44 protein-coding genes, 7 tRNA genes and 1 pseudogene (2 of these 52 cut by a window edge) are annotated in these 57,671 nt (G+C 47.4%); 34 read left to right on the top strand and 18 right to left on the bottom strand.

All coding sequences use genetic code 11. The features are described 5' to 3' along the window. The 4 genes from cas3f to ACO6VG_RS19700 form a co-directional block, all read right to left on the bottom strand. A protein-coding gene (cas3f, locus tag ACO6VG_RS19715; RefSeq protein WP_422138057.1) for a type I-F CRISPR-associated helicase Cas3f crosses the window boundary here: on the bottom strand, positions 1-2,344 show its 5' portion. Its footprint begins 1,007 nt before the window's first position; 2,344 of the gene's 3,351 nt are visible here — the first part of the coding sequence; it begins with the start codon at positions 2,342-2,344; its stop codon lies beyond the left edge, outside the window. A 6-nt stretch (positions 2,345-2,350) separates the two neighbouring features. Further along, positions 2,351-3,292 carry a type I-F CRISPR-associated endonuclease Cas1f gene (gene cas1f / locus ACO6VG_RS19710; RefSeq protein WP_422138056.1) on the bottom strand — a complete coding sequence of 314 codons (942 nt, stop codon included), beginning with the start codon at positions 3,290-3,292 and terminating at the stop codon, positions 2,351-2,353. A gap of 148 nt (positions 3,293-3,440) precedes the next feature. Next, positions 3,441-4,643 (bottom strand): enoyl-ACP reductase FabV, encoded by a 1,203-nt coding sequence (fabV, locus tag ACO6VG_RS19705; RefSeq protein WP_422138055.1) that lies wholly within the window; start codon positions 4,641-4,643, stop codon positions 3,441-3,443. 135 nt (positions 4,644-4,778) lie between these two features. Then, the gene (locus ACO6VG_RS19700; RefSeq protein ID WP_422138054.1) at positions 4,779-5,735 is read right to left on the bottom strand and encodes a GlxA family transcriptional regulator; all 957 of its coding nucleotides are present in this window, start codon (positions 5,733-5,735) and stop codon (positions 4,779-4,781) included. Positions 5,736-5,914: 179 nt separating this feature from the next. Between ACO6VG_RS19700 and ACO6VG_RS19695 the strand changes: the two genes are divergently transcribed. The 3 genes from ACO6VG_RS19695 (at position 5,915) to cobB (ending at position 10,195) form a co-directional block, all read left to right on the top strand. Then, positions 5,915-7,756, top strand: coding sequence for a beta-ketoacyl synthase (locus tag ACO6VG_RS19695; protein WP_422138053.1), 1,842 nt, complete (start codon positions 5,915-5,917; stop codon positions 7,754-7,756). A gap of 252 nt (positions 7,757-8,008) precedes the next feature. Continuing rightward, positions 8,009-9,409, top strand: coding sequence for a DUF4139 domain-containing protein (locus ACO6VG_RS19690; protein WP_422138052.1), 1,401 nt, complete (start codon positions 8,009-8,011; stop codon positions 9,407-9,409). 57 nt (positions 9,410-9,466) lie between these two features. Beyond that, entirely contained in the window at positions 9,467-10,195 is a 729-nt protein-coding gene (gene cobB / locus ACO6VG_RS19685) for a Sir2 family NAD+-dependent deacetylase (RefSeq protein ID WP_422133880.1), read from the top strand. Positions 10,196-10,254: 59 nt separating this feature from the next. On the opposite strand, the gene ACO6VG_RS19680 is transcribed toward cobB, so the two are convergent. After that, the gene (locus ACO6VG_RS19680; RefSeq protein WP_422475247.1) at positions 10,255-11,061 is read right to left on the bottom strand and encodes a hypothetical protein; all 807 of its coding nucleotides are present in this window, start codon (positions 11,059-11,061) and stop codon (positions 10,255-10,257) included. Between the two features lie 234 nt (positions 11,062-11,295). Here ACO6VG_RS19680 and ACO6VG_RS19675 point away from each other — a divergent pair, with 234 nt between their 5' ends. The 4 genes from ACO6VG_RS19675 (at position 11,296) to hepT (ending at position 14,691) form a co-directional block, all read left to right on the top strand. After that, positions 11,296-11,418: a hypothetical protein gene (locus ACO6VG_RS19675; protein WP_422133878.1), complete on the top strand. Its 123-nt coding sequence runs from the start codon at positions 11,296-11,298 to the stop codon at positions 11,416-11,418. 23 nt (positions 11,419-11,441) lie between these two features. Then, positions 11,442-13,565 (top strand): phosphocholine-specific phospholipase C, encoded by a 2,124-nt coding sequence (locus tag ACO6VG_RS19670; RefSeq protein ID WP_422133877.1) that lies wholly within the window; start codon positions 11,442-11,444, stop codon positions 13,563-13,565. A 351-nt stretch (positions 13,566-13,916) separates the two neighbouring features. Further along, entirely contained in the window at positions 13,917-14,294 is a 378-nt protein-coding gene (mntA, locus tag ACO6VG_RS19665) for a type VII toxin-antitoxin system MntA family adenylyltransferase antitoxin (RefSeq protein ID WP_422133876.1), read from the top strand. Next, positions 14,284-14,691 (top strand): type VII toxin-antitoxin system HepT family RNase toxin, encoded by a 408-nt coding sequence (hepT, locus tag ACO6VG_RS19660; RefSeq protein WP_422138049.1) that lies wholly within the window; start codon positions 14,284-14,286, stop codon positions 14,689-14,691. Before mntA ends, hepT begins: the two co-directional genes overlap by 11 nt. Positions 14,692-15,007: 316 nt before the next feature. On the opposite strand, the gene ACO6VG_RS19655 is transcribed toward hepT, so the two are convergent. Continuing rightward, on the bottom strand, positions 15,008-15,160 hold the full coding sequence (locus ACO6VG_RS19655; RefSeq protein WP_422133874.1) for a hypothetical protein: 153 nt from the start codon (positions 15,158-15,160) through the stop codon (positions 15,008-15,010). Positions 15,161-15,460: 300 nt separating this feature from the next. Beyond that, entirely contained in the window at positions 15,461-16,360 is a 900-nt protein-coding gene (locus ACO6VG_RS19650) for a hypothetical protein (RefSeq protein WP_422138048.1), read from the bottom strand. 269 nt (positions 16,361-16,629) lie between these two features. Between ACO6VG_RS19650 and ACO6VG_RS19645 the strand changes: the two genes are divergently transcribed. After that, positions 16,630-17,205: a DUF1285 domain-containing protein gene (locus ACO6VG_RS19645; protein ID WP_422133872.1), complete on the top strand. Its 576-nt coding sequence runs from the start codon at positions 16,630-16,632 to the stop codon at positions 17,203-17,205. 83 nt (positions 17,206-17,288) lie between these two features. Here the strand turns inward: ACO6VG_RS19645 and ACO6VG_RS19640 are convergent, their stop codons facing one another. Next, a complete protein-coding gene (locus ACO6VG_RS19640) occupies positions 17,289-18,947 on the bottom strand; it encodes an electron transfer flavoprotein-ubiquinone oxidoreductase (protein WP_422475245.1) in 1,659 nt (552 codons plus the stop codon). A 518-nt stretch (positions 18,948-19,465) separates the two neighbouring features. Here ACO6VG_RS19640 and ACO6VG_RS19635 point away from each other — a divergent pair. The 12 genes from ACO6VG_RS19635 (at position 19,466) to ACO6VG_RS19580 (ending at position 25,639) form a co-directional block, all read left to right on the top strand. Continuing rightward, positions 19,466-20,215 carry an electron transfer flavoprotein subunit beta/FixA family protein gene (locus ACO6VG_RS19635; protein WP_422133870.1) on the top strand — a complete coding sequence of 250 codons (750 nt, stop codon included), beginning with the start codon at positions 19,466-19,468 and terminating at the stop codon, positions 20,213-20,215. Continuing rightward, on the top strand, positions 20,215-21,144 hold the full coding sequence (locus ACO6VG_RS19630) for an electron transfer flavoprotein subunit alpha/FixB family protein (protein WP_422133869.1): 930 nt from the start codon (positions 20,215-20,217) through the stop codon (positions 21,142-21,144). Before ACO6VG_RS19635 ends, ACO6VG_RS19630 begins: the two co-directional genes overlap by 1 nt. A 163-nt stretch (positions 21,145-21,307) precedes the next feature. After that, the gene (gene uvrY, locus ACO6VG_RS19625; protein WP_422133868.1) at positions 21,308-21,964 is read left to right on the top strand and encodes a UvrY/SirA/GacA family response regulator transcription factor; all 657 of its coding nucleotides are present in this window, start codon (positions 21,308-21,310) and stop codon (positions 21,962-21,964) included. Positions 21,965-22,055: 91 nt separating this feature from the next. Continuing rightward, positions 22,056-23,909, top strand: coding sequence for an excinuclease ABC subunit UvrC (gene uvrC, locus ACO6VG_RS19620; protein ID WP_422475242.1), 1,854 nt, complete (start codon positions 22,056-22,058; stop codon positions 23,907-23,909). 192 nt (positions 23,910-24,101) lie between these two features. After that, on the top strand, positions 24,102-24,668 hold the full coding sequence (gene pgsA / locus ACO6VG_RS19615; RefSeq protein ID WP_422475240.1) for a CDP-diacylglycerol--glycerol-3-phosphate 3-phosphatidyltransferase: 567 nt from the start codon (positions 24,102-24,104) through the stop codon (positions 24,666-24,668). A 103-nt stretch (positions 24,669-24,771) separates the two neighbouring features. Beyond that, a tRNA-Gly gene (locus ACO6VG_RS19610) sits at positions 24,772-24,854 on the top strand. 34 nt (positions 24,855-24,888) lie between these two features. Continuing rightward, a tRNA-Gly gene (locus tag ACO6VG_RS19605) sits at positions 24,889-24,971 on the top strand. Between the two features lie 34 nt (positions 24,972-25,005). Further along, positions 25,006-25,088, top strand: a tRNA-Gly gene (locus ACO6VG_RS19600). Between the two features lie 34 nt (positions 25,089-25,122). Next, a tRNA-Gly gene (locus tag ACO6VG_RS19595) sits at positions 25,123-25,205 on the top strand. Between the two features lie 34 nt (positions 25,206-25,239). Beyond that, positions 25,240-25,315: transfer RNA gene (locus tag ACO6VG_RS19590), tRNA-Gly, on the top strand. A 99-nt stretch (positions 25,316-25,414) separates the two neighbouring features. Continuing rightward, a tRNA-Cys gene (locus ACO6VG_RS19585) sits at positions 25,415-25,488 on the top strand. Positions 25,489-25,551: 63 nt separating this feature from the next. Further along, positions 25,552-25,639 (top strand) — tRNA-Leu (locus tag ACO6VG_RS19580). 883 nt (positions 25,640-26,522) lie between these two features. Here ACO6VG_RS19580 and ACO6VG_RS19575 read toward each other — a convergent pair. Beyond that, positions 26,523-26,972, bottom strand: coding sequence for a transposase (locus tag ACO6VG_RS19575; RefSeq protein WP_422133865.1), 450 nt, complete (start codon positions 26,970-26,972; stop codon positions 26,523-26,525). A 79-nt stretch (positions 26,973-27,051) separates the two neighbouring features. On the opposite strand from ACO6VG_RS19575, the gene ACO6VG_RS19570 reads away from it, so the two are divergent. The 3 genes and pseudogenes from ACO6VG_RS19570 to ACO6VG_RS19560 all read left to right on the top strand — a co-directional run bounded on the left by ACO6VG_RS19570 (position 27,052) and on the right by ACO6VG_RS19560 (position 28,917). Further along, positions 27,052-28,098 carry a hypothetical protein gene (locus ACO6VG_RS19570; protein ID WP_422133864.1) on the top strand — a complete coding sequence of 349 codons (1,047 nt, stop codon included), beginning with the start codon at positions 27,052-27,054 and terminating at the stop codon, positions 28,096-28,098. 246 nt (positions 28,099-28,344) lie between these two features. After that, positions 28,345-28,500, top strand: a pseudogene (locus tag ACO6VG_RS19565) (IS21 family transposase); the annotation flags it as partial. Between the two features lie 249 nt (positions 28,501-28,749). Further along, positions 28,750-28,917, top strand: a complete 168-nt coding sequence (locus ACO6VG_RS19560; protein ID WP_422138042.1) for a hypothetical protein — start codon at positions 28,750-28,752, stop codon at positions 28,915-28,917. A 203-nt stretch (positions 28,918-29,120) separates the two neighbouring features. Here ACO6VG_RS19560 and ACO6VG_RS19555 read toward each other — a convergent pair whose 3' ends face one another. Further along, positions 29,121-29,501 (bottom strand): transposase, encoded by a 381-nt coding sequence (locus ACO6VG_RS19555; protein WP_422138041.1) that lies wholly within the window; start codon positions 29,499-29,501, stop codon positions 29,121-29,123. A gap of 265 nt (positions 29,502-29,766) precedes the next feature. Here ACO6VG_RS19555 and ACO6VG_RS19550 point away from each other — a divergent pair, with 265 nt between their 5' ends. The 7 genes from ACO6VG_RS19550 to ACO6VG_RS19520 all read left to right on the top strand — a co-directional run bounded on the left by ACO6VG_RS19550 (position 29,767) and on the right by ACO6VG_RS19520 (position 41,228). Continuing rightward, positions 29,767-33,306 carry an ankyrin repeat domain-containing protein gene (locus ACO6VG_RS19550; RefSeq protein ID WP_422412776.1) on the top strand — a complete coding sequence of 1,180 codons (3,540 nt, stop codon included), beginning with the start codon at positions 29,767-29,769 and terminating at the stop codon, positions 33,304-33,306. Positions 33,307-33,487: 181 nt separating this feature from the next. Further along, positions 33,488-34,816, top strand: a complete 1,329-nt coding sequence (locus ACO6VG_RS19545) for an ATP-binding protein (RefSeq protein WP_422475238.1) — start codon at positions 33,488-33,490, stop codon at positions 34,814-34,816. A 699-nt stretch (positions 34,817-35,515) separates the two neighbouring features. Next, positions 35,516-35,839 carry an IS66 family insertion sequence element accessory protein TnpA gene (gene tnpA / locus ACO6VG_RS19540; protein WP_422475236.1) on the top strand — a complete coding sequence of 108 codons (324 nt, stop codon included), beginning with the start codon at positions 35,516-35,518 and terminating at the stop codon, positions 35,837-35,839. Between the two features lie 431 nt (positions 35,840-36,270). After that, positions 36,271-37,578 (top strand): group II intron reverse transcriptase/maturase, encoded by a 1,308-nt coding sequence (gene ltrA, locus ACO6VG_RS19535; protein WP_422132384.1) that lies wholly within the window; start codon positions 36,271-36,273, stop codon positions 37,576-37,578. 258 nt (positions 37,579-37,836) lie between these two features. Continuing rightward, the gene (locus ACO6VG_RS19530) at positions 37,837-38,850 is read left to right on the top strand and encodes an IS110 family transposase (protein WP_422132667.1); all 1,014 of its coding nucleotides are present in this window, start codon (positions 37,837-37,839) and stop codon (positions 38,848-38,850) included. A 746-nt stretch (positions 38,851-39,596) separates the two neighbouring features. Beyond that, the gene (locus ACO6VG_RS19525) at positions 39,597-40,706 is read left to right on the top strand and encodes a hypothetical protein (RefSeq protein WP_422138038.1); all 1,110 of its coding nucleotides are present in this window, start codon (positions 39,597-39,599) and stop codon (positions 40,704-40,706) included. Positions 40,707-40,838: 132 nt separating this feature from the next. Then, positions 40,839-41,228, top strand: coding sequence for a hypothetical protein (locus tag ACO6VG_RS19520; protein WP_422138037.1), 390 nt, complete (start codon positions 40,839-40,841; stop codon positions 41,226-41,228). Positions 41,229-41,518: 290 nt separating this feature from the next. Here the strand turns inward: ACO6VG_RS19520 and ACO6VG_RS19515 are convergent, their stop codons facing one another. Further along, positions 41,519-41,731: a hypothetical protein gene (locus ACO6VG_RS19515; protein WP_422475234.1), complete on the bottom strand. Its 213-nt coding sequence runs from the start codon at positions 41,729-41,731 to the stop codon at positions 41,519-41,521. Positions 41,732-41,765: 34 nt separating this feature from the next. Further along, the gene (locus ACO6VG_RS19510; RefSeq protein WP_422412769.1) at positions 41,766-42,677 is read right to left on the bottom strand and encodes a LysR family transcriptional regulator; all 912 of its coding nucleotides are present in this window, start codon (positions 42,675-42,677) and stop codon (positions 41,766-41,768) included. A gap of 109 nt (positions 42,678-42,786) precedes the next feature. On the opposite strand from ACO6VG_RS19510, the gene ACO6VG_RS19505 reads away from it, so the two are divergent. Beyond that, positions 42,787-44,805 carry an alkyl/aryl-sulfatase gene (locus ACO6VG_RS19505; protein WP_422475232.1) on the top strand — a complete coding sequence of 673 codons (2,019 nt, stop codon included), beginning with the start codon at positions 42,787-42,789 and terminating at the stop codon, positions 44,803-44,805. 596 nt (positions 44,806-45,401) lie between these two features. Here the strand turns inward: ACO6VG_RS19505 and ACO6VG_RS19500 are convergent. Then, positions 45,402-46,544 (bottom strand): Fic family protein, encoded by a 1,143-nt coding sequence (locus ACO6VG_RS19500; protein ID WP_422475230.1) that lies wholly within the window; start codon positions 46,542-46,544, stop codon positions 45,402-45,404. Between the two features lie 247 nt (positions 46,545-46,791). Between ACO6VG_RS19500 and ACO6VG_RS19495 the strand changes: the two genes are divergently transcribed. Continuing rightward, positions 46,792-47,364 (top strand): cyclin-dependent kinase inhibitor 3 family protein, encoded by a 573-nt coding sequence (locus ACO6VG_RS19495; RefSeq protein WP_422475228.1) that lies wholly within the window; start codon positions 46,792-46,794, stop codon positions 47,362-47,364. Between the two features lie 293 nt (positions 47,365-47,657). Here ACO6VG_RS19495 and ACO6VG_RS19490 read toward each other — a convergent pair whose 3' ends face one another. The 3 genes from ACO6VG_RS19490 to ACO6VG_RS19480 form a co-directional block, all read right to left on the bottom strand. After that, the gene (locus ACO6VG_RS19490; protein WP_422441823.1) at positions 47,658-47,876 is read right to left on the bottom strand and encodes a hypothetical protein; all 219 of its coding nucleotides are present in this window, start codon (positions 47,874-47,876) and stop codon (positions 47,658-47,660) included. 40 nt (positions 47,877-47,916) lie between these two features. Continuing rightward, the gene (locus ACO6VG_RS19485) at positions 47,917-49,110 is read right to left on the bottom strand and encodes an RtcB family protein (RefSeq protein ID WP_422133852.1); all 1,194 of its coding nucleotides are present in this window, start codon (positions 49,108-49,110) and stop codon (positions 47,917-47,919) included. 401 nt (positions 49,111-49,511) lie between these two features. After that, complete coding sequence (locus ACO6VG_RS19480) at positions 49,512-49,742, bottom strand: hypothetical protein (RefSeq protein ID WP_422475226.1); 231 nt, start codon at positions 49,740-49,742, stop codon at positions 49,512-49,514. Between the two features lie 751 nt (positions 49,743-50,493). On the opposite strand from ACO6VG_RS19480, the gene ACO6VG_RS19475 reads away from it, so the two are divergent. After that, a complete protein-coding gene (locus tag ACO6VG_RS19475) occupies positions 50,494-51,369 on the top strand; it encodes a hypothetical protein (protein WP_422138033.1) in 876 nt (291 codons plus the stop codon). A 253-nt stretch (positions 51,370-51,622) separates the two neighbouring features. Further along, the gene (locus ACO6VG_RS19470) at positions 51,623-52,483 is read left to right on the top strand and encodes a trypsin-like serine protease (protein WP_422412947.1); all 861 of its coding nucleotides are present in this window, start codon (positions 51,623-51,625) and stop codon (positions 52,481-52,483) included. A gap of 147 nt (positions 52,484-52,630) precedes the next feature. Here the strand turns inward: ACO6VG_RS19470 and ACO6VG_RS19465 are convergent, their stop codons facing one another. Next, positions 52,631-55,864, bottom strand: a complete 3,234-nt coding sequence (locus ACO6VG_RS19465; RefSeq protein ID WP_422475224.1) for a CHY zinc finger protein — start codon at positions 55,862-55,864, stop codon at positions 52,631-52,633. Between the two features lie 297 nt (positions 55,865-56,161). Next, positions 56,162-57,671, bottom strand: the 3' portion of a protein-coding gene (locus ACO6VG_RS19460) for an RING finger domain-containing protein (protein WP_422475222.1). Its footprint extends 326 nt past the window's final position; the window shows 1,510 of its 1,836 coding nt (coding positions 327-1,836); the start codon falls outside the window, past its right edge; it ends in the stop codon at positions 56,162-56,164.

Below are 57,671 nucleotides of genomic sequence, written 5' to 3'. Positions count from 1 at the left end.
TGGCAGGTGCATCCATCGCAAACAGCTTTTTGGCAACACGTACCAGCGGATCAATATTGGCCATTCTCACCAGGCCAATAGAAAGACTTTGGTTGTCTTTAGTGACGCAGTGATGCCGATGTAGATGAGTCATTTGCGTGTAAACAGAAGCGGCTAATGCGTCAGATGGGCTGGTTGCTGAGCCAGAATCAATCAGTGCAATATCACCCCATTGTTTGTGAGTTTTGCCGGGGGCAGAGTGAGCAGCTAAACGTTTAACGCGGGGTTTGATGAAGCGATTATGCTTTGCTTTATAATCCTCTAAGCTGCTGATCAGGCAATGCTCATTATCAGATGTCGCGAATTCATCAAACCAGCCACAACAAATTTCACCCTTCCAGGCAGGGATATTCGCCATGGCATACTGTTTCCATCCGTTTCGGTAGGATTCAAACAATGCGTAAGCCAGCGCCGGAGGCAGGGTTGCCGTTGAAAGCAGAACCCGGCTGCCGAGCATACCTGCCCAGTGAACAAGACGACAAAGTGCAGGTAAATCGCCCTGGCTAAAGTCGTCTGGTTCATCCAGTATCAGGTCAGACGTAAGAAGCCGTAGCATGGCCGCCGTTTGTCGGCCTCCTCGTGTGCCTTCGGTGGCTGAGATTAGATGGTCAATGGTACATACCAGTGCAGGTGCATAAAGTAGTTTATCAATCCGTTTATCTTTTTCTGTCCATTCACTCAGGCTGTGACTGGTATCTCCGGTGTAATGGACATAAGCCTCTTTATCAAGAGCCTCATCCGCTGACTCGCTGCCGGTTCCATTTTCCTTTTCGGCACTCTTTTGATTGGAATAATCAAAAAGCTGTGTGATAGCAGTACCACCAACAGCAATGGCTAAATTTTCATCATTCAGGCCAAGTTCTGTTTTGAAAGACTGGCCTGTTTGCAAAGTCAGCGTGCGCAAACCGAGCGCAACACTGAAGCGAGTGCGACCGGTTTCCTGCCCCAGTGCATACATAATTTTGGCATTGCTGATGGTTTTTCCATAACCGGTCGATGCCATATTGACGCCGAAAAAACCATTGATAACCGTTTCTTTGGCAAGTTTTTTGGCCAGTTTGACGGCACCATCCTGCCAGCCGAATTTTCCTTTGAACTCTTTTTTGACCTTATCTGTAAGAGCGGAAATATCTTGAAGATTCGGTAAACTGTGATTCAAGCTAATCAGGGCTTTGGTGATTTTACGACTGTGGTGAGCAACTCCAATCAAATGCTCATCGAGCTTTTGCTTGAAGCCTTTGCGATGATCTTCTTTGCCGTAGGTGTTGGCATAAACACGGTAATTCTGACTCTGCCATTCGGTTGTTATTTCTTGCTGTGAGTAATAGCGATCTGCCAACATCATACAGAGCCGGGCCAGATGGCTGGTAAATAGGTTGTTGTGAAGGTAATCTGCTTGTTCGTTATACCATTGGGGAAAGTGCTTCAGGGTGTTTGTCGCAATATCCGATGCTCGACAACGCCATTTGAAGCTGTGGTAGGGCAATGCCTTCTCGGCGAATGTCCAGTTCTCTTCAATGCGACTCTTTTGGTCATAATCTTCGCACTGATACGAATTCCAGCGAGCATAAAATGCACTATCTAACCAGTCCTTAATCTTATCCAATGCTGGTGCTGTGAAGTTATTCTGCCATGCCGGTGCTAAGGGTAAGCGATGGTGGGATACAATAATCCAGGCAACCAACTGGGCAAACGAAGGCAAGCTTAACAGTGGATGTTCACCAAAAGCTTTATCAATTCCATCCCTGAAGCATTGACCAATACTATCAAGGTCGATTTCGCTTAGCTCTACAAGCCATTGACGGTCAGTCTTATCCGCAACGAAGGTCTGAAAAAGCCGGAGCGAAATCCATTCATGGCGATAAGGTTCAGCGATGGGCGTTTTTTTATCTGGATTGATTTTATCCTGAAAGAGAGTATTGGCTTTGCCGAAATCATGGAACAATCCGGCAATCTGGGCTGCACAAGAGATAGTATTGATCGTTGACCAGTAGTGCTGGTCAGCGTACTGGCTTGTAGGAGATTCAGTAATATTGACTGGTACGATACCTTGAGAGTTAAACTTTTCCTTTTGCCCTACCACCCAAACCAACTCACTACGCGACCGAGACCGAATCCAGTGGCAACTGACGGCAGTACTCTTAGTCGCTGTTTTGCGCAGCAGTTTTTTAACGGCGTTTAATCCTTCCTGAGTAATAATGGTTTGCCAGGTGTTGTCGCCAATTCGGTCTGCAAAAGCATCCAGAACCCGTCGTGTTTTTTTCAGAGCATTTTTTTCACACTGGGAGACAAAGGTGACCATCATGGCTGCTTACTCCCAGTCATCTTTCAGGGCTATGGCTTTTACCTGATCAAACATAAAATCCAGGGCCTTATGATCAGTAAATGCCTGCAAGCACTGTTGCCGGAACTCTTGCTCTGTGGCGTCTTCCTTTGCACAGATAAACGACCAGGGAAGAACCAGTGTATCCTTGATGAGATCAGCTACGTCGAATACCAGGGCTCCCCGGCGGGTTTTGCCGTGCATCACTGCAAAACCGTGGGGGATGCCTAATACCCAAAGCGTGGTTGCTGCCAGTCCGTAAGCCAGATAATTACCATGATTCAAAAATGTATTGGCCTGATCTTCTGCGCTGCGTTCACGAGTAAATGAACCATAACCGGTTTGCCGTGCTGCAAACTTATAAAGCGTCTTGGTCAGCCGTGCCTCTGCCTGTAGTAAATCATTGACTGTTAATACCTTGTTGATTGTGCTCTCAGTAGTCTCAAGGTCAGGCTTTATGCTATCAATGAGAAAGCCTTCATTTTTGAGGTCTCGGTCTTTGCTCCAAATTGTTTTCATAAACTGAATTCTGGCGAGCTGCATTTGTTTGGCTGCTTGTAATCTTTTCTGGTCATCAAACCAGAACTGCATCCAGCCCTGCATGTATTCTGTGGGGCGATATTCACTTTGTGGCGTTAACCATTCCACCTCATTGGCCATCAACAGGGGCGTTCCACCGCCACCACAAAAACCAATTAACACACCGGCAGAAGCCAGCATACGAGCAGCGGCCTGAGTAATAGAGGTTCCGTTGCCCAATAGCAGGCAAGTGGTGTTGGCAATGGGAATATTCCAGTAGTGGTTGTTATTTTTTGCTTCGGTGAGATACAGCACCCGGCCATCTTTCTGCATGATCCGGCATTTTTCCAGATAATAGATATTGGCTCTTTTTGAGTGCAGAATAGCCTTGAGATCAGTCAATATATCCATTGCATAATACTCCTTTTCTGAACCATGGCTTTCGTTTAAACGCATTAAATTCAGATTTAAAAAAATAGGTAGGATTGGTTGGCTGTCGTATTTCAACGAGCTTGGGAATTGATAAAAGAGGGCTTTCAAGCCCTCCCGGATCGGTCGATCAGATATCAATCACGTCAAAAGGCACTAATGGATTAACATCCGCCTCATAATCAACGCCTTCAACACCAAAACCAAAGAGTTTCAGGAACTCTTCCTTGTATTCAACGTAATCAGTCAGCTCGGCCAGGTTTTCGTTGGTCAGTGCTGGCCAGAGTGCCTGACAGTGTGATTGAATATCATCTCTCAGCTCCCAGTCATCCAGGCGCAGGCGATTGGTGTCGTCCACTGCCGGAGCCTGGCCGTCTTCTCTGTGAAGGCGATCACGGAACATTCGGTTGATCTGCTCGATGCAGCCTTCATGAACACCTTCTTCGCGCATCTTTTTGAAGACCATGGCGATATAGAGAGGCATTACCGGAATGGCGGAGCTGGCCTGGGTAACGACGCTCTTCAGTACTGCGATGTTGGCTGAACCATTCAGGCTCTTGAGTTGTTTATCAATGGCGTGGGCGGCACGGTCGAGATCCTTTTTGGCTTGACCCAATGCACCTTCCCAGTAAATAGGCCAGGTAAGTTCGGTACCAATATAGCTATAGGCCACAGTTTTACAGCCTTCTGCCAGGACATCGGCTTCTGAAAGAGCTTTTATCCAGAGTTCCCAGTCTTCACCCCCCATTACCGTCACCGTTGCTGCTACTTCTTCTTCGGTCGCAGGCTCAACAGAGGCTTCAAACAGTTGATCTTTGTTGGTGTCGACGGCAGTCGCCTTATAAGGCTGTCCCATAGGCTTGAGTACGGAACGGATCACTTCACCACTGTCAGGCAGTTTACGGACGGGAGAAGCCAGGGAATAAACTACCAGATCGATCTGGCCCAGATCTTCCTTGATCAGTTCGATTGTTTTGGTTTTGGCTTCGTGACTGAATGCATCTCCGTTCAGGCTTTTTGCATAGAGACCTGCTTCATGGGCCAGCTTTTCGAAAGCGGCAGAATTGTACCAACCTGCCGTACCGGGTTTTTTTTCGGTCGCAGGCTTTTCAAAGAAAACACCGATAGTGGCCGCGCCTGAACCAAAAGCCGCAGTAATTCGAGAGGCAAGGCCGTAACCACTGGAAGCACCAATAACCAGGACCCGCTTGGGACCCCCGGCCACTTCACCCTGAGCCCTGGTATAAGCGATCTGCTCTTTAACGTTCTGCTCACACCCGACAGGGTGGGTCGTTGTGCAGATAAATCCGCGAATCCTTGGCTTGATAATCATCTTTGGCTCCGGTTAACGATAAGAGACGGCACTCGGTTCACTGTGCCATAACAGTCGAGTAAAGCTTATCCAAAACCGGCAGGGTGGAAAAGGCGCAGGCGGTATAGATCAGTCGGTATATTGATACGAAATGTATCAAGAGCTCTCAAGATAGAAAAGTTTGTCCCGAACACTGCGCTTAAAGTCGCTTGGCGTGAGCTGGAAGTGTTTCTGAAACAGTCGGCTGAAATAGTCAGGGTCTGTGTATCCGGCCTGGTAGGCTGCTTCCCTGATTGAAAGGTCGGTACTTTTCAGGAGATCCGAGGCCAGTGTCAATCTCATTCGCTGAATATAAGCGGTGGGGGAGAAGCCCGTTGCTTCCTTGAATCTTCTGTGCAGCGTTCTTCGTGTCAAGCCTGAAGCTGCTACCAGGTTTTCCATCTCAATAGCTTCACAATAATGCTGCCTTATCCATTCCTGAAGCCGGACGATGATTTCATCGTTATGAGCGGTTGTGTGATCTTCGGCGAACAGCATCTGATCCATAGGTCGACGAATTTCGTGGGAGAACTGCTGCTCGACCTTATGGGCAATTTGTTCTCCCATGCTCAGCTTAATAAGGTGAACCATAAGATCGGCAACCGAGTTGACACTTCCGGCACAGAATATTCTGCCCGAGCGGGTAATCAGGTGGTGGGGTTTAAAATCAACCTTGGGATAGTGTCGCTTTAATCGTTCAAGAAAATACCAGTGAGTCGCTGCGGGCTGGTGATTCAATAAACCTGTTTCGGCCATAAATGTGACCCCGGTTGCTGCTACGCAGAAGGTAGCGCCCTGCTGATGCTGATACCTTAGCCATTTCACCATTGCTCTGGATTGTTTGACCACGGGTAGGGGATTGCGCCAAAGGCCGGGCACAATGACAAGGTCTCCGGGACCTGTTTCAGGAAAGGTCACTTCCGGTGTCAGAGGAATTCTGCTCATGCTGATGATCGGGTTAAGTTGCTCAGCACAGAAACAGACTTCGACGTCTGGATACTGATGTCTCAGTCGACTATAGGTGACTCCTGCCTGGATCATTTCAAGGGGTAAACTGATGCTGGTAGACAGCATATGATCCACAAGGGGAATCAGAACTCTATTCAGTGAAAGCGTTTTCTGTACCAATGCACCGGCCTGTGAATTCGATGGTATGGCGTAATAATCAGGTATATTGGCGTAAATGTACAGATGAGTTGATGAATGTCCTATTAAACTACCGCTATATCTTTTCTCTAAATGGAGTTGTTACCGTGAGCAGATTGCCGGTCATTGTCGCGCAGGGAGGCATCAGCCCGGCGGGACGAAGTTCAGGGTTTCATGGCTATCATCGCCTGATATTTGATCAATTGGGTGCTCAGCAACAGCAGAAAACATTGTCTGCTATCGCACGACTCAGGGGGTTGGATAAAGACACTCCGGCAGACACCATTCTTTCAGGTACTTTGATCAGGCAGCTGGAAACCAATCTGTTTGATAATAACGCTCTCTATTATCACCAGCCCCTCAAAGCCGACAAGGGGTCCGAGCTGATTCTGCCCAAGTGCAGGTTGCCCAAGCCATTGCCGGAAAACTGGCAGGTGGAAGCACTGAATGATGGTCGAAATGTCAGAGTTTGTTTTTCTGGTCTGCAAACCCTGATGTTGCCTTCAACAAGGGCTGGTTCGGTCAATGCTGCTGGTCAGTTACCCAGCGGTTTTGATCCTGCTGCGCTCTATCAGTCGAGACATCATCCCCGCTCACTGGCTATGACGGTTTATGGTGCGTCAGATGCCTTGCAATCCTCAGGTTTGGAGTGGCAGCTCTTAAAAGAGAATTTGTCTCCCGAACAGATTGCTGTCTATTCTGGCAGTGCCATGAGCCAGCTCGACTATAACGGCTATGGCGGTATGCTGAAAGCCCGCCTGATGGGTAAGAGAGTTAGTTCCAAGCAATGTCCACTGGGCTTTGCTGAAATGTCTGCTGACTTTATCAATGCTTATATCCTGGGTTCACTGGGTAATACCGGCACTTCAATGGGAGCCTGTGCGACCTTGCTTTATAACCTGCAGCTGGCAGTAAACGACATTCGTTCCGGCAAGCGCCGTGTGGTGATTGTTGGCAACAGTGAGGCACCGGTCATTCCTGAAATCATGGATGGCTATAGCACCATGGGAGCTCTGGCTACGGATGATGCTTTGAGGAAGCTTGATGGTCTTGACGATCTTACCAACCCCGATTGGCGTAATGCCTGTCGTCCTTTTGCAGAGAGTGCCGGTTTTACCATTGCCGAGTCTTCTCAATACTTTGTCTTGATGGATGATGGACTGGCGCTGGAGACCGGTGCTGAAATTCTCGGGGCGGTGGCTGATGTTTTTGTGAACGCAGACGGCTATAAGAAATCCATTTCAGCGCCCGGTGCCGGCAACTATCTGACCCTTGCCAGGGCTGCCGCTCTCGGCAGGGCCATTCTGGGAGAGGACGCTCTGCGACAGAGAAGTTTTGTTCAGGCTCACGGTACCGGTACCCCACAGAACCGGGTGACTGAATCCCGCATCCTCAATGAAACGGCTCGTCATTTTGGTATGAATAACTGGCCTGTCACTGCAGTTAAGAGCTATCTGGGTCACTCTATTGGTGCGGCTGCCGGTGATCAGCTAATGTCGACACTGGGTGTCTGGCATCAGGGCATTATTCCCGGAATCAGAACCATTTCCGGCATTGCTGAAGACGTTCATCATTCACACCTTGATATCAGTATGAATCACAAACAGATGGACCCATCACAGATGGCCATGTCGCTGATCAATGCCAAAGGTTTTGGGGGCAACAACGCTACGGCACTGGTTCTGAGTCCTGATATAACCCGTGAGATGTTAAAAGCCAGACACGGCGAGCAGGCACTTTCATCCTGGCAGCAGTGCTACGAAACTACGTTCCGCCGTCAGGAAGAGTATGAGTCTGCACAGCTGTCTGGCCAGGCGGAGCCTATTTATCTATTTGGTGAAGGGGTTCTTGGAGAAGACGATCTGGAGTACACCGACCAATCCATTAAGGTACCCGGTTTCGGCCACCCGGTGAATCTGGAAGTAGATAATCCTTTCTGGTCTTTTTGATCTTGGAAGCCTGATGAAGTGGGGGCACCACCTTTCCAGCCCGGGACATAAGAAGAGTTAATGTATCCCGTTATTCGGCTGCACTGGATGATATTATTGAGTCATACCCGAGCAAACGTTCAGTTGATTTATGGTCTATTTTACGGGCATGTTCTTCAAAAGCTTTACATCATTATCCGGGCTGGTCATTGAGTTATGTATAAAGGTAGACTCAATCAGTCCTCAGTATCTCATTAAAGGGAGAAAGTCATAATGAGAACCAGACTCAAACTGACCGGAATACTGATTAGCTCTATTGTTCTTACTGGCATGGCTGCCAGTATGGTAACGGCAGATGAAGATGAACAGGCAGGAAGAGTGGAAGTCAGTCACGCCAACAGTACTCATTTAACGCTTTACCCGGACAAAACCCTGGTTCGTCAGCAGTTCAAAGTGCTTCCCGGATCGGATGGGAGCCTGGTCGTCGAAGGCATGGCCGATGACTGGGAAGATGACAGCCTTGAGCTGGAATACATCAAAGACAAACAAGGTCTGGTGCCCGATAGCCTCACTTGGCACAGAGGTGGGCTGGACCGGGATCATCTATACAACAGGTTGGTCGGCAAGTCGGTTGAACTCGTAGGGGGAGGGCTGAACGTTCCGGTACAGGGTGTGTTGCTCTCCTATGACAGTGGAATGGGTCTGGTCCAGGGCAGTAATGGTCGACAATACCTGGTGGACTGGAACGATCCGCAGGGTATCAGGCTGGCTTCGCGCGAACAGGTTTTTCTGGAAAAAGACTATCAGACTCGTCTGATAGCACGCTTCCCGGATCTGGAAGGTACCGACCAGTTACGTCTTTCTTACATCACGCCTTCCATTCGCTATTCAAGCCATTATCGAATGACTCTTGATGATGATGGAAAGGCTCGTATTGAGCTGACGGCGCTGTTAAACAACAACACAGAAACCGATTACAACAACGCAGATATCAAGCTGGTGGCCGGTGATATGGGGCGACCCAACGTGGGCTATGCCCATAAAATGGTGAGGGCGAATGCTGCCAGTCCCATGCCCGGTCAGGAAAATCAGCGGGTGGGTGAAGTCATGGTCATACCCTTGCCGAAGGATCAAACGAAACTGACCCCGTTCTCCTGGCAACAGATGACGCTCTACAAGGAAGATCAGATAGCACTCGATCATTACTATCAGCTGGATGTCAATGGACGTTCATATTCGGGCAGAGGTTCAGATCTGCAAAGACCCAGACTGAATTATCGCTTTAAGGCAGGGCGCGATCTTCCTGCGGGTGAGGTGAGAATTCTTGAGTCTACCGGCGACGGCACTGTGATTATCAGTGGTAATGCCATGATTCCCCAGACCACCAAAGGGGATTATGCCCATCTTGCTATGGGCGAAGCTCTGACTGTGAGGGTTGAGAGAAAGCGTGTTGACAGTCAGCAGCGCGAGAAGGAGCTGATCAGTCGCTGGCAGGCCGTCGTATTCAATGACAGTGATGAAGAGGTGACCTTGATGATGACAGATCGCGATCATTCTCTGATTAAGTTGGAAGATGTGAAAGGCGGTACTCTGGAGCAGACTGACACCATCAAAGTCAAAGTTCCCGCAAAAAGCAAGAAAACGTATACATATACCTCGGTATACACTCGGTAATACCGTTCAGGTCAGAAGTCTGAAGGCAATAGTTGTTCAGGCTTCTGGCAAAATAAAATGCAACTTACTACAGATCAAAGGCTCATGCTCAATTATCCATCCATTGTAGTTCTGACTGGTGCCGGTATTTCTGCCGAGTCGGGTATTCGAACCTTCAGGGGCAGTGATGGCCTTTGGGAAAACCATTCGATTGAAGATGTCGCCACGCCGGAAGGTTATTATCGCAATCCGGCCCTGGTGCAGGCTTTCTATAATGACAGGCGACAACGACTGAGTGAAGTGGTTTGTAATGCTGCTCATAAGGCTCTTTCAGACTTTGAAAAGTCTTTTGATGGTGAGTTTCTGCTGGTAACCCAAAACGTGGATGATCTGCATTCCCGGGCGGGCAGTCAGAACCTGATTCACATGCATGGTGAGCTTTATAAAGCGAGTTGTCAGGATACAGAGCAGGTTTTCGAGTGGTATGAGGATCTGACTACCGAAACACTCTGCCCCTGTTGTCAAATGGCGGGCAATTTGCGGCCTCATATCGTCTGGTTTGGTGAAATGCCCCTGGAGATGGATCGTATCTACAAAGCTTTGTCGCAGTGTGATCTTTTTGTATCCATCGGAACTTCAGGTAATGTTTATCCGGCTGCTGGCTTTTTTGAAGAAGCCAAAGCTGCGGGTGCCGAAACTGTAGAGTTGAATCTTGAGCCCGGCTCCAACGCCTCCCGGTTTGATCGAAGTCTAAGCGGTCCTGCTACTGAATTGGTTCCTGAATTCTTTAATACTTTGTTGGAATAGATGTACGGCAATATTTTCCTATCTCAAATTTTTCGATGCCCTGCATGTTATGCTTCTTCTCAATTGGAGAAAGCGGAGTGTGTTTTTTTTGGCAGTTCGTGCTTCTGTTCCGAAGAGGAATTTTTTACTTTTGGGGTATTATCCAAAGGCGACAGTTTGTCTGAGTGGTCAGGCTTGTAATCTGAATGCAATGGGTCAACGCCATCAGACGCGTGTTGAGATACAGCGGCTGCAGAACAGCCAGAGACTGCCTCTTCCCTAAAGTCACCGACGAATATAGCAGCTCTTTTACCAGCGCGCCTTTCACCAAGCGTTTGACCAGTAGCCGGAAAGGCAACAAAATTGAAGAGTTCAGGGTTGATACTGTTATACCTTGTAAACAGATGCTTCAAAACATCTTTAGTGAAGACGCTGCTGAGACAGCCTGAATATTCAAATTCAATCCTGATAATAGGTTTGTCCGATGTACGCTCCGATACTGTTCGTTTGACAAAAAGAGACTGTCCATCTGCAGACCAGCTGAACGAGGCTTTTTCCAGAGACTCAGGGGGAAACCATACCATTGGAACAGCATCAAATCGGTAAGTAACCGAGGTACCGGGCAGGCCAACAGAGACAACAGAGGTAGTACCTTTGATTTCGGGCGGATGAACAAGAATATTCAGCGATGATAAGAAGAAATTTTGCTTGGCTTTACCTTTAAATGACTTCACGTAGCTGAGGTAACCTGCATTCCTGTAATTAGCAGTAGCGTGGTAATCATGGTCAACGATCCACAGATACTCAGGGAACAAATCTGCCGGTGCCTGCGCCATAACCGCTCGAACCGTTGTCATAACAATCAGAAAAATAACAGTTTGTCGCACCAGAAATACCTGCTTGTTTATAACAAACGGTAACTATAGACGCTCAAAATGGTTCTGCAGACAACCTTGATCGGAAAATAAAAAATAAAGGGCAATCACAAGCTAAAGGCATTAAAGGAAGGACCAACAGCTGTCACCAATTCATCATGAAACTGACACCCTTGTAACATCACTGTGTCTTATTTCTTACATACCCTGTGCTCGCAAAATAACCCATAACAAACGGGAGTCCTTGTGAGAGTTCTGAGTTTTATACCACTGATTGTTTTTTCACTATTGCTGAGTGGCTGTGACGATGAAACAGAAACCGCCAATGGTGACAATAATACCAGTGAATACCACTGCCCAGTTGAATAAATAGTAAAGGCAATCAGCTAATTATGAAAAAAGCGTTGAGTCGTCGTAAATTTTTAAAAGCGTCAGGTATCGGTTTAACTGGAGTGACAGCATCAGGGTTGCTTCCACCTTCAATTGTGAAGGCTTTATCCATTCCGGCAAATAATGTCCATGGCAACATCAATGATGTCGAGCATGTGGTTATATTGATGCAGGAAAACCGGGCTTTTGACCACTATTTTGGAACCTTGGCAGGGGTTCGTGGTTTTGCTGATCGCCATCCTGTTCCTACGGTGTATGGCAATGTCTGGAAGCAAAAATATAAGCAACGAAATAATGAACGCTTTATTTATCCCTATCATCTGGATGCGGAACAGGGTAATGCCCAGCGGGTGAATGGTACGCCACACACTTTTCCGGATGCCCATGAAGCCTGGGATCACGGGCGCATGAGCGATTGGCCAACCTATAAAGAAGATCAGTCGATGGGTTACTACACAGAGGCTGAATTACCTTTTCAATTTGCCCTGGCCGATGCTTTTACTGTCTGTGATGAATACTACTGCTCATTCCATGGGGGAACTAACCCTAACCGGCTGTATCATTGGACGGGTATCAATCATCACGAACTGGACCCTAACCCACCTGCCATTTTTAATGATTATGATAGTCTGGGCTCGTCCAGTGAAGGGTATACATGGACAACCTATCCCGAGCGTCTGGAGCAGGCGGGTGTCAGTTGGAGGATTTATCAGAACTTACCTGATAATTTTACAGACAACCCTCTGGCCGGTTTTAGACAGTACCGGGAAGCCAATGAATCAAAAGGCAATCAATCCAATGGTAAGCCTTATCCCGAATGGTCAGAAGACGATGACAACATAAGCCCTTTGCTGAAAGGCGTCGCCAATACCATGGCTGACGGTGGCTTTTTGGAAAGTCTTAAAAATGATATTGAAAACAAAACTTTGCCACAAGTGTCATGGATTATTGCGCCAGCAACTTATTCCGAGCACCCGGGACCTTCGTCACCGGTACAGGGAGGCTGGTATACACAGGAAGTTCTGGATGCATTAACCAGTGACCCGGACACCTGGAGTAAAACAGTCCTGATTATCAATTTTGATGAAAATGATGGTTTCTTTGATCATATGCCTCCACCTTGCCCGCCTTCCCTGAGTGAGGGAGCTTTTCATGGTGAAAGTACTGTTGATACAACCGGAGAGTATCATACTGAAAATCAGGCTTATGGTCCGGGTCCAAGAGTTCCGGCATTGATTGTTTCTCCGTGGAGCCGGGGAGGCTGGGTGAACTCACAGGTGTTCGATCATACGTCGGTGTTACAGTTTCTGGAGAAGCGTTTTGGAGTGATCGAAGAGAATATTACGCCTTTTCGCCGTGCGGTTTGCGGTAATTTATTATCGGCGTTTAATTTTGAAAACCCTAATGACGAGCCATTGCCATCGCTACCGGAAATGACTAAGTCCGAGGCTGATACCATAAGATTCTTCCAACAACTATTGCCACAGATTAATCCTCCGGCTGAAGATGACCAGCTACCGCCCGCTGCGGATGCAGGTATCCGGCCTTCAAGAGCTCTTCCTTATGAGCTGCACGTCAACGCTTTGGTCGATATTGATCAGTATTCCGTTGTTCTGACTATGACCAACAGTGGACAGCAGGGCGCGGTGATTCATGTCTATGATCAACTGAATCTGGAAGAGATACCTAAGCGTTTTGTCATTGGAGCCGGAGATACCGTACGGGCTACATGGCCGACATCTCTCGACAATAAGTATGACTTGTGGGTGCTCTCTGCTAACGGTTTTCATCGTCAGTTTAAGGGAACCTGCGAGCAGGAACATAACCAGGAAGTCTCCGTATGTTATGGAGTTAACAAGGAAACGCCGTCGGTTCTTGTCAAGCTGGAAAATCTTGCAGATACAGAGAAGCGTGTAACTGTAGACTTCTCAGCCTACGAGCCAGGTAATCAAAAGACTGTCACTCTGGCAGCCGGTGAAAAATCGTCTGTTGAGCAGTTTATCAAGCCTGCATCCAACTGGTATGAGCTGGAAGTCAGTGTTGAAGGAAGTGACACGTTCAGACGTTATTGTGGCAGGGTTGAAAATGGCACTCATGGCGTTTCAGACCCTCTGATGGGGTCATAAAACTTCTGAAAATTCAGAGGGTGCCCAAAGTGATGGGGGATACCAATCGAACTTTCTAACTTCCTATTGCGCTGAAGATTTGAGCCTTAATCCTGCGTTGGCGATCGTCGCCATAGTTAAGGCTATGACTCCTCACGCCGCCTTGTCTCAAGGCTCAAATCTCCATGCTCATCATGGCAGTTAGCAAGCACGATTGGTATAACCTTTGTTTTTAGCCACATTGGCTGTCAGTCTGGGAGGTTTGGCTCATGATGGATATTTTGAGGCAGGATGACTATGGAAAAATAACTGGCCAGATGAAATGATAACCCTTAGTAATACTTTTTTAGACACTATCTGCAGGACATTCTATTGAGCCCTTCAACATGTCAGCTTCCGGATGGTCTGGTTGATGCAATGCGACATTTCAGTGCAATTGATGCCATCTATCTATACGGTTCACGGGCAAAAGGGAATGCCAGGGACGACAGCGACTGGGATCTTGCTGTTATTTATACAGATTATGAAACCGATCTTCTGGAACGTGCCGTCCGGCCACAAATGATGGAAGCCGAGCTAGAGCGGCTGTACCCCGAGCTTGAACTCAGTGTTGTTGATCTTCGAGAGGTACCTGTGCCTCTGCAATGGAATATTATTCAGGGTATGAAACTGTTTGACCGCTATGTTCCGGCCGTTCGCCGTCTTGAGCATGCCATTATTTCTGCCTGGGAAAAAGACTATGAACGATAAAGCGTACGAACAGGAAATTGAGAATGTTCAGCAGGAGATGATACTTATTCTTGATGAGCTTCATGATGATCTTGGCAGCTGGAGAGCCAGGGACATGCTGGCTGCCCAGAGAGCATTACAAATTCTGATTGAGTCGCTGATTGGCTTATCCCGATATGTTTATCAGGAAAAATTCGGAGTTAAAGTCACAAAATCCCGGGCGGCAATCGATGGTTTAGAGAAGCGGAACGCTTTAACTCGACAGGATTACGACACAGCGATGAAGATGATCGGTTTTCGAAATGTACTAGTGCATGACTATCTTGACGTCAATCGCAATATTCTTGAAGCCATTATAAAGAATAAGTTTTATCGTGATATTCAAAGGATTACTCTTCATATACAGTCTCTTTTGTAATATTTATCTGCTACCTGCAGTGCTACCTGCATGACATCCATAAACCTTCGTTTCCATAAACCTTCGTTTTCAACTGACTCACGGGTTTGGTGAGGGCTGCCCAGACTGAGGCCGGATGATCAGAACCATAGTACCTTAGTCAATTACCCTGAAATCTTCACGAGTACCGCTATTCCAAGGAATACTGGAAATTTGAAAGGTTCGTCAGGGTCAGTCAGAAGAAGCTGAAGAAGACTTTTTACTTGACGGTTTACTTGGTCGCTGAAATGGATGGGTTCACTGGCAAGTGCTTCGTTGAGAGTCTGCTCAATCGCTTTTAAGTATGAAGGCGATAATATGGTGTTGAGTCGCCGGCATCGTCGGCCTGACGCAATGCTTGATAATGGGTATTTTGTTGGTCACGAATGATGGTTTCTACGGGCAAAAAAGCCATCGGCTCAGCAATGGCATCACGGATGGAAGGTCGCAACGGCGTAAAAAGCCCTTGCTACACAAGAGTTTCAGGCAAAAAGAAACCCGCGACTCTGGGGGAAGAGTACGCGGGCTAAGACCATTTTAGGAGTGAAACATAGGTACACAATGCAAGTATCAAGGCCACTTAAGTCAGCAGCCCAGACTGATTGATCGTAGGGGGAAGTCGACCGGATCAGTAGAAGTAATTATGGTGCAGATTCTTCTCGCGTCCACTGAGCTATAAGATCAATTCTGAATAATCAGCTTTTTTATTACTCTTGAATGATTTGATGCCTCTCAGTTTATTCACCAGGCGTCAGTTCAAAGTGTTTCTGTTGTCCAGAGTCTCTGAGCCTGAGCCACTGTTTAATCCTATCTGCTGCAGTTCTTTCACCTCATCAGGGGTGATATAAAGATCTCCTTCCTTACCTTCCAGAGCGCCATGGCCATGCCAGGGAAGCAGTTTGTAGTCCGAATGGTGGGTATAATCGAGAAAGGGGTATTTAATGATCTGGAAATAGGGAGAGTAGTCAAAGTCACTGGGTGTGCAGAGTTTGGGATTGCGCTGAAACAGCTGAACACCATTTTCTCCATTCATTTTCACTAGAGGCAAAATCGGGAAGTGAATAAAACTGAATGCCTCGGCAATCATACTGGAGCAAACAGTTTTGGTTTCATCTCCGGGTGAATGTTGAAATAAAGTGGAACGCCAGCGCCTGGGCATTATGGAATAAGGGAAGAAAAAGCGGGCCAGGTCCAATATATGGCGCACGTTGTAATCAAGACCCAAACGGCTGACAGCATAGTGAATGACCTGCTGGCTGTCGGAATAGTTTAATCCATTGGGTCGACAAATTCTCAGGTGTTCACCTTCATAGCGGCTTAAAGGGTGTACGACTGTTCCAAATCCAAGCTCACTCTCAATGATAAGTTGATCATCCGGAGAGCCGTCATAAGACTCTTTAACGGTCTGTCGAATACGGTCGTCTTCTATATCATGCAGGCGGCCAACATAAAGCATGGCATGGGACCAGGGGCTCTGGGTGATCTGTTTGATGACATTGCTGACTCGAGATTTACCTTCAACGAGCACTACATCGCAGGGCTTAAGCTCATGGCGGATTCTTTCGAAATCACAGAGAGGTCGGTTGTTGTCTTCAGGCTGTTGCATGAGCCATTTGGTGAGTAAGCCAGCGAGTGATTTGAAGAGCTGCATTGTTTTTCCCTGTCGTTCTTCGACTATGCACTTCTCCATAACTTCAGTGCTTCAACTTAAATAGTAGCATTTGTCATATCCCTGATAGGGTCATGGGTGACTTCTAATCTCGATCTTGCGAACTATCCTTTCTGGATCGATCGATTGTCCGGCAGAGATAAATCAGACGGCGTCCTCATTAAGACGATATAATGTCTTTGTTGCATCCGTGTTTCATTCGAGTACTGACGTTTCGCCAGAACAATGACAACAGACTGAGGGGCCGAATTATGAGTGATCAATCCATATCACCCGGACAGCTGGCTGAGAGCATGAAGCCTCTCCTGAAACAGCAGGGGTTACCTCCTGTTCATTCATGGAATCCCGATTTTTGTGGGGATATAGACATGAAAATCTGTCGGGATGGCAGTTGGCTCTACATGGGATCACCCATAGCCAGAGAGTCCATGGTTAAACTGTTTTCTAACATTCTCAGGCATGATGAGGATGACTGTTTTTATCTGGTGACCCCGGTAGAGAAGGTGAGAATCCAGGTAGAAGATGCTCCGTTTGTGGCTGTCTCCGTTGAAAATAATGACAATGGCCTGACTTTCACTACTAACGTAGGTGATAAAGTGACTCTGGATCGAGAGCATCCTTTGTGGGTGAATATTGATTCGTCGACGGGAGAGCCTTCACCGTACATCAGAGTCAGGGCTCAGCTGGATGCTCTGGTTCATCGTAACGTCTTCTATCAACTCATTGAGATGGCAGAAGAAAAATCTACGGAGCATGATGATGTAGAGTTGTGCCTCAACAGTCACGGTCAAACTTTCACCATTGGCAGTATAAAACCTGAATACTGATCCGGGATGGGAGGCAATAAATCTGCCTGAGCATCCATAAAACAGAAAAGGAGCCTGATGGCTCCTTTTCTGTGTAACCCGAGCTACATGTTCGGGTAATTAGGGCCGCCGGTACCTTCCGGAGCTACCCAGGTAATGTTCTGAGCAGGGTCCTTGATGTCACAGGTTTTACAGTGAACACAGTTTTGACTGTTGATCTGGAAGCGTTGTTCGCCGGACGTTTCCTCTTCGACAATTTCATAGACACCAGCCGGACAGTAACGCTGAGCAGGCTCGTCGTATTTTGGCAGATTATCTTTCAGAGGAATCGATGCGTCCGCCAGTTTCAGGTGGCAGGGCTGGTCTTCTTCATGGTTGGTGTTGGACAGGAACACAGAACTCAGGCGATCAAAGCTGATGACTCCATCCGGTTTTGGGTAATCAATCTTCTTGCTATCAGCGGCTGGTTTCAGGGTTGCATAGTCGGGTGTTTTATCATGCAGGGTAAACGGCAGCTTGCCGCCAAAAATATTCTGGTCGACAAAAGCAAAGCCGGCACCCACAAAATTGCCCCACTTATGCATGGCCGGTCCAAAGTTTCTCTGTGCCTTAAGCTCTTCACCCAGCCAGGAGTTTTCAAAAGCCCGGGCGTAAGAGGTGAGATCTTCACCACCTTCGGAACCAGTGCTGATTGACTTGAAAACTTCTTCAGCCGCCAACATGCCGGACTTCATGGCCGTATGAGAGCCCTTGATTTTGGCACCGTTCATGGTGCCGGCATCACAACCGATCAGAATGCCACCGGCAAAGGTCATTTTTGGCAGCGACTGAGGTCCACCTTTAGCAAGGGCGCGGGCACCGTAAGAAACCCGTTTGCCTCCCTCTAGGAATTTCTTGATGGTTGGGCTCTGTTTATAACGCTGGAACTCTTCAAACGGACTGATGTGGGGGTTGGAGTAACTCAGGTCGGTAATGAGACCCAGAACGACCTGATTGTTTTCAATGTGGTAAAGAAAGCCACCACCGGTTGAGCCGCTTTCAGTCAGAGGCCAGCCAGCGGTGTGCACTACCAGGCCCTGAGAGTGGTTCTCTGGAGCTATATCCCACAACTCCTTGATGCCTATACCGTAATGCTGAGGGTCTTTACCTTCGTCCAGATTAAAACGGCTGATAATTTCTTTGCCCAGTTGACCACGACAGCCCTCTGAGAAAAGGGTGTATTTGGCGTGCAGTTCCATGCCAGGCATGTAACTGTCTTTTTTCTCGCCATTGGCAGAGATGCCCATGTCACCAGTAGCAACCCCTTTAACACTGCCATCTTCGTTGAACAGAATTTCGTTGGCAGCAAAGCCTGGGAAAACTTCTACACCCATGCTTTCTGCCTGCTCGGCCAGCCAGCGGCAGAGGTTACCCAGGCTGATGATGTAATTGCCTTCGTTGTGCATGGTCTTGGGTACAAAGACCCCCGGCACTTTCAGAGCCTTTTCCTGAGAACTCAACCAGTAGATATCGTCGGATGCGACAGCGGTATTCAGTGGCGCACCTTTTTCTTTCCAGTCAGGAAACAGTTCATTCAGAGCAGTGGGTTCGAATACGGCGCCGGACAGGATGTGTGCTCCTACCTCTGATCCTTTCTCAACGACGCAGACAGAGAGTTCCTGACCCGCTTCCTGTGACAGTTGCATAAGACGACATGCTGCAGACAAACCGGATGGACCAGCGCCCACAATTACCACGTCGAATGGCATAGACTCGCGTTCCAAAATGAATCCCCTCCCTCACCGAGTTATCATATGGTGATTTTCATACACTATTTTTTATCTGATGACGCTTTAACTTTTCCGGTTAAATTTTCCGGCTGCCGTTGTCAGAAGAATCTGCCAGCATGAAAATCAAACAGTTGTTTGAATTTTTTTCTGCATTATACTGTCTCATACGCAAATAACCAGCATTCGCTGAGTCGGAGTCCGTTCGACGCAGAAGAGTGTCAGGTGGCTTTCTGCCAATGAGATGCCTCTGAGGCAGTTTGCAGAATATGCGATAATGTTCGGGTGCTCTAATAAAAGGCACTGGTCAGACAAATTGTTCATAAAACTGCTTGATAATCATCAATCTTGAACATAGGTTTGAACCCTTATTGACGTGCTGTTAGACTGCCCACACAGCAGTGATGTGAAACAATGATAACAATTGATGCTCCGCGCGATGTTTTCGGAGATTTCATGCCCTGCCTCACAACCAAGTATCCAGTCATAGTATAAATAAGGAAGGCTGCGAACCCATGAAAATTCTTGTAGCCGTTAAGAGAGTCATCGACTATAACGTCAAGGTTCGTGTAAAAGCGGACCATAGTGATGTCGATCTGACGAACGTAAAAATGGCCATCAACCCTTTCTGTGAAATTGCTGTTGAAGAAGCGGTGAGACTGAAGGAAAAGGGTGTTGCAAGTGAAATCGTTGTCGTATCTCTCGGTACCAAAGAGAGTCAGGAGCAAATACGCACCGCTCTGGCTCTGGGTGCTGATCGCGGCATTCTGGTAGAAACCGAAGAAAAGCTCGGTTCTCTGTCTGTTGCCAAACTGCTGAAAGCCATTGTTGATGAAGAAAAGCCAGATCTGGTGATTCTGGGTAAACAGTCCATCGACAGTGATAACAACCAAACCGGTCAGATGCTGGCGGCACTGTCTGGTCTTCCTCAGGGTACTTTCGCCTCTGAAGTGACTGTAGAAGATGGTAAGGCCTGTGTCACTCGTGAAGTTGACGGTGGTCTGCAGACTGTTTCCCTGTCACTGCCCGCTATCGTGACGACTGACCTGCGCTTGAATGAGCCTCGTTATGCTTCCCTCCCTAACATCATGAAGGCCAAGCGTAAACCTCTGGACGTCAAAACACCTGCAGATCTGGGTGTTGAGGTAACTTCCTCCCTGAACACACTGAAAGTTGAGCCGCCCGCCGAGCGCAGTGCCGGTATCCGTGTGGGCAGTGTTGATGAACTGATCGAAAAACTGAAAACAGAAGCGAAGGTAATCTAATGGCTATTCTCGTAGTTGCAGAACATGATAATGCAGCCTTGGGCGCAGCCACTCTGAATACTGTAGCGGCTGCCCGCCAAATAGGCGATGATGTTCATGTATTAGTCGCCGGGTCCGGATGTGGTTCTGTTGCCGAAGCAGCATCAGCCGTTGAAGGTATCAACAAGGTTATGGTTGTGGACAACGCCGCCTATGAGCATCAGCTGGCAGAAAATGTCAGTTTGCTGGTTGCTGAGCTGGGCAAAGGCTATAGCCATATTCTGAGTGCTGCCAGCACCAGCGGTAAAAACTATATGCCTCGTGTTGCTGCTCTGCTGGATGTTGATCAGATTTCTGACATTATCCGCGTAGATAATGCTGACACTTTTGCCCGTCCTATCTATGCCGGTAACGCCATCGCAACAGTACAGAGTGGTGCTCCTGTGAAGGTTATCACCGTTCGTGGTACCGGCTTTGATCCTGTCGCCGCTACAGGTGGCAGTGCAGCTGTTGAACAGTTGGATATTGCCCACGATGCAGGTATTTCTTCTTTTGTCAGTGAAGAAATGGCCAAGTCTGATCGCCCTGAGCTGGGTGGTGCCAAAATCGTAGTATCCGGTGGTCGTGGTATGGGTAATGGAGAAAACTTCGAAATCCTGTACAAACTGGCTGACAAGCTGGGTGCTGCCGTAGGAGCTTCTCGTGCTGCGGTGGACGCAGGCTTTGTTCCTAATGACATGCAGGTCGGTCAGACCGGCAAGATTGTTGCTCCCAACCTCTATGTTGCTGTAGGTATTTCCGGTGCGATCCAGCACCTGGCAGGTATGAAAGACTCTAAAGTCATTGTTGCCATCAACAAGGACGAAGAAGCGCCTATCTTCCAGGTAGCCGACTATGGTCTGGTAGCAGATCTGTTTGAAGCTGTACCAGAGCTGGAAGGCAAGCTCTGATTTCAGAGTCTGATGTTGCTATCAGGCTGGTAGCATAATAAGCCTGCTGTACGGTATTATTCGTGCACAGGCTTTTTTGGTGGCATTGGAATGATTTACCATCAGGGAAGTAAGAGACGGATTAGGAAAATAACAACTATAAAGATGCAGGTTGGAGTGTTTCATGATTCGCGTACTGATTGCTGACGATCATGATCTGGTGAGAACGGGGCTATCCCGTATGCTTTCTGATGTACAGGAGCTGGTCATTGTCGGAGAGGCCAGCAGTGGGGAAGAAGCCATTGAGAAATGTCGAAGCCTGAAGCCTCAGGTTGTCTTGATGGATGTTCGTATGCCAGGCATTGGTGGTTTGGAAGCCACCCGCAGAATTAATCAGTCATTCCCGGGAATTCAGGTCATTGCTGTCACCGTCTGCAATGATGAGCTTTATCCTGCCAAGCTGATGGAAGCCGGTGCAGCCGGGTACGTGACCAAAGGCATCAGTATCGACGAGATGGTGACCACCATCAAGTCAGTGGTCGTTGGCAAGCGTTGCATTAGCCCTGATATTGCACAGCAAATGGCACTGAAATCGTTACGTCCTTCCTCCGGCTCCCCCTTTGAAAAACTTTCCAGCCGGGAAATGCAGATATGCCTGATGATCGTCAACTGTGAAAAGGTGCAAACTATTTCAGACAAGCTGTGTCTGAGTAGTAAAACGGTGAACAGTTATCGCTACCGTATTTTTGAGAAGCTACAAATAAACAGTGATGTGGAGTTAACTCATCTGGCCATTCGATGTGGCCTGATTGAAGTGGGGCAGGATATTGTTTCTGTCTAATCAGCCGTATGCTCTGAACTAAAGTTTCAGTAGGTCTCTGGGTTAGTTTGTCAGTATACTGTTCGAAATTAATCGACAGTATTAACACTCCATGACAGGCTCAATGGTTCAGGGTGAAGAAAAAGAGCGCTTCGATCACAAGGCTTTTCTAAAACAGGCGCCCAGACAACCGGGTGTCTATGACATGCGGGACAATCTCGGGAATACCCTCTATATCGGTAAGGCGAAAAATCTTAAAAACCGTCTTTCCAGTTACTTTCGTCCTACTGGTCTGACCACCAAAACCATGGCACTGGTCAGCAAGATACACACTATAGAGGTTACCATTACCAACTCCGAGTTGGAGGCTCTGCTGTTGGAGCAAAACCTCATCAAGGACCGGAAGCCGCCTTACAATATCCTTCTCAGAGACGATAAGTCCTATCCCTTTATTTATCTTTCTTTAGAAGATGAATACCCTCGCATTGGCTATCAGAGAGGTCGGAGTAAAAGCAAGAAAGGCTTGTTTTTTGGCCCTTATCCCAGTGGCGGTGCCGTGCGGGAAAGTCTGAATCTACTGCAAAAGGTGTTCAAAGTCAGGCAGTGCGAGAACAGTTATTTTCGCAATAGAAGCCGTCCCTGTCTCCAGCACCAGATTCAACGCTGTAAGGCTCCGTGTGTCAATCTGGTCAGGCCGGAAGAGTATCAGCAAGATGTGCAGGATACTCGTCAGTTTCTGGAAGGAAAGAGTCAACAACTCATCCGTAAACTGATCAAGAGAATGGAGAATGAGGCTGAAGCATTGAGGTTTGAAGAGGCAGCTGAAATTCGGGATCAGATCAGCCAGCTCAGACATGTCCAGGAGCAGCAGTCGGTGAACCGCAGCACCGGCGATGCTGACATAGTCGGTTACAGCAACCAGATGGGTAAGGTCTGTTTTGCGGTACTTTTTTTCCGCAATGGTCAGCTATTGGGTCACAAGAGCTATTTTCCGAACTTCAGACTGGATCTTCAGCCGGAAGATCACCTGTCAGAATTTCTGGCCCAATTTTATATCAAGCTCGCCAACAGTCGCAATTTTCCCTCTGAGATTATCCTGCCCATTGCCATGGAGGATTGTCAGGTGCTAGAGCAGGGAATAAGTCAGTTGTCGGGTAAAAGTGTCAAAATCAAGCATCGGGTGAGGGGAGAGCGGCAGGACTGGTTGAAGCTGGCAGAAAAAAATGCACAGATGAGCCTTCAGTCTGAGCTGGCCGGGAAAACTCACCAGCGCAAGCGCACGGAACAATTGGGTAAGCTGCTGAAGCTGAAAGAACCTTTAGCCCGGTTTGAATGTTTTGATATCAGTCATACCATGGGAGAAGCAACTGTTGCCTCCTGTGTTGTTTTTAATCAGGATGGGCCTGATAAAAGCCAGTATCGGCGTTTCGACATAACAGGCATTGAGCCCGGTGATGATTATGCAGCCATGAAGAAAGCCTTACATAAGCGTTATAAAGGCTTGGCTGAGCATCCAGAGAACACACCTGGTCTGATATTGATTGATGGCGGTAAGGGGCAGTTGAGGGTGGCAGAGGAAGTCATGTACGATTTGTCTCTGCAACATATTCCTTTATTGGGTGTCGCTAAAGGAGTTTCCAGAAAACCAGGTCTTGAAACACTCATCTATAAGGGCAGGGAGCTAGCTGCACTGGAACAAGATGGCGCTCTGCTACTGATTCAACATATACGAGACGAGGCACACAGGTTTGCCATTACCGGCCACCGGCAGAAGCGCAGTGTTGCCAGAAAGCGATCAACTCTGGAAGATATTCCGGGCATTGGTGCCAAACGCCGTTCTGCATTGCTCAAGTTCTTCGGAGGGCGTCATGGCGTAATGAATGCACCAGTAGATGAGTTGGCAAAAGTCGAGGGAATCAGTCAGAACCTGGCAGAGCAAATACATGCTCATTTACATGGTTCCTAGGAGGCCGAAATTGACAGGCTTCTGGATTCGGGTTTGTACTCTGTCTCCTGACTGTGTAACTTATGCGGCTGTAAATACTTTCAACGACAGTCTGTCGGGTCTCCATCTGCACCAGACCATTCGAGGTTGTATGGGGGCTCTTATACAAAGATCTCAGCACTGTTTTCACATCATGGTTAGTTATCTGTTGCTATGAATATTCCAAATACTTTGACGATGCTACGCGTTGTTCTGGTTCCTTTTCTGGTCTTGATTTTCTACCTGCCCATTGAGATGCGTTACACCCTTTGTGCAGGCATCTTTGCAGCAGCTGCTGTCACTGACTGGTTTGACGGATATCTTGCCAGGCGCTGGAATCAGACCACACCCTTCGGGGCTTTTTTTGATCCTGTAGCAGACAAAATCATGGTTGCAACAGCGTTGTGTCTGCTGGTCGACGAATTCAGGGCAGCCTGGATGACCATACCCGCTGTTATCATTATTGGTCGGGAAATCGTTATTTCTGCTCTGCGTGAATGGATGGCCGAAATAGGAAAGCGTACCAGTGTGGCGGTGAATATGATCGGAAAATTTAAAACGGTCGGGCAAATGATGGCGATTACCTTGTTACTGCTTGCACCTGCTCCCCTGGAATCCATGATTGGTTATATTGGTTTGGCACTGCTTTACATTTCTGCGATCCTCACACTCTGGTCCATGTACGTATACCTTCATGCGGCATGGCCTGATCTGACACCATTCTCTAGGGCTGAAAGCTAATTCGTTGCTCCAATCTATTGACAGCAGACGAAATATTCTTAAACTACGCAGCATCTTCGACGGAGACGAAGCCCAAACGCTTCAAGCACTGACGAATACAAATGCGGGAATAGCTCGGTAGGTAGAGCACAACCTTGCCAAGGTTGGGGTCGCCTCAGAGTTAAAGAGTGAGTCTCGTTTCCTGCTCCGGACTTTGAAGAAGTCCTAAATTATCTTCATTGCGGGAATAGCTCGGTAGGTAGAGCACAACCTTGCCAAGGTTGGGGTCGCCTCAGAGTTAAAGAGTGAGTCTCGTTTCCTGCTCCGGACTTTGAAGAAGTCCTAAATTATCTTCATTGCGGGAATAGCTCAGTTGGTAGAGCACAACCTTGCCAAGGTTGGGGTCGCCTCAGAGTTAAAGAGTGAGTCTCGTTTCCTGCTCCGGACTTTGAAGAAGTCCTAAATTATCTTCATTGCGGGAATAGCTCAGTTGGTAGAGCACAACCTTGCCAAGGTTGGGGTCGCCTCAGAGTTAAAGAGTGAGTCTCGTTTCCTGCTCCGGACTTTGAAGAAGTCCTAAATTATCTTCATTGCGGGAATAGCTCAGTTGGTAGAGCACAACCTTGCCAAGGTTGGGGTCGCGAGTTCGAGTCTCGTTTCCCGCTCCAGTTCAATTACAGATAAGTCTGCGAGCTGAGAAAGGTTGGGTTCGTCTATACATGGCAGTGGCGAAACCCGTTCCCGATCCAGTCTCTCAAGAGATAAAAGGCGAGTTAGCAAAGCGGTTATGCAGTGGACTGCAACTCCATTTAGACCGGTTCGACTCCGGTACTCGCCTCCAAATTCAAAAAAACAGGTAACTAGCCTGTTTTTTTTCGGCTTGAATAGATAAGCTATTTATTTAGCCCGGGTGGTGAAATTGGTAGACACAGCAGACTTAAAATCTGCCGATCGTTAAGATCGTGCCGGTTCGATTCCGGCTCCGGGCACCAACTCCAAAAAGTCTTCCAGAAATGGGAGGCTTTTTTTTGTGGTGCGCCGAGTATGGCGCGTAGCGCCAAACGGCGCTGTACCAGTACGCGTGGTGGCGGCTGGATGACTTGGAGGTGAAAGTCCTCTATCAGCCCGGCAAGGGGAATGATTAGCCGAACGGCAAGGGTGTCCATCGTGAGGTGGAATCTGAAGAAAGCTGAAGGCAAAACACTGACCCGACGAACAGGAATCGCATAGTAGGCGGTCGCAGTGGGTAAGAAGGCCATTATCTTCAAAGCCCAATACTTGCATGGAAACTGCGGACGTAGATGCGGCGGGTATAAGTGGGAAGGTCACGCGCATTACCTCGGGAGATCTGTTCTCCTGCCTCAGGCTACCGGCATCGTGAGGTGTTGGGATGGGAAAACAGAAGTCAGCAGACGCCATAGTAGGTTTGTTGCCGCAAACTGAAGGGCTGAACCTGTAAATGATGTGAAGTAAGCGATCTCTGCTTGTTTAGAACAGATGCTCGAAAGAGGCCTTTAAATCCGAAAAAAAACAAATAAGACATCCAGATTCATAAAGAGCTTGCCCAGCGAGCAATAATCTGGCGGATCTTCCTCTTCATCTGGACCGGAAAACCACATAGAAGATATTGTTAGTGACTTTTAGAGCAAAGCGAAAGAAATAGAGAAATTAGGATAGAGAAATTAGGACACCCAAATATGGAGGGCGGTGTTTGTCAACAAAGATGTTGCCTCAACTTATGCAGCTAAATCACAATGCTGCTGATTCTCTGATCGCTCAGGGTTAAGTCATACCTCTAGCGGTAATTTCCAGTTTCTGGTTATACGACTTCAGCAACGCTCAGGGTGTTGCTCTTTTGCTTTACGGTAAACTCTTTCACGATTCAGACCCTTTTTTTGAGCCTTCCTTGTGTGTCTGTCGTAACTTGATGCCACTGTGCTTATGCTCCATGTTGTACCAGTTTACGAACCCATACACCCACTCTCTGGCTGACTCCAGACTGGAGAAGTGATTCGGATAGCCGGGTGGGTATTTCATGATTTTGAAGTCTGATTCCGGGTTTGAGTTATCGTCACTCACACGTGGCCTGCTGAACGATGTCTGTGCACCCAGCTGCTGAAGAGTACTCAGTATGGTCGCCCCCTTCATCAGACTACCATTATCCGAGTGCAGGACCAGCGGTTGTTCCTGAAGGCTGATCTTATGATGCATGAAAGCTTTGCGGATCATCTGAGCAGACAGATCAGAGGACTCCCTCTGATGGACTTCCCAACTCTCAATCATGCGGCTATAGACGTCCAGAACCAAATAGTTTTTGTTAGGCATCCTTACATCTCTGTCAGTAACAATATTGAACTTAATAAAGAACTAAAGAACTAAAGGACGACTAAGAGGACTAAAATACATGAATCCAGTAACCACAAGCTCTAGCTTACTTGGCAAACACTCTAATATTGATCAAGAAAAAGCTCAAAGTATACAAGATACTACAGCAAGAAAAATACCTGAATTTGAAAGTGCTACACCAGAAGGAAAGCACATAGCACAAAGAGGGGTTGAGTGGCTTAATTATGGCGATCCGAAAATTTGGGATCTTGAATTTGAAAATGCAGTAACAAACGCAGTGGATAGTATTAAAAAAAATGACCTGAAATCATCAAACATTATTGAGCATTTTGAAAAAACAAGAAAACATATAGCGCTCAAAAGAAATAATGAGAAATTCAACCTATTTGGTTTGCGTAGAGATTTAAATACAGGGGGTGCTTTATTTAATAATAAATCGTGTTATACAAAAATAAACCGTAAAAGTAAGGCATATGGCTATGCACTGGAACGGGCTGTAAAGATTCCATATGACAAAAAACACTTTTTCAATTTGATCAGTGACGACGGATTATTATGGGCAAGAAAACATTTTTATGGCGGTGGTGCTACGGGTGAATTGAGATATGGCTTGGTTCATGGCCACATAGATGATACGCCAATTCCATTAACGCAGTATGTTTTTTGCCCTAGAGAATCTGGCAATAGAAGATATGAAAGCGAAAGATGGTTTGGAGTGGGCGATGATGATTATATTGGAGATAATCAAGAATCTGGTCTTTGGCTACACACTGGTAGGGAACAAATACCCATCGTGCTAGAGCATGTAAGAAATTTAATAGATAAAGCCATAAGCGGTGATCTAAGTGTTATTCCAAGAATACACTGGTGGTACGTTCACCTTGCTCCAACCTGCAGAGGCTCTGGGGGAATAGCAGAGATGTTAACAAATACATTGTGTCGGCTCCACGGTATTGACTTGCCAGCTTGGAAAAAGGGTATTGCACCATCTGTAGAAGTGCTTCTTGAGCCTAATGAAGAAAAGTTTTGCTCTAACTACCGTCTATTGTTTGAGCAAGGTGAAAAGAAACTCAAAGAAGTATTCCAGCCTGAATTAGATGCCTAATCGGGAAAGGGCAGAGTCTCACAACTCTGCTCCTCCCACAACACCGGCCATACGGATCACGTAGCTAAAAAAATGCCTCGTCAGCAAAATCTGTGGGGCATTTCTGGGTATTCCGGAGCCATTCCGGTAGTATCCGGCCACTGATTCCGGTAAATCCAGCCACCCCTTTTCTGACCAGTGGCGCAGTCCTATTTTTCACCGCTACCCTCAAACTTGAGACCTCTTCAAGGACGAGCGGATAGCATCATGAAGAGACTGCCCATGCGCAAGATTCGTGAAGTACTCAGACTCAAATTCGAGCACCTCCTCAGCGAGCGGAAAATCGCTAACAGCTGTAATATTTCCCGAGCAACCGTAAGTGACTATCTGGGACGCTTTGCCGTGTCGGGGTTGACTTGGCCACTACCAACGTTCCTACTACCAACGTTCCTAGCATAAAGGGCGTCATACCACCGAGCCAGGGCATATGCCTGAAAAACACCGAAAGTATGCCGAATGGACGCCTGAGCGACTGCAAAACAGGGGGCAAGGACAGGTCCGGAAACAGAAGCAGTCATCCGTCGCATCCTCTCAACCCGTCGACATCCAGAGCAAAGTGACCGCAGTTGCCTCGGCATCATGAAGTTAGGTTAAGGCTATGGTCATGACCGGTTGGAAAACGCCCGCCGTCGTGCACTGTATGCAGATACCTGCTCCTACCGAAGCATTGAGTCCATCCTGAAAAACAATCTGGATCAACAGTCGTTGTCAGAGCTGGAGCCTGATGAAGTGCTGCCGGATGACCATGAGAACCTGCGCGGCTCAGACTACTACCAATAACAGTTAACAAAGGGATAAGAATCATGTTACTCAATCCTACCCTGGAAAAGCTTCAGACTCTCAAGCTAACAGGCATGTTGGAAACTGGGCTCCCCTTCAGGCTCATTTCATATTGGAAGAGACTAAACTGGCAAGATCCAAATATAAGTCCTAAGCTCCATTCCGATGCGTCGCTGCGCTCCGATGAGGGAGGTGGCCGGATGCTACCGGATTGAGTGGCCGAATGCTCTGGAATAGCCAGGGTTGACAGGTTTGGCCGAAACGCCACTGATAAAGGCTGCTTTCCATTGCTGTATTTGTTCAGCAAAAAGGCCTTTCTTACGACAGTATTCGGCCATTTCTGCTTTATATAACGCCGCCGTTTCAATGATCACGGCTAATTGGTTTTCCGGTGTCCACTGATCTGGATTTTTTCCGTTGCCTGGCACAGGTATTCCTTGAGATAAAGCTTTCTTTCGCCAAGTGTACAGAGTCACATCGGGGATACCAGTATCACGTACCAGCTGAGAAACTGGCGCATTATTATTGGGGGGCATCATCATCTGAATGATGGACTCTTTGAGCTCTTCTGAATAGCGAGCCATTGATCACTCAGTGCCCGCCCCCTGTTTAGGTTTCTAAATTCAGGAGAGGCGACAACTATGCTGGCACAGGGGGGATTTGGATATTCAGGTATGCTCAAATTTATATGTTAAGTGAGGTTTTTCAGTGGAAAAAAGTTTGTTGCAGACATTGTTAATTTCTATTTTGATTACCACTGGAACGGTTAAAGGAGCTACTCTCCCAAATGCTCCGCCTGGGCCATTATCTATAGTTCTCGGTGACGGTTTCATTATTGTTGAGGCCGATATGATTTTATCGATCCATGGTTTTACTCCATTTTTTGATTCCCAAAAAGGCTCGGTACTCCTTATTTCTGACATTAACAAGAAAAATATCATCAGACTTCGGGCAGATGCTCACCAGTCCCTGGTTGTGACTGATATTTCAGATAATCAGATACCTATTGATTTGCAGGCTCTGGCAAAAAAGAAGAAGGTTTTTTTTGCGCCTGTTGATGCTTCAACTGATATTAAAAAAACAGGGCAGCATTTTTCAGGTATTACTATAACGGCAAAAGAATGGCCGACTGGTTTAAATCAAAAGGGCAGTCAGCAAGAATACTATTCAGGCAGCCTGACTCCGGGTCAGGCTATTTTTTCTCTTTCAGGTCTTGGCGATCAGGGAAAGACACTCTTACCGACAAATTATGGACTACCGGGAATAAACGACAACAAAGCGTTACGCTCTGACTTTCTGGATTATCCGTTAACGCCAGCTTTTCTGGAAGTGACGGCCTATATCAATTATAACAACTACCCAGATACTGGAGATATCAATGACACTATGATTCTGCTGAGGTTTTTGGCGGAGAAATCGCCCACAGCAACCACTTTTTATTCTTTGTTGCACGCAATGTTTCCTGACAACCTTGCTGGGAAAGATGAGTTTATGAAAAGATTCTGCAAGAAAGATCAATCGCTAAAGCTGAAAAAACTTTATAACTATTTGGTAGCCAAAAAGCAAAGAGAAATAAGCAATGCGCCCCAATCCACTGAAGGTGCAACCGGGGGAGCTTCGGCGGTGTTGACAGAGTCTGAAAACGCAGTAACAGCACTGGGTTATATGATTGCCAATCAAATTAGAAGTGGGCATCAAAGAAACAGAAATGACGAGATCAATGCTGTCCTGGAACGTTTCCTTGCACCGGTAGCCGTTCTGCCTGTTCAAAAACCATCTGCCTCCCAACGGGGTGTACCTGTCTGGAGGGGCGGTGCAAATACCGTTTCTGTTGATGATGGTTCTGCAGGAGGTACTTTAATGCTTACTCGCCAGGGTGCAGAAACGATACCAAGGGGTGAGCTACGGGGACTCCAGTGTGCTGTGCAGCGTGCCACCGGGGTAGATATGGAACTGTCAGATGAAGGTGAAGATGAGGCTGCAGCTGAGCCACTGTATGACCAGGCCACTTCTGGCGATGAACCTCTGCCCCTGCAATGCTGTCGTTCCGGAAATATTGAGGCGCTGTCTGACTGGCTTGACCGGGAATCCGAGCTGGCCGGTCAAAGCTTCTACTCAGCGTTTTATGGTGGCTATGTCACGCTGCTGCATATCGCTGTCCAGGCCGGCAATGAGGCGTGTGTACAGATGCTTATTGACCATCACTCTGATGTCAATGCCGTCTCGTCTTCAGGCGCGACGCCCCTGCATTTTGCTGCCGAATTTGGCCAGGAGCAGTGTGTCAGGACATTGGTCTGCAATGGTGCCAATATCAATATCCGGGACAGTATGGGCAGGTCGCCCCTGCACAGCGCTGCCCTGCATGGTCAGGTGAAGTGCGTGGAACGTTTTCTTGAATTCAAGGCGATTGGCAATGAAATTGACCATTTTGAAACCACTCCCCTGCATCTCGCAGCTATGATGGGGCACGATGCGTGTGTGGCAGCCCTGCTCTTCATCGGGCCCAGACAGAAACGGGAGAGGAGTTGGGTGAGGCATGAAGAGAACATAGATGCCACCCGTGATCACCACCATACGGCACTGCACCTTGCCGTTCTCAATGGTCATGGCAAGTGTGCTCAAATCCTGCTGGATCACGGAGCCGATATCAATGCCCTGCTGGACAAGGGCAAGACGCTCTTGCATGTTCTCACCCGAAGTGGCCCCATTAATTCCCTGCAAGTACTGCTTGACAGAGGGTTAGCTGTCGATGCCAAAGACGACAATGGCTGGACAGCCCTGCACGTTGCCGCCTTTACTGGCCGTATGGACTTTCTGGAACTGTTGCTCAAGCACAATGCCAGCCTGCTGGATGCCACGGACAACGGCGGCTCTACGCCCCTACATATGGCAGCCCTGGCTGGCAACGCCCGGTGCGTGGAGTGGCTGCTGCACCGACAGGCAAACGTCAATTGCAGAAACAACAGAAACTTGTCGCCACTGAGCAGCGCTGCCCATCAAGGGTATCCGGAGTGTGTAAAGCTTTTACTCGCTCATGGTGCCGGGTTTATTGAAGCCACCACAGAGCCTGGCTGGTCACCCCTGCACAGTGCCACAGATCAGGGACATGTTGAATGTGTGGAACTTTTGCTTGGCGCCGGGCATGAGGTCAATGCGGCCACCTCTGACGGTATGACTGCTCTTCACAGAGCCACCTTAACTCCCCAGCGAAACTCCGTGGATATCCTGCTCAAATACGGTGCCAACATCCAGGCCCTTACAGAGGGCAATAATACCCCCCTCCATAATACCCTCATGTTCGACAGCGTGGAGTATCTGCTGGCCTTGATCAGGCAAGGGGCTGATATCAATGCCAGGACCCTTTATGGCTTGACGCCCCTGCATATTGCTGCCCGGGAAGGGAGTGTAAAGTGTCTGAAAGTCTTGCTTGAACACCAGGCGCTGATCGTTAGCTCCCAACGAGGAGGGGGATGGACGCCCATGCATTTTGCCAGCAAAAATGATCACAGTGAATGTCTTCGGTTACTGATGATGGACAAAAGGGTGAGCATCAATCCCGTGGATGAGGCAGGCTTTACCCCCCTGCACATCGCTGCTCAGTTTGGCAGGGTTCGTTGTATGGCTGTGTTGTTGAATGCTAAAGACCATGTGCATATTAATTTAAGGAGTAACAGGCATTGGAGCCCTCTGCATTTGGCCGCACAATTTGGCCAGTTGGAGTGTGTTCAACTCCTTTTGGCTTATAAAGCAGATATTAATATCAGGAATGTACAGGGCCTGACTCCCCTGCACCTGGCCGTCATGAACGGTCACGTGCAGTGTGTGCAAGTCCTGATCGATAACAATGCCAATATCAGTGCCACGGATAGCGGTGGATTTTCGCCCGGGTTCTACGCTGCCCGACATGGTCATTCTGCCTGCCTGGAACTGTTGATTGATAAGCAGACAAAGTCCGGTATTTCCGTCAATGAGTTAAAGGGAGGGGAATCGCTCTTGCATCACGCGGCCCAGTGTAGCCGAATCGACTGTGCTCAAGTCCTTATTAACAGCGGGGCAGATGTTAATATCGCTTCACCTGAAGGCTTGACCCCGCTGCACAAGGCCATGAAGCGGGACATGGCAAAGACTGCACAATTCCTGATCCATAACGGGGCAAATATCGATGCTACCAGCAGCATGGGCCGGACGGTGCTGCATCATGCTGTCATGTTAAATGCCATTCGGTCTCTGTCTGTCCTGATCGACAGCGGCGCTGATATCCATGCCAGGGATTGCCATGGCCAGACACCCCTGGACCTGGCCAGGAGGAAAAAACGTGAGCAGCTGATATTGATGCTTGAGAAGGCAGAAGCAAACCTGGGCAACACTCCCGACACAGCAGGGCCATGATCCTTCGTTCTTTTTGCTATGGATTTTCGCTTTGCTATCCAGGCTGGCGGTCACCACATAGCGGCCATCGACACTGAAGGTAGCTGAGTACTTATAGCTCGATGTTTGCGCAGAGCATATTTGTATGGAGAGGACCGTTTTTGTGATATAGTTACTGTAATAATTATTACGGTAACTTTTGATGATATTCTATAATCGAGAAGATGAGCTTGAACAGCTCCGTGAGTGGAGTGAACTAGCCTCTAAAGGAACGGCCCACCTGACAACTGTAGTAGGAAGGCGCCGGGTCGGTAAAACAGCGCTGTTAAATAAAACCTTTCCTCAGCGCAATACTTCTGCAGCCTCTATCTATCTGTTCGTATCCAGAAAGCAGGAGTCATTGCTGTGCGAGGAGTTTGTCGAGCAAATCAGAACGGTCTTAAATATTCCCATATTTGGTCAGCCTGCACGTCTTCGGGAAGTCATGGAAATCCTGTTGCAGTTCAGCATCACAACGCCGGTTACCGTCATACTGGATGAATTTCAGGATATCCAGCGGGTTAATCGGGCGTTTTTTTCCGAACTTCAGGATTTATGGGATCGATACAGACAACAGAGTCGTATGCACCTGGTCTGCTGTGGCTCTTTATACAGCCTTATGACCCGGTTGTTTCAGGATGGACGAGAGCCCTTGTTTGGTCGTGCCGATCATCGCATCAACCTTCAGCCGTTGCGTTGTCGCTATATCGCCCAGATGCTGAATGACCGACAGGAGTTTGCACCTGAAAAACTTCTGCAGTGGTACATGCTCAGTGGCGGTGTTCCTAAATATCTGGAGTGGCTGTTTAACATAGATCCTGCAACCGACCTTTGGTCGCAGCTGATTAACGCACACAGTCTGGTCATTGAGGAAGGGCATTATCGTCTGGCTGAAGAGTTCGGACCTGAACATGGTACCTATTTTTCCATACTGGCTGCTATTGCTTCCGGGAGTACGAGCCGACCTGAAATAGAATCTTTGCTGGGTATTTCCGTGGGGCCACAGCTTGATCGCCTGGAAAATGAATTTGATATCATCAGCCGAAACCGACCAGTGTTGTCTAAACCGGGAACCCGGTTGGTTAAATATCGTATTGCCGATGCTTTCCTGGCCTTTTGGTTTCGCTTTATTTATAAGCACCGTAGCGCAGTGGAGATTGGCAACTTTCCGTTTATCCATAAAGTCATTGAGCGTGATTACCCGACCTGGAGTGGTCACTGGCTGAAACAAATCGTCAGGGAAGTGATTGCGGAAACTGGCGAGTACAATATCGTCGGCAGTTACTGGGAGAGAGGGAACCAGAATGAAATTGATCTTGTCGCGGTCAATGAACTGGATAAAAAAGTCCTGATTGCTGAAATCAAGCGTAACCCGAAAAATATCCGAAAAACGCATTTACAGGAAAAAGCCATCAAGTTGGTGCAGCAACTGAAGGGGTATGAAATTGAGTACAGGGGCTTTTCTCTGGACGATCTGGCAGATTGGTTTTGACAGGATTGCTCTGCCATGACGGTTCTGTCCGACGGGTCAACAGGCGACGCTACGCGCATGAAAAGGATTTTTCCTTATCAAGTCCCGTGAAATTCGCGCAGGGCGTGATTGAAAAATCATGGCTAATATTACTGCCCAGACGGACTCCGAACACAGGCACCCTGAAAGTACCCGGAAAACAGGTGAAGCTGGCAACGTTCAAATTTTTTGATCACAACAGGATTACCACTAATTCTGTAAGTAACTGGAATATCCAGGATTAATTTTCCGGCTCCGGGCACCAACTCCAAAAAGTCTTCCAGAAATGGGAGGCTTTTTTTGTACCTGTTACTCACGTTTTCTCACTATTAGATTTTGCTCCTTGTAGATTTCTTTGTCATATTTTTGCTGATCTACCCGATTTCACTTCGGGGGAATCACTGCTTCAGCAACTGACTTCTTGACCTCGAGGAGGAATGCATTTGAGTCATATCCCTTGTCAGCAAGAACGGAGTCCGCTGAAAATCACTCTATCAGAGCATTTGCCTGTCCGTATTCTGATGCTTGTCCAGCCGTGAGAATGAAGCGAAGAGGATTACCAAGCGCATCCGTCGCAACGTGGATCCTGGTTGTTAAACCGTAAACGCCAAACAAACCCACGTACTTCAGAATCAAACTCCAGCCTGAAATGATAAGCCTCCCAAGAAAACGGAGGCCGGTATGGCAAAAAACTCACCCGAGCACAATGAATGGCAAGAACGCATCCAGGCCTGGCAGGCGTCGGGACTGTCCCAGAATGCCTGGTGCAAGCAGCACGACATCCGGGTATCCAAATTTGGATACTGGAAACGAAAGCTGGAAAAAACCTCTAGGAGCCTGACCGAGAATAGCGCCCGTAGCGAGGACGGCAGAAAATTGAGGATGAAAATTCGGTTTTGTGAGGATTGCGCCTTGCAAGCGCGTAAAATCTTGTGGCCTGAAATGGTCATCGCGGTAAAGCTGTGGTCGGCAGCCGTGTACCGAGTCTTGCGTGGTAGAAGGTAACGACTACTGCGAAGCGTAGACAGGGTGATAACAGGCCGTAACGTCTGCTAAGGGATAATTAGCCCCGAAATTGAACGTGGTTGAAGTAGCTGACCTTCTTTCTCAATGGGGAAAGCGGAAGTCGGGAGCTCCGCTAATGACAAGGCATCCCGACTGCTTCCGGGGTTCGTACCCACGGCATGTTATCGAATGATTTTACGTGAACAAGGGAGATCCTGAACGTTCAGGCGGAGCCTGTAGGGTCCGACGAGCCTGTAAAGCAAGAACGACTTGATGACGTTCAGGAAGTCAGACCAGCTGATAGTACTCCGAGGCGGGGAGAGCCCGTCACATGGGGAAGCGGCTGGCGGTATTTGAGCCTTTCCAGGGAAACATGGGCTCCACATCTGAGGGAGTTACGGTCTTTTACGCAGTGAGAAGGTAAACCAGCCATGGCAACGGGACTGGAGAGGGTAGCAGCGAAAGCCCGGAGTTATCCGAAACTTCGCTTTACAAGTCTGGCACATCATATTACCCCGGCGAGCCTGTGTATGAATCTGAACAAGATTCCACACAACACATCGCCCGGAGTCGATGGGCTGACTGTCGAAGAGACAAAGAAAGACTTTAAGCGGTGGTTGGAACAGACACTGACGTCTATCCATCGGCAAGGCTACAAGGCACCGCCGGTCAAAAGGGCATGGATACCCAAGCCGGGAAAAAAGGAAAAGCGCCCTCTGGGTGTTCCCTGCATCAATGACCGGGCTTTGCAGCGAAGTGTTGCTGATGTGCTGAATGCTATTTATGAGCAGGACTTTTTGCCCTGTTCCATGGGTGGCAGGCCACGACTGGGAGCGCACCATGCCCTGTCCACTTTTAACGAGGTGGTTTCAGGCCGAAAGGTCAGCTGGGTGCTGGAAGCGGACTTGAAGAACTTCTTTGGGAGTCTTGACCATGGATGGCTGCTTCGTTTTGTGGAACACCGGGTCGGTGATCCCAGAATCCTGAACCTTATACGGCGCTGGTTGAAAGCCGGGGTGATGGAGGCCGGGGAGTTGCAAGAGTGTGAAGAAGGTACGCCTCAGGGTGGGCCGATCAGCGTAGTTCTGAGCAACCTGTACCTGCATTATGTACTTGACCTCTGGTTCGAGTGCATGGTCAAGCCTCGGCTAAAAGGCGAGGCATGGCTGATCAGGTACATTGATGACTTTGTGGTGTGTTTTCAGTATCGCAGTGATGCGGAGCGGTTCATGAATGTGCTGCCACAGCGACTGGAGAAGTTTGCGTTGAAACTGGAGCGGGATAAAACCCGGTTAGTCAGGTTCGGACGTTTTGCCAGTCGTGGGGGAAGACGACCGGAAACGGTTTACTTCCTTGGCTTTACGCACTACTGCACAAGGAATCTGAAAGGAAACTTCATGGTGGGAAGGAGAACGGAAAAATCCCGCCTAAGACGCAGCATAGCCAAACTGAAGGAACTGCTGAGACGAATACGCCATGAACCGCTGCACGAACAAGTGACAGCGATCAATCGACGGTTGAGAGGGCATTATGCGTATTACGGTCTGGGAGGAAACTTCCGAAGTATGGAGAAGCTTTACCGGTTTGTTGACCGCTACTGGTACAAGATGCTGTGTAGCCGATGCCGGAAAGGCAAGATTCCATGGGAAAAGTACCATAACCTCAAGCAGCTTCTGCCGCTACAGAAACCGAGGATAATGCTGCCTTTTATGGCAATGAAATCCATGGCTGTGCTGTGAGTCAAATATCGAAGAGCCCGGTGCGGGAAATCCGCACGCCGGGATCTGAGGGGGTTGGAGCTACAATTGGTAGCTCCTTCTACCCGGTGAATAGCGAGCTATTTGACGAACAAAAGCGGATTTTCAGACCAATTTGCTGCCGCCGCAGTAGGGCAGTCTATTCTCGGTCTAATGGGATGGTCCGCCCCTCCTAAACGGCTTCAAATGAGCCAAAATGGAGTTAACCATTTAAACAGGATTAACCGGAGCGAACCACCCATGACTATTTCAGTACTTGGTATCGATATTGGCAAGAACAACTTTCACCTGTTTGGTGTTGATGACCAGGGTAGCAAAGTCATCAGAAAGAAGTTGTCCAGGAAGAACCTTTTGGAGTACGTGGCAAATCTGGAGCCATGCATTATCGCTATGGAAGCTTGTGGTGGTGCTCACTATTTGGCTCGGTTATTCAAGAACTATGGGCATACTGTCAAGCTGATTTCACCTCAATTTGTCAAGCCTTATGTCAAGACCAACAAAAATGACTACAACGATGCTGAAGCGATTGCAGAAGCAGCTTCACGGCCCAGCATGCGTTTTGTACCTGTTAAAACGTCAGAGCAGCAGGCCTGGCAACTTCTGCACCGCTATCGTCAACAAGCGGTTGATCAGAGAACTGCCCTGGTTAACCAGATCCGGGGGTCACTATTGGAAGAAGGTATTGTGGTTGCCCAGGGTATTGGTAAAGTTCGTGCACAGCTTCCACGAATTCTGGAAGATGCTGAAAATGGACTCCATTCGCTGACTCGTGAGCTGCTACATGGTTTATCAGAAGAGTTGGCCAGTCTTGACAAGCGTATTCAACAGTATGACCAGAAAATTCAGGAGCTGGCTGAAAACGACGACGAATGTCGTCGAATGATGACTATGCCGGGTATCGGAGCCATCACTGCCACAGCATTGAAGGCAGCCGTTGGTGATGCGACGTATTTTAAATCTGGTCGACACCTTGCCGCATGGTTGGGATTAGTTCCAAGACAGCATTCCACAGGCGGTAAGTCAGTCCTGCTGGGCATCAGTAAACGGGGTGATAAATACCTGCGCACATTATTGATACACGGCGCACGTTCGGTACTCCACTGCCTCAAAAATAAGGATGACCGCTGTAAAAAATGGGTTAGCCAACTTAATGAGCGCAGCAATCACAACGTTGCCGCCGTTGGTCTGGCTAATAAAATGGCTCGGATTGTCTGGGTCATCATGACCCGAAATGAAGTTTACAAGGCTGCATAATGAGGTAAAGGCGGCAGCGGCAAAGTAAAGCATAAGCTTAATCAAAGGGGAACCCCCCCCGCAGATTGCGATGAGCATGTACAGTTGATGGCAAACAGGTAAAAACCGGCAACCTGAAACCTGATAGGAGTCTTGGCCCTTGAGGCCGTCGGACTGATAAGGCCAGGTTGCGCGGATACCCATCAGGGCCAGAGGGTTAGACCTCATGAATAGGCCGTATATATGATTGCAGTTATCTTTGTTTGCTAATTAACAAAACAGGCTCTTGCAAAACGGGGCGGACCATATAAGGCTCCTAGCAGCCTGCCGTCCTCGCTACGGGCGCTATTCTCGGTCTAAGGCTCCTAGATCACTTTCAGGTGTCTTTCCGGTCAGGTGTCTGATGTTTTTATCTGTTCGGTCGGCCTCCTGGAGGGAGTCTGTTCGCTTACTTCTGTTCAACTCTACGTTTCGAACTGATATTTTTTTCCAGGTCTAAACGTAGGATTTTATGCCTTGAAGCTTGCTCAGGTTTTCAGTCCAGACCGAGCGCTACAAGCTATACTGCATCGTCGCTTCTATCGTATCTCTCAGGTCTTCTAAAGCCTGCTGTGTGTATGAATATCATGAAAACAATTGCCTTGGTACATACCTGCTTCAGTATTTTTTACTGCCTGAAGGTTTTTCCGAGTCTAACTGCTACGGCAGCGCTACCCGCTGTAAATAAGCAGGCGGCGTAAGTGTTAATTCATCAGAGGTTATTTATTATGAGACTGCACAACTACAAAACATTTTTCTATTGTTTGTTATTGCTAATTTTATCTGCTCAAAGCTTTGCCGAAGAAAATACGCAGGGCAACGCTTTCGAAAATCTTGTTTACTTTCAACCCCGGATTTACATTGCAGAAAAGGCTCAACCTTGTATTGGGGTGCGGGTTTCAAAAAAGCATATTTTTACCTCGCCATCCTGCGCCAAGCAAATACTCGCGCTATTCATGCAAGCCGTTGACATAAATGTACTGAGTCCCGGTAGCGTGAAGCTTGGCCATATTCAAACTTCACATAATCGGTCGGCTACAGCAGGTCTCCTGTCTATAGATCTTTATGCTGATAACTTGCCCTATCAACCGCCTGTATTGAGTACCGTTAATGTTACAAATGGAATTGAGCTAACGGCTTATTACATGCAACAAGGCGATGAAGAGATGAATGTTACAAAGCATTATTTTATCTTTGATAGCCAGCAAAATTCCGGAGTGCAAACAATGATCAAGCTGCCATCGGATATCAGTATCCCTGATGGGGCTCCGGTTAGACTAAGAAACCAGCTGTTCTGCGTAGTGGTAAGCGATACTTGCATCAGGTCATCCTACTTATTAAACGCTTCTGCAAAAGACTATGACCCCGGATGTCCAAGGGCTAACGATACTTATTATTTTCATTGCCGAGAAAGGGGGATGTACAATTGTAGTGAAGTTATATCACCAGAAGGTGTTGCAGGTCTTGATGTAAATGGGTCATGCGTTAACCCCAAGTCAAAAGAGCAGTGTACATTCAACTCTTCGTACGCTTTTAATTCTGATGAAATGGATTATGAGAGGAAGGGTGATTTTATTACATGCAAATCTTGTTCAGCCCAGTATACGTGGTCTAATTCGTCGTTGACCGGCAGCAAATCTGTGATTTGCAGACCCAAAGGCTGTATGCCAGGTTGTAAAGGTAAACCTGATCCAAAGCATTCTGGCAAAAAAACTGCTGACTCCATCGGAGAAGGAATAGCTGGAGAAGTTGCAGCGTTTGTTTTAATTGGTGTGATTGCTTCTGTGGGCTACCTGATTTACAAACTCTACCACAGGGCAAATTATCAGAGTTTGTAGTTCGGCGGCAGGTGCCCAGCTGATGACCCTGCCATGTTATTAAAGGCGGTTCTGTTCGCCTATTCCACAGCATAACTTCCAGTCCCCGGATTGCCAGGGCTTGTCAGGAAAACGTGATATTCATGGCGCTGTTTGCTGACGAGCGTTGCTGTAACCGGCTCTCATCTTCATTCGCGTAAGACCTTCAACGAGCTTGGGGGGCTTACGCGAATTAAGGATGAAGATGCCAAGAATCTGTTGCTCGAAGTTCACAGAACCAACCAGGGGCTACCAATGAGAATAATAGGGCAGGGTGATTGTTTTCTTCTTTTTAGCCGAGGTGAGCCTGACGCCGCTGCGGTGGTTGGTATCAACAAGTGTGAACATGGCCAGGAGTATTGGGTAAATACGGAGGAGCACAAATTCTTCTGGCATCAAACTTACTTTGATGTCATCGAACCTGCTGACACATTCATAGTAAACAGCCAATGGCGTAGGCTATACATACCGGGGCGCAGGGCTAAAATGTGGATGCTGCGGTGATGATCTGACACGATAAGAACTTTTGGCTGGCGCATTGCTGAAGTGCGTTGTTAAAGGTACAACCAGACGAAAAAAAACGCCAATCTTGCGATTGACGTTTCCAGAGAAGCTTCGAAATGGCGTCAGCCTGTTGTTGGCCTTCCTTGCATGCATCTTGCAAGCAAGTCCTTTGCTCCCCCTTTGTCCATTGGTTGTAGTTTCTCAAACCTGTCCGGTTTTCATCATCTGTGGTTATACCTGAATTTCTACGGCCAACCTGGTTCGATCCGGCTAATTTATGCTGAAAGTGGTCAGGTGCCTTCACCAGTTGCATTAAAAAGAGTATGAAAGTACCTGGGACAGGTCTGTTGAATGCTTGCTTCTGTCATATCTCTGCGTGATTTACCTGCGGTGTGGGGAATTGCCTGCTCATCAGCAGCTTTGCTTGCTACTTTTTTGACACCCTCCTGAGCACTTGAGTTCTGGAAGATAGCAAAGAAGTCCATCCAGAATCGTGTCGTCACGGAGCTTTTTCAGGAATGATCTGCCCGCCCTTTTCTATTCACCCCTTAACTCTGTGACATAAGACAGAATTTTACTGCGCAACCAGCAGTTGGTTTTGCTATTCCGGACCCGGCTATGGGCTAGCAATTTGTAGTTAATGGGCAAAGAACGAAACGGTATTTTCATGATCTGTAAACCAAATTGTTGAGAAAACATCTTTGCCAGACTGCTGCTCATAGTGCCAATACTTTCACTACTGGCTACCAGAGCCATTAACGCAAGCAGGGAGTCACACTCAGCCATAACCTTCCTTGGTTGCAGGGGCTCTTGCGTAAAAGAGTCTGCCAAAAATGTATTTTCACGCCTTAGTTTCAACGTTATATGTTTTTCCTGATAAAACTGCTCAGCTGTAACGCTTCCCTGGATTCTGGGGTGGGATTGGCTGGCAATCAGGCAGATCTGGTCAGTAAACAAAGGCTGGGAAAAATAAGATAAGGTGGAGACATGAGCAAAATCTATTGCTAAATCCGCTTGCCGTAAATTGAGCTTATCAAGTAACTCTTCCTCAGTGGTCGGTGTTGGGAAAAGCACTATTTCCCGGTTTTCCAATGTTGAGTCAGCTTCAATCTTGGGGAGCAGTACCAGCATTACGGGCTCTGGGGTATACACGATGAACCGGCGCTTTCCATGATGGCTGAGTCCCTGCATATCAATGAGAGTATTGTTTATAGTTTCCAGGGCGGGCTCAATCTGGCGGGCTATTTCGTGGGCAAAATCCGTTGGCGCAATGCCTCGGCCATCACGAACAAACAGGGTATCTCCCAATTGGTTTTGCATTCTCTTTAATGCGCCACTGACGCCGGGCTGGGTTAGCTCCATAACCTCAGCCGCCACTGTGATTGATTGATAGCGATAGACCGCCAGAAAAACTCGCAGGAGATTAAGGTCGAACTTTGATGCTTTCATCAATATATAACCAGCAGTGATGATTAAACTAAAAAATCGTAAATTTATCATTATGAATTTAGCCATTAAAGTGATCGAGTCTTCAGTTCAACTGTGAATAAGGACCACTATGAAACCGACACAGACTCTATCAGCTATTACCCTTGCTATTCTTGCGTCGTTTAATGCAAGTGCTGAATATACCAGCCTCGAGGACTATCAGGGCAAACCTGCCACTGCCCATACTGAACAGGCAAACCAGAATCTGGCAAAAAACCTGCCATGGAAAGATGTATCCGCTTTTGAACGTACCCGCAAAGGGCTGATCGCAGAATTTGGCAATCATGCTGCGGGAGAGCTGAAAAATCGTTTTCAGTACATGACGGATATGTCGATTGACGAAATACCTGCCACGGTGAATCCGTCTATCTGGCGTCAGGGTATGCTGAATTATACGGCGGGTGGCTTGTATCAGGTGACGGATGGTGTCTATCAGATTCGCGGGGCTGATCTATCCAATATGACCATTTATCGATCCAAAAACGGCTATGTCATTCATGATCCGTTGTTGTCCCGGGAAGCGGCTGCAGCTGCCTGGGATTTTGCCAAAACACACCTGCCTGATATCAATGGTGAGCATAAAATTACCGGGATGATTTACTCCCATATGCATGCTGATCACTTTGGTGGTTCCAGGGGTGTCTATGAGTCCGGCAACTTCGCCGAAGGCGCACAAATCTACGCGCCAAAAGATTTCATCAAAGAGCTGGCTGACGAAAACGTCATCGCCGGTACTGCTATGGGCCGCCGGGCAAACTATCAGTATGGAACAACGTTAACCAATAGTACCAAAGGCATCGTTGACAATGCTCTGGGGTTGGGTACGTCAAGGGGCGAGGTCACTCTTGTGGCGCCTACGACAGAAATTACGTCACGTGAAAAAGTGATTAATATTGATGGCCTGGAGTTTCATGCCATAAATATGCCGGGCGCTGAAGCACCTGCGGAAATGGTGCTCTATGTTCCGCAATACCGCTCACTCAATACCGCTGAGCTCACTTATGACGGCATGCATAACATCTACACTTTCCGGGGAGCAAAAGTTCGTGATGCTCTGGTCTGGACCAAGTATCTGACTGAACTGAAAATGCGTTTTGTGGATTCCGGAATGGTTGACAGTATTCACGCTGCACACTCGGCACCAGTCTGGAATGATCCCGCCACTGAAAACAACGAAATTGCCGAGTATATGACCCTGCAGCGGGATAACTATGGCTTTATTCACAATCAGGCCATGCGCCTGGCCAACCATGGCACCACTATTAACGACGTAGGTCGTGAAATTGAGAAGCTGGTGCCAGAGGTTCAAAAGCAGACCTGGCACACCAATGGCTACCACGGTTCATACAGTCACAACGCTCGCGCGGTGGTCAATTTATATCTTGGTTATCACGATATGAACCCGGTAAACACCAACCCGCTTGAAACCAGAGACAAGTCCTGTGTTTATGTGGATGCAGCGGGTGCAGAGGCACTTTATAGCGCAGGAGTTTCACACTTCAATAACGGGCAATATCAAGAAGCATCCCAGCTGTTCAACGATCTGGTGCAATGTCACCCGGATAATCTGGATTATCGCTATGCACTGGCTGACAGCTTTGAGCAACAGGGTTATCAGTCAGAAACCATGGCGTGGCGCAACTCCTACCTGCAAGGTGCAGTGGAGTTGAGAACCGGAGAGATCAAACCATCCATTAAGCTGGCCTCTGCCGATGTTATTGCTAATACGCCAACAGGCATGTTTCTTGACTTTCTGGCGGTTCGCCTCAATGCCGAAAAAGCGGAGCAGGCGGGTTTAGACTTTAGTTTTGGCCTTTATCACCCGGACTTGGAGCAGCGCTTTTTTGGTGAAGTTTCAAACGCCAATATGAGTAATATAGAAGTGGAAACACTGCCGGAGACTGATGTTGAACTGGTCATTCAAAAAACTGACCTGACAAAAATGGCGCTGGGTCAAACTTCCCTGACAACCCTCCTGAAGTCAGGTGATGCTGAGATCAAAGGCAACGCAGAGCTGATAGAAAAGCTGTCAGCAACTCTGGATGACTTTGACGGAATGTTTGAGATCATTCCAATGCCTGCCAGCTAATGACTTTCTTTGAATGATTTTTTGGTTGGGATGAACGACAGTAGTCATCTCAACCTTTTTTTCTATTTACAAACTTTATCCGGATCTTTTAGTGAAAAAAATTCCTCCACACGCATTTGCAGACGCCATTGACTATGACATGTGACTGTCGTGGCAGAAGAGCTGCAGGATATGTCTGATCCTCTGGCGGTCCAGACACAGGTTGGTGCTAGCATCGCAGAGTCCGATATCAGGATCTAATGGATTACAAAGCGGCTGTAGGTGCTATAAGACTTTCAGCTTTGGATGAGTTATCAGCCTTGTCACATGCGCATAAGCCGGAGTTATGTGGGGCGGCCCGCCGTTGACAATCATCATCAGGGGCTGCGAATTGGCTCAGGATTACTAAAGAACGTCATGCTGCGTAAATGCCAAACACATTGCTGACTTATTTCCTCAATGATCGCTGGCGCAGTCTGGTTTGGCCTTGCTGAAGTGTTTACATGGAACGGAATAAGCGACTTTTGGAACACATATCGCTTTGGTGATTGACCCGGTTATGGCTATTGCTCCGTCACGACAAGAGAACATTCCGGTAGTTGATATGTAGCGTCTGATCATTTACGAGCGACCTGATACCGGGTACTGCGACCACCACCCGGCAATTTCTCAATACATCCTTTATTCAATAAATAAGACAAATGTCGGGTAGCTGTTGCCTTGCTGACTTTTGCCACCTTCTGGTATTGCGATGCACTGATCCCGGATTCAAACCCTTTCTCCCCGCCGTCGAGTAGCCGGTTAAGTACTTTGATCTGCTCATCGGAAAGCCCCGTATCGTGAAATGCCTGCCAGAACCGCGTTTTGTGTAGTGTACGATCAATCTTTCTCAACGAGGCTTTGATCGTTTCATCGAGCATTTGTAAAAACCAGAGCAGCCAGTGGGTGATGTCCACCTTCCCACGCTGGGATTGTTCCAGGATCTGATAATACGCTTTGCGATTATCCAGAATCGCGCTGGACACAGCGTAGAGCCGGATGCTTTGGGCATCGGCTTGTGCCAGGGCCAGGTCGGTAATAGCCCGGGTTAATCGCCCATTACCATCATCAAAAGGATGCAGTGTCACAAACCAGAAATGACTGATGGCAGCACGAAGCAGGGGATCACACTTTGGATCGTTTCTGCTCTGGTTAAACCAGTCAAAGAATCGCTCCAGCTCTGAGGTCAATACACTTCTTGGCGGTGCTTCAAAATGAACGGTGGGCCGATCAATACGTCCGGACACCACCTGCATGGGTTCATCGCTCCTTAACTGACCTGCCTGAACCTTGTGAAAGGTAAACTCTGTATTGGGAAACAGCCAGCGGTGCCATTGGAAAAGACGATCCAGACTCAGAGGGTCATCCAGGTTAGTGATTGCATCCAGCATCATTTCTGCCAACCCTTCGGTTCGCTCGGAAGTCGGGTAGGCAGTGTCATCAGTACCTTTGAGATTCAGGCGTTTCGCCAGTGATGACCGGACAGACTGGGCATTAAGGCGTTCACCTTCGATGGCAGAAGAGGTGATGATGTTTTCCAGCAGGGTGTCCAGTGCAGAGGCTTCTGCTTTATCACTCTGGGTAGCGCTGGCTTTTCCTAACAGGACTCCCAGGCTGAAGCGAACTTCTCTGAGTAGAGGTAACACAGCCTCTTCCTGCCAGTGAAACTGTGGCCAGTCTTTGTTTTGCCAGATCCACAGCGTTGGTGAATAATCGGTCATTTACGGGTTTACCCAAGATAGTGAGCCGGTTGTGAATCTTAATCGACTCAAATTATGAGCTAAATAGTAGTATTAATTGGCTCAAACAACAAGATTACAGGGTCAATCAAAACTACTGAACACAACATCAGTCACAACTAATTCCGTAAATCTGCAAAAACGGATTGTTCGGATATACTAAAAGATCCCGTCAGAAACTATGGGAATATCGATTATTAACTCAGAATAAAGTCCGGGAATCATTTAAATGCGAGCATCACAATCAAATCCTTTAGTCATTGATAGCGTTTCTATTCCCGGAGGTGGAATTCTGGGCATGGCCGTTGCACCCGGTAAGAAGGGGCAGTCAATGTTTGGAGAGGACTGGAACCGGGATCTGGCTACAGACATTACCACTATAAAAAAATGGGGCGCAGTGCTGGTGATCTCTCTGATTGAAGAACATGAGTTCCACATGCTGGGTATCGATGAGCTTGAAGATGAGGTTAACAAAGCAGGTATGTATTGGCTGCATTTGCCGATAAAAGATTTCTCCATTCCTGATGCCCGATTTGAACAGCATTGGCAGCAGTCTGTTAATACGATTTATCGTTGCCTGGACCAGGGGAAGAAAGTATTGGTTCATTGTCGTGGAGGGCTTGGGCGCACCGGACTGTTGGTTGCCAGACTGCTAATGGCCTATGGTGCATCATCTGATGAGGCTATTTCAAATGTACGAAAAGCCAGGATCGGAGCCATAGAAACCAGGGAACAGGAAGATTACGTGCGGTCTATGCCCTCGGGCAATCACCCTGTCAACACTAAAGCAAAAAAAGTTTAACAAGCCGCACAAGAAAACACTGTCTCATTCAATGCTTTCTGGTGCAGCCTGATATCGCTGCGACCACGATGTTTATCTTTACGGTTATAAGTACTCAACCATACGAAATCATATTTTCTGACTTATTGTTCAGGCACTCGCGGCAACTGCTCCTGCGTTGCTCTAGCTCCTGCATCCATGCAGTCGTGATGCGTTGCAACTCTGGTCACATAGCTTGCTATGTTCCCGTCGTTGCGCCTTGCAGAGCACCTGCCCAATAAGCCAGAAATATTCGATTCCGTATGGCTGAGTACTTAGCGGTTTTTCAGCTCTTCCCGACGTTGGCGAAACATAGGGCCTTGCATCAGTTTCAGCACCGCCGAAGGCGAGTGCTTACGAGCGTTTTTTTGCTTTTTCATTGTTCGGTCTCCTGAATGTTGTTGGTATCTTTCCATTCCGGCCTTGAATGTTGCATTCATTCTGGTAATACACGTTGCGCACTGCAAACCTGGATTCATGGTTTCAGGTTTCAATCACTCGGTAACTCCAGACCATTGCTACTTCTCTTTTTTCCTAGCCTTTCACATTAACGATCTGTCGCAGTGTGCACACGACCTCAACCAGATCGTTCTGCAGGCTCATGACCTTATCGATATTTTTGTAAGCGGCGGGAATTTCATCCAGTACGCCTTTGTCCTTTCTGCACTCTATGCCCTGTGTCTGATCTTCAAGATCACGAACAGAGAAGGTTTTTTTGGCAGCGGTACGGGACATGCTCCGTCCAGCTCCGTGAGCGCAGCTGCAAAATGCTTCGGGATTGCCTCTGCCACGGATAATGTAAGACCTGGCTCCCATAGAGCCGGGTATAATGCCCAGTTCGTTGTTTCTGGCCCGGATGGCTCCTTTACGAGTTACCCAGACTTGCTGGCCATCATGCAGCTCCTGCTCAACAAAGTTGTGGTGGCAGTTAATAGCTTCATTGATGACGGTGAACGGTTTCAGATGCTGGTGCAATACGTTGAGAATACTGTTCATCATGTGTTCCCGGTTCAGCAGGGCGTAGTTTTGTGCCCATGCCACGGCTTCAACGTAATCATCAAAGTGGTCCGAGCCTTCCTTCAGGTAGCCGAGGTCTCTGTCGGGCAGATGAATCTGCTGCCTTTCCATGTCTTTTCGAGCCAGATGAATAAAGTACTGACCTATCTGGTTACCGATACCCCGGCTTCCGGAATGCAACATTACCCATACGTTGTCGTGTTCATCCAGGCACAGTTCAATAAAGTGATTGCCAGAACCCAGACTGCCCATCTGACGAACAAACTTGTCCCGATTGCCTCTACGAACAATATCCGGATGCTTTTCCAGAATACGTTGCAAGCCATGAGCAACAGATGAATCTCCGGCTATTTGCGCTTCTTTATGCTGTCCGCCGGCTCCAAGGGGAATAGCCTTTTCAATATCATGCCGGATGGCCAGAAGGTTGTCCGGCAGATCAGAGGCTTTCAGTGATAACTGAACCGCATTCATGCCACAGCCTATATCGACGCCAACTGCGGCAGGAATAATGGCTTCTGTGGTAGCAATAACCGATCCTATTGTTGCACCTTTGCCCAGATGGATATCAGGCATGCCAGCCACATGTTTGTGAATAAAGGGCAGGCTGGCGACTTTACGCATCTGTTCAAGTGCCTGTGGGCTGACCTCATCCGTCCAAATCTTAACTGGCTTTTGGCTATCGGTACCCTCTAGCAAAGTAATCACTGGCATGATGTTGCACCTCTCTTATTTTTTTCAGCGGTATGGTCCAAAATTTTATGGAGCAGGTGATTGATGGTCTCAAATGATCCCACAGTCGTTTGCTGGCTGCCCTTGAAGGCTTCCAGCGCAGAGAGTTGTGACTCCATGAATTCATTCAGTCCCAGCATAGCCTGAATGGTTTTCGTCTCGCTACTCCCCAGGCGCAGCTCCCGGATTCAATGGCATAGTGAATAATGACGTTGTGGTCTTTAATACGTTCTAAAATCTCATCTCTCATATTGCGCTCCCTGAAAGTTGATGGCTTGCTCATTGATTGTTTCAGATGTACTGAATGGTTAGACCAAATGCCGTGCCAATAAGTTCATTATGAGCTGAAAAAAAATAAGGCACTGATATGTAGAGGTTTAATTTTAAGCTATCCTCAAGTTCTCCAGTGTTTCTGTGACGACAGGACAGGTTACCTTCCCTTTGACGTTTATCTTCCCGTACCTGTTCTTCATTTTTTGCCAGCGCTGAACCCTGTGTATCGACAGGTTGAGCCTGGCGTGGGCCTTCACAGTACAAGTTCCCTTTGCCTTGTTTGTCAGAACTAACAGAGCCGATGGATTCTTACCATCAACGGGCACGAGTATACCTTGCACTTTTGTCTGTTTGCGTCAAGTATACAGAGCTGCATCAGTAATGCCGGTTTCTCTTTTTTAAGCTGAGCCACGAAAACATTACTGGCTAGGAGCCTGACCGAGAATAGTCTGCCCTATGCGGCAACTGCTCCTGCGTTGCTCTAGCTCCTGCATCCATGCAGTCGTCGGCAACTGCTCCTGCGTTGCTCTAGCTCCTGCATCCATGCAGTCGTCGGCAACTGCTCCTGCGTTGCTCTAGCTCCTGCATCCATGCAGTCGTCGGCAACTGCTCCTGCGTTGCTCTAGCTCCTGCATCCATGCAGTCGTGCGGCGGCAGTAAATTGGTCTGAAAATCCGCTTTTGTTCGTCAAATAGCTCGCTATTCTCCTCACAAAACCGAATTTTCATCCTCAATTTTCTGCCGTCCTCGCTACGGGGTCGCCTAGACGGGCGCTATTCTCGGTCAGGCTCCTGGCAGCCTGTCGGACTTAAGACTGTCCTACTGCGGTTGCAATAAATTGGTCTAAAAATCTCTGTTTCTTCGTCAAATAGCTCGCTATTCTCCTCAGAAACAGAGATTTTTATCCTCAATTTCTTGCAATCCTCGCTACGGACGCTTAAGTCCGACAGGCTGCTAGCATCACCTTCTGGAAAATGGGTTCTTCCATTTTTTGCAGCAGCGAGCCAAAACAGTCTCTTTTTATCTGCTCTCACTTATTGAAAGTCATGTATCAAAAGAGGCGATATCTATCCTGACGTAGGGGTTACCTATATGTCATTTATTTATGAAGCTAAAATATTATTCTACCGCTTTAGAGTATTAGTTACGCTAACATTCATATTTTTAGATGTATGTCCCAGCTCTATGGCGGGGTCAGATCTGATGCCTCCCCCACCCACGATATCCTCATCAGGAGGAGCAAGCGGCGGTGATGATCGTGACCCATGTCACTGGCAGAAACGCTGGGTGAAAATTGGTCAACAAACATTTTATGTGCATGCCGAAGATGAAGAACTCCTTCAGCAGCTTTCACAACAACTTGAGCAGATGCGAAATGCTGGGATGCTTATCCCCTATAGCATCAATCGGGGAGCCAATCTCTTTCCAGGTGAATGGATACCGCAAGCAATAAGAAGACTGATGGTACGCTATCCAAATGGAGTGACTATTTTTTCAGCCAGTGTCTGTTTTGCCGGAATGATAGCTTATTGCAGATATAATGGAATCAGTGGCACGTTAAGTCCAATACTGCAAGGTGCCGGCTCGGCCACTTTTGCACACATGATGTTTTTTGTAAATCTATGCCCTTCTTACTTACAGCGACCATTAATAGTTGGTTCTATAGGTGCGTCTGTCACTAATACGATTTGTAGAAATGCCATTGCTCATCATCGTTCACTATTAAATGCACGCAGGACTACAGTTATAAATCCTCAAGTTATTTTTCTGGAGCTACGGGAAGGCCAAATTCAAATGTTGAATGCTGATCAAGATGTAATTGTGCAAGCACAAGCAATAAGACCGGATGATGAACACAATATTGATGATAGATTACTTACTCATACCCGAACTTTAATAAGAACATCGCTAAACTATTTTTGGCAAACATATCATTGGCTTATGCACCTTTATTTCCGTTATCGATAATTGATGTTTCAAGGAACATAACCGCCTGCTTCAGCCGAGCGCTGGCAGGCGACTAAAAGTCATACACGACCACCAATGTGTAACTTACGGGAAAATTCTACCTATACCACGACTGGATCAATGGATACGCCAGCATATCCAGACGGACGCTAAAGTCCGACAGCCTCCTGGAGACCTTCGAAAACCCGATTTATGTCGCGTTTATAGACTACCTTTTTGAATTTATAGTATGAAAGGTTGAGGTGAGGTCGTTATGCACTATTTTGGGCTGGTTTTTCTAATTGTCTACTCCAGTTGCATTTTTGCATTAGATAGACAAAAGCGATACACAGAACCCACTCAAGTTGTTGCACCTGGCTTGCTACCTTGGGTTGTTAAAATGACAAATACCGGTGGCACTTTTACTGGAGTATTGATATCAGACAGACATATAGTAACGGTTGCTCATGCGTTAGATTCTTTTCCAGATGCTGACTGCCTTAAGGCTCATTTTAAAAATGCTTTGACTCCATTTTCGGTTAAAGCAAGCAGATATATATTGTACTCGAAATTTGATTCTTCACGAATTATTTATAATTATGACTTTGCGATAGTTGAGCTAGATCAAAAAATTTTTCTGGATGAGAAAGGTATAAAGCTACCCTTAATCGATAATAAAACATATTTAATAAATGATTTATATAAAATCAATCCCATTTACGCTGCTGCTTATTCAGATCACGATGCCTTGAAGAAAGTGATTCTTACATGGTTATCAGTTAAGAATTCAGTTTATGAGTTAAATTATGCTGGTTATGCAGAAAATGGCAATTCCGGAGGCCCCCTATTCTACAGCATGAACGGTACTGCATATTTATTAGGATTACTTGACGCAAGCGCTGGCGTGGCTGGTGGCGTAATTATCTTCGAAACCCTATCAAAATATCTTGATTTTATCGTAGATAATACCAGTTTAAAAAAGTCTCAAAAAGATAATTGGAAGGATGTTATTTGTATTTTTGACATTACTGTTGGCATTGGAGCTGGTGTTGTTGGCACTCTTCTTGGAATAACAGCCATTCTATATGTAAGTAGAAAGCTCAAAGAAACCCGCATGACAGGAGAAACAATATAATTGGGATAGGGCAGAGTCTCACAACTCTGCATCTCACTGACCAGGATCAATGCAGATCACCCAGGGATTATGGGAAAGAAAAGGCGTGTTAAACCGCTTTCAATAAATGCACACCGTCGGGCAATTATTATGTTCATGTTCACCTTCTTACGGGTATAGGGGATGCCTGCAAACAGGGCAGTGTTTTAACCTGTTTTGAACCATCGCAAGGCCGCACTCCCCGTGGACCTGGTGGGAGCAGGGAAGGACAAAACGGCTGCCGGGGACCTCTTCCAGACAGATGCAGCAGGTTTCGCGCCCTGAGATTTGCCGGCATTTGTGCGTGCTTTGTAAATTTATATCAAGGCAAAGGTTGCAAACATCACAGTGAAAGAGTTTATCCTTGCTCCTATGGCAAGCATCACATTTATCGCAGTGGAACATGGATCTTTCGCTAGAGGTAAAGAGTTTGCAACGTGCACAGAAATATTCCGACATTTGCTGGTGGCAGCCAGGGCATTTCTGGGAGTTTTCTGTAATGTCCCCCTCATATTTGCAGAGAGAACATTGAAACTGTTTTGCATCAAACGGCAGTTTATTCGTAACCTCGCATAGATCACTTTCGTTATGACATCTATGGCAGGGGAAATAGAATCTGCAGCAGTCAAATTTCAGAAGGCAGAGTCTGTAGTAATGAAAACAGAGCGACATTGGTTTTTTTTGTACAGATGTCGTCGACTGTGCCTTCGACGGGCTGGTCGTTGAAATCGGTTGCTGCTCTCCATGGGGCATATCGTCTACTGATGGTAGCTCTGAATGCTCATTGGATGAGTTTGTCGCCTCATACGAAGGGGTTGCAAGCTCATTGTGAGTGCCCGACTGCTGGTAAGAACCACTATGCCCGGCACCATTGCTTCCCATCGGCGGGCTGGCGGCTGTCATAGGTTCTTGCGCCCAATGGGGCATAGCGTTTAATGATTCTCGTAGCTCTCTGAGCACATACTGCGCCTTTTCAAGTTGTTTACTAAAGCATTCGTTTTCAGCCTGCAGGTAGCTCACGCAGCTCCGTAATCCCTGGTTATCTGTATTTAACGCTTGATTCTGCCTTCTTAACCCTTCAGCATCCATTCTTAACTCTCGATTCTCTTTGCTTAGCCCTTTAACTTTTTCAGTTAACTCTTCAATCTGTTGTCTTTTATTTTCTTGTTTTTCCTGAGCTCCTCTTTTCAGCTCAACTTCGATTCTTAGCCTGCTGTACTCATTTAAAACAGTTTCCAGCTTTTCTAAACCACAATTGATAGTTTGAAATTCTTGATTGTTGGGGCTGTCGCCTGCATTAGATGGATTTCCCGGAGTAATCGCTGGGGTATCTGAAAGTAGTCCGTGGGTATACTTCATCGGTGCAGGCAGGGATGGTTGGGAATAAGGTTGCCGAGTGAGAAGGGAGTTGTCGACAAAGCCAGAGGCTATTGTTCTGTTAGAAGTGCTGTCTCTACTAATGATTGCAGCCCCTTGCAGTGGAGGCTGCTGTGGTAAAGTGTAAGTTTTTAACTGAATCAACAGTCGATTTAAGAAATGTTTTAATTCATGAAACGATGGGTGTTGAGGGAATTGTGTAACGGTATATAAAAAAGAGGTGGAAAGTGTAAATGACTGTGCGCCAATAAGAATATCTAGCCTTACTTCCGGATCTGATATTTGTCCTAGCGGATAAAGAATAAGTTCAAGTGGGTTGGAACGGAGCAGGAACAATTGAACGAAGTACTCTGCAAAGCAACATTTTTCAAATTGTCCTATAGGTGGCTGTTGGCTGGATTGGTTGACTCTGTGGATTATATCCCGAACAATTTTATACAAAATGATCAGGTTCTTGTTTCCAGCTTCGGACAGAGTCCGGTCAGGTGGAATTATCGGCTGGAGTTCAGACGGAATGTTAACATCATCCAAAGTCCGTGTTTTATCACTGGTGGCTTCTATCAGCTGTTCGATAAAACGGTTGCGCGTTGAGTTTTCGTAGAAGGAACGCTGCAGCTTCAATATCGCCTCAAGGGGCGTGAGACTAATGCCCTCGGTGTTTGTGCTTTTTGTTTCCAAAACCTGCAAACGCAGAGGCATGTTCAGCTCAACCAGTATTTGCCTCAGCTTAAAAACGGCATCGGGATCGTCGCTTTCAATGATGGCTACAAGTTGCTTCGCCAGTACCTGAAGGTCTTGAGTCCTGCTGTTTTTTTCACTTTCTTTTCCATTGTCGTCTTTTCTGTTATTACCATCTCCACTGCTATCATTGTCTTCTCGCTGTGAATTGCGCTCCTGATCTTCAGGGGCACCTTTTTTTTCTTTTTGATGGTCGTTATTTTCGTTCTTTAGTGATTTATCTTGTACCTTATCCGATGACTCCCCATCCCCATTACCTGCCTTTAATACATCAGCATGATCTGTCTTCAAGGCAGTGTACTCAAGAAATAGTTTTAGACAGTCAAGCTGCCACTGAAGGCTCTCGCTGGCTGGGCAAGTAGTGGCGGCACGCTGGAAGAGGGTGTTCCAGAAATTAACATCGGTCAGTTGTTCTATATTCAGGAAGTTAAGCCAACCAACGGGTATAACGGCCTCACTGGAAGAGCCGTCGGCATTGACGCGTGTCATTTTCAGACGCGCCGGGGATCGCTGTTCCGCAAACGAGACAGAATCCTTGCCTATGGACATCAGCCAGTTGATGACGGGTTTCAGGATAACCAGGTCAATTTCGAAGAATCCCGATGGTCTTCCCCCTCCGCCTCCCGGGGGGGGAGGCGAATAGAAGAAGCCTCCATTACCGCCACCGGTAAAATCGGTGTTGCCAGCGAACCCGGCTCCTTTCAATGTGATTGTGTTATTTTGGTTTTGCCCGATTTTCAGCCCAATGTCGGGCAGGTTGTCGGGATAGAGCAGAAGGGTCAGCGGGCTAGCCTGGGTTTTGTCGTTCAGCGGTTGATCGGTGGTTACAGAAATAAGCTCTGGTCTGTCCGCCGTCGTGGATTTCAAGCGAACCAGTGCGCTATTCTCAGAGGCACCTTGTGAGAGAGGCCGGAAGACGGGTGTTTGCTTCTCATTTGGAAGCACTAGCTTATAGCAATAGTCACTCAAGTCGTTCGTGACCCATATTGCGATACTGTTCAAATCAGTTGGTACCACAGGTGCCTTAAAGCAAAGGATGCTGTTTCGGTCATTGAAGCTTTCCGAAAGCAGCAAACTCACTTGCCAATGACTCACATCCCGGGGATCTGTATCGTCGCTGATTTCAATCTGAACTCTTTGTCCATCGGGATTATGTCGGTCGATGATGGTTGAAGAATAGACTGATGGCACAACTACGATAGTTATCAGAGAAACAACAAATGCTATGAATAAACGACAAATTTGCATTCGAATCCCTCAAAAAAGGCTGTGTCAATAATATCAATTCCATTCTTTTCGCCTGATAGCAAACGGCAGGACAATCCGTTTTGACTTTCTGTTCTGGAAAAATAAAGGAACATCATTGGTTGATTTCATTATTTGTTGTAGAAACAGAGAATAGCCAAAAATTTCTGAATCGCTAAACGGTTAATTGTCTTGTGCCAGAGTGCTTTTCGCTGAATCAACCTCTTTGCCAGAAAAATACTTGTCTATCTGGCCAGTTAAGTATTTACAACGGGTTTTTCGGATGAGCTTTCTATTCAATCAGTCTTCCTTCCATAACTCAGTGATTGTTGCCTTGTGACCACCCATCGCCATGGGACCTCTGCCGGCGGTCAACACAAAGCGACTATCGTTGCTGAAGGAGGCTGGTTTTATCGGACCACCATGTCGGATGGTGACTTCATGTTTCCATGTTGCATCGCCCCTACGGCTATAGATTTTCGCCCTTCTATCTACACCAGCGGTTAACACAAAGCGGCTATCGGGGCTGAAGGTGGCTGATATCACTGGGTCATAATGGCGGATGATGGTTTCTTCTTCCCATAATCCATCATCCGTCAGGCTATAGATTTTTGCTTTACCATCTTCACTGGCGGTTATTACATAACGGCTATTGGCGCTGAAGGTGGCTGAGTTAATCATACCTTTATGGTGAATGGTGGCATCTTCTTTCCATGAGCCATCATCTTTCAGACCATAGATTTTCGCCTTTCTATCATCACTGGCGGTCACCAGATGGTGGCTATCGGCACTGAAGCTGGCTGAATTGACCGTCTTATCATGGGTAATGATGACACTTTCTTTCCATAAACCATCGCTCCACTGGCCAGTGATTTTTACCTCGTTATCCTTACCGACAGTCACAATATGGCTGCCATCAGCACTGAAGCTAGCTGATTTGACCGGAGTATTATGGCGAATGGTCATTTCTTCTTGCCATGATCCATCGTTTTTCTGAGCAAAGATTTTCGCAGTATGATCCTCACTGGCGGTCACCAGATGGAGGCTATCTGCACTGAAGATGGCTGAGTTGACAGTGTTGTCATGGACAATGATGGCTTTTTCTTTCCAGACTTGATCGGCTCGCTTGCCAGCTACTGTCACCCGATTTTTGTTTTTTATAGTTACAAAAAGCTGACCATCGGCATTAATTTCAACGACTCTCTCCCTTTGCCCATTAGATACAGTCAGTACATGGTTGCCATCGGCACTGAAGGAGGCTGATTCGATCGAACCACTATGGTGAATAGTGGCTTCTGTTTCCCAGGTTCCATCGTCCTTTTGGCCAGTAATTTTCGCCCTGTGATGCCTGCCGACAGTGACCACATGTCGTCCATCCTGACTGAAGGAGGCTGATTTGATCGGACCATAGTGGCTGATAGTGACTTCTTCTTGCCATGATCCATCCGCCTGGTAGCCATAGATTTTTGCCGTTCCATCGTCACTGGCGGTTATTACCAGGTGGCCATTGCTGCTGAAGACGGCGGAGTTGATCTTATATTTATGGATAATCTCAGCTTTTATAACCGGATGAATTATTTTTCGCAGGATACTTACATACTGTAAATCATCCGATGCCTGGCTGTTATGTCTGCAAAGTTGGACAAAATGATATAAGACTCCATGACATGCTTCTGCTTTATTCCATTCGTTCACTGCTCTGGCAGCAATATCTAATGAGTAACAACCGTCGTATTTATCCAATAGCCCATTTAAGTCTTTAAGTTTGTTCCTTAAGCTAATCAATTCTGCGCGACAAACAGGGCAGGTT

The organism is Endozoicomonas sp. ALB032 (genome assembly GCF_049310125.1).
Taxonomy (GTDB): Bacteria; Pseudomonadota; Gammaproteobacteria; order Pseudomonadales; family Endozoicomonadaceae; genus Endozoicomonas_A.
Note: the sequence above shows the minus strand (reverse complement) of the source record. Positions and strands in the feature narration are given on the sequence as shown.

Coding starts and splice junctions, on each gene's coding strand:
- cas1f (WP_422138056.1), bottom strand. CDS start 3,292: ATGGATATATTGACTGATCTCAAGGCTATTCTGCACTCAAAAAGAGCC.
- fabV (WP_422138055.1), bottom strand. CDS start 4,643: ATGATTATCAAGCCAAGGATTCGCGGATTTATCTGCACAACGACCCAC.
- ACO6VG_RS19700 (WP_422138054.1), bottom strand. CDS start 5,735: ATGCTGTCTACCAGCATCAGTTTACCCCTTGAAATGATCCAGGCAGGA.
- ACO6VG_RS19690 (WP_422138052.1), top strand. CDS start 8,009: ATGAGAACCAGACTCAAACTGACCGGAATACTGATTAGCTCTATTGTT.
- cobB (WP_422133880.1), top strand. CDS start 9,467: ATGCAACTTACTACAGATCAAAGGCTCATGCTCAATTATCCATCCATT.
- ACO6VG_RS19670 (WP_422133877.1), top strand. CDS start 11,442: ATGAAAAAAGCGTTGAGTCGTCGTAAATTTTTAAAAGCGTCAGGTATC.
- hepT (WP_422138049.1), top strand. CDS start 14,284: ATGAACGATAAAGCGTACGAACAGGAAATTGAGAATGTTCAGCAGGAG.
- ACO6VG_RS19650 (WP_422138048.1), bottom strand. CDS start 16,360: ATGCAGCTCTTCAAATCACTCGCTGGCTTACTCACCAAATGGCTCATG.
- ACO6VG_RS19645 (WP_422133872.1), top strand. CDS start 16,630: ATGAGTGATCAATCCATATCACCCGGACAGCTGGCTGAGAGCATGAAG.
- ACO6VG_RS19635 (WP_422133870.1), top strand. CDS start 19,466: ATGAAAATTCTTGTAGCCGTTAAGAGAGTCATCGACTATAACGTCAAG.
- ACO6VG_RS19630 (WP_422133869.1), top strand. CDS start 20,215: ATGGCTATTCTCGTAGTTGCAGAACATGATAATGCAGCCTTGGGCGCA.
- uvrY (WP_422133868.1), top strand. CDS start 21,308: ATGATTCGCGTACTGATTGCTGACGATCATGATCTGGTGAGAACGGGG.
- uvrC (WP_422475242.1), top strand. CDS start 22,056: ATGACAGGCTCAATGGTTCAGGGTGAAGAAAAAGAGCGCTTCGATCAC.
- pgsA (WP_422475240.1), top strand. CDS start 24,102: ATGAATATTCCAAATACTTTGACGATGCTACGCGTTGTTCTGGTTCCT.
- ACO6VG_RS19575 (WP_422133865.1), bottom strand. CDS start 26,972: ATGCCTAACAAAAACTATTTGGTTCTGGACGTCTATAGCCGCATGATT.
- ACO6VG_RS19570 (WP_422133864.1), top strand. CDS start 27,052: ATGAATCCAGTAACCACAAGCTCTAGCTTACTTGGCAAACACTCTAAT.
- ACO6VG_RS19555 (WP_422138041.1), bottom strand. CDS start 29,501: ATGGCTCGCTATTCAGAAGAGCTCAAAGAGTCCATCATTCAGATGATG.
- ACO6VG_RS19550 (WP_422412776.1), top strand. CDS start 29,767: ATGATTTTATCGATCCATGGTTTTACTCCATTTTTTGATTCCCAAAAA.
- ACO6VG_RS19545 (WP_422475238.1), top strand. CDS start 33,488: ATGATATTCTATAATCGAGAAGATGAGCTTGAACAGCTCCGTGAGTGG.
- tnpA (WP_422475236.1), top strand. CDS start 35,516: ATGGCAAAAAACTCACCCGAGCACAATGAATGGCAAGAACGCATCCAG.
- ltrA (WP_422132384.1), top strand. CDS start 36,271: ATGGCAACGGGACTGGAGAGGGTAGCAGCGAAAGCCCGGAGTTATCCG.
- ACO6VG_RS19530 (WP_422132667.1), top strand. CDS start 37,837: ATGACTATTTCAGTACTTGGTATCGATATTGGCAAGAACAACTTTCAC.
- ACO6VG_RS19525 (WP_422138038.1), top strand. CDS start 39,597: ATGAGACTGCACAACTACAAAACATTTTTCTATTGTTTGTTATTGCTA.
- ACO6VG_RS19510 (WP_422412769.1), bottom strand. CDS start 42,677: ATGAAAGCATCAAAGTTCGACCTTAATCTCCTGCGAGTTTTTCTGGCG.
- ACO6VG_RS19505 (WP_422475232.1), top strand. CDS start 42,787: ATGAAACCGACACAGACTCTATCAGCTATTACCCTTGCTATTCTTGCG.
- ACO6VG_RS19500 (WP_422475230.1), bottom strand. CDS start 46,544: ATGACCGATTATTCACCAACGCTGTGGATCTGGCAAAACAAAGACTGG.
- ACO6VG_RS19495 (WP_422475228.1), top strand. CDS start 46,792: ATGCGAGCATCACAATCAAATCCTTTAGTCATTGATAGCGTTTCTATT.
- ACO6VG_RS19485 (WP_422133852.1), bottom strand. CDS start 49,110: ATGCCAGTGATTACTTTGCTAGAGGGTACCGATAGCCAAAAGCCAGTT.
- ACO6VG_RS19475 (WP_422138033.1), top strand. CDS start 50,494: ATGTCATTTATTTATGAAGCTAAAATATTATTCTACCGCTTTAGAGTA.
- ACO6VG_RS19470 (WP_422412947.1), top strand. CDS start 51,623: ATGCACTATTTTGGGCTGGTTTTTCTAATTGTCTACTCCAGTTGCATT.
- ACO6VG_RS19465 (WP_422475224.1), bottom strand. CDS start 55,864: ATGCAAATTTGTCGTTTATTCATAGCATTTGTTGTTTCTCTGATAACT.